General features: G+C 46.2%; 63 protein-coding genes and 1 riboswitch (1 of these 64 cut by a window edge). Of the genes, 24 read left to right on the forward strand and 39 right to left on the reverse strand.

The annotated features are described in order from the left end of the window. Positions 1–765: 765 nt before the first annotated feature. From G519_RS0119715 to G519_RS53040, 3 genes are all read right to left on the reverse strand, one after another. On the reverse strand, positions 766–1182 hold the full coding sequence (locus G519_RS0119715) for a hypothetical protein (protein ID WP_029196171.1): 417 nt from the start codon (positions 1180–1182) through the stop codon (positions 766–768). A gap of 65 nt (positions 1183–1247) precedes the next feature. After that, positions 1248–1691, reverse strand: a complete 444-nt coding sequence (locus G519_RS53035; protein ID WP_051253520.1) for a hypothetical protein — start codon at positions 1689–1691, stop codon at positions 1248–1250. A 38-nt stretch (positions 1692–1729) separates the two neighbouring features. Further along, entirely contained in the window at positions 1730–2251 is a 522-nt protein-coding gene (locus G519_RS53040; RefSeq protein ID WP_051253521.1) for an inositol monophosphatase family protein, read from the reverse strand. A gap of 165 nt (positions 2252–2416) precedes the next feature. On the opposite strand from G519_RS53040, the gene G519_RS0119725 reads away from it, so the two are divergent. Continuing rightward, positions 2417–3382, forward strand: coding sequence for an aldolase catalytic domain-containing protein (locus G519_RS0119725; protein ID WP_029196172.1), 966 nt, complete (start codon positions 2417–2419; stop codon positions 3380–3382). Positions 3383–3478: 96 nt separating this feature from the next. On the opposite strand, the gene G519_RS0119730 is transcribed toward G519_RS0119725, so the two are convergent. Further along, entirely contained in the window at positions 3479–3802 is a 324-nt protein-coding gene (locus G519_RS0119730; protein ID WP_029196173.1) for a hypothetical protein, read from the reverse strand. A gap of 202 nt (positions 3803–4004) precedes the next feature. On the opposite strand from G519_RS0119730, the gene G519_RS43710 reads away from it, so the two are divergent. After that, complete coding sequence (locus tag G519_RS43710) at positions 4005–4766, forward strand: response regulator transcription factor (protein ID WP_051253522.1); 762 nt, start codon at positions 4005–4007, stop codon at positions 4764–4766. Continuing rightward, positions 4763–6130, forward strand: coding sequence for a sensor histidine kinase (locus tag G519_RS0119740; RefSeq protein WP_029196174.1), 1368 nt, complete (start codon positions 4763–4765; stop codon positions 6128–6130). The genes G519_RS43710 and G519_RS0119740 overlap by 4 nt, the downstream gene beginning before the upstream one ends. 145 nt (positions 6131–6275) lie before the next feature. Here the strand turns inward: G519_RS0119740 and G519_RS0119745 are convergent, their stop codons facing one another. After that, positions 6276–6734, reverse strand: a complete 459-nt coding sequence (locus tag G519_RS0119745) for an Hsp20/alpha crystallin family protein (protein ID WP_029196175.1) — start codon at positions 6732–6734, stop codon at positions 6276–6278. A 130-nt stretch (positions 6735–6864) separates the two neighbouring features. On the opposite strand from G519_RS0119745, the gene G519_RS0119750 reads away from it, so the two are divergent. The 5 genes from G519_RS0119750 to G519_RS43715 are packed head-to-tail and all read left to right on the forward strand — an operon-like array spanning position 6865 to position 8839. Next, entirely contained in the window at positions 6865–7089 is a 225-nt protein-coding gene (locus G519_RS0119750; RefSeq protein ID WP_029196176.1) for a spore germination protein, read from the forward strand. Between the two features lie 40 nt (positions 7090–7129). After that, positions 7130–7339, forward strand: a complete 210-nt coding sequence (locus G519_RS0119755; RefSeq protein ID WP_029196177.1) for a spore germination protein GerPB — start codon at positions 7130–7132, stop codon at positions 7337–7339. Between the two features lie 60 nt (positions 7340–7399). Next, a complete protein-coding gene (gerPC, locus tag G519_RS0119760; protein ID WP_029196178.1) occupies positions 7400–8164 on the forward strand; it encodes a spore germination protein GerPC in 765 nt (254 codons plus the stop codon). Positions 8165–8167: 3 nt separating this feature from the next. Next, positions 8168–8350, forward strand: coding sequence for a hypothetical protein (locus G519_RS0119765; RefSeq protein ID WP_036633453.1), 183 nt, complete (start codon positions 8168–8170; stop codon positions 8348–8350). Between the two features lie 3 nt (positions 8351–8353). Continuing rightward, entirely contained in the window at positions 8354–8839 is a 486-nt protein-coding gene (locus tag G519_RS43715) for a spore germination protein GerPE (RefSeq protein ID WP_051253523.1), read from the forward strand. A gap of 155 nt (positions 8840–8994) precedes the next feature. Here G519_RS43715 and G519_RS0119775 read toward each other — a convergent pair whose 3' ends face one another. After that, positions 8995–10635 (reverse strand): S-layer homology domain-containing protein, encoded by a 1641-nt coding sequence (locus G519_RS0119775; RefSeq protein WP_029196180.1) that lies wholly within the window; start codon positions 10633–10635, stop codon positions 8995–8997. Between the two features lie 225 nt (positions 10636–10860). Further along, positions 10861–11772 carry a sensor domain-containing diguanylate cyclase gene (locus G519_RS47680; protein ID WP_051253524.1) on the reverse strand — a complete coding sequence of 304 codons (912 nt, stop codon included), beginning with the start codon at positions 11770–11772 and terminating at the stop codon, positions 10861–10863. A gap of 322 nt (positions 11773–12094) precedes the next feature. On the opposite strand from G519_RS47680, the gene G519_RS0119785 reads away from it, so the two are divergent. Continuing rightward, positions 12095–12796 carry a response regulator transcription factor gene (locus tag G519_RS0119785; protein ID WP_029196181.1) on the forward strand — a complete coding sequence of 234 codons (702 nt, stop codon included), beginning with the start codon at positions 12095–12097 and terminating at the stop codon, positions 12794–12796. Here the strand turns inward: G519_RS0119785 and G519_RS0119790 are convergent. Continuing rightward, a complete protein-coding gene (locus G519_RS0119790) occupies positions 12793–13530 on the reverse strand; it encodes a DUF554 domain-containing protein (protein WP_029196182.1) in 738 nt (245 codons plus the stop codon). The genes G519_RS0119785 and G519_RS0119790 overlap by 4 nt on opposite strands. Before the next feature lie 123 nt (positions 13531–13653). Between G519_RS0119790 and G519_RS0119795 the strand changes: the two genes are divergently transcribed. The 5 genes from G519_RS0119795 (at position 13654) to G519_RS0119820 (ending at position 16772) form a co-directional block, all read left to right on the forward strand. Then, the gene (locus G519_RS0119795) at positions 13654–13887 is read left to right on the forward strand and encodes a hypothetical protein (RefSeq protein WP_029196183.1); all 234 of its coding nucleotides are present in this window, start codon (positions 13654–13656) and stop codon (positions 13885–13887) included. A 90-nt stretch (positions 13888–13977) separates the two neighbouring features. After that, positions 13978–14619 (forward strand): thiamine diphosphokinase, encoded by a 642-nt coding sequence (locus tag G519_RS0119800; protein ID WP_029196184.1) that lies wholly within the window; start codon positions 13978–13980, stop codon positions 14617–14619. 107 nt (positions 14620–14726) lie between these two features. Further along, positions 14727–14999, forward strand: a complete 273-nt coding sequence (locus G519_RS0119805; protein WP_029196185.1) for a response regulator transcription factor — start codon at positions 14727–14729, stop codon at positions 14997–14999. Between the two features lie 165 nt (positions 15000–15164). Continuing rightward, entirely contained in the window at positions 15165–16229 is a 1065-nt protein-coding gene (locus G519_RS49080) for a polysaccharide deacetylase family protein (RefSeq protein WP_084160237.1), read from the forward strand. Positions 16230–16322: 93 nt separating this feature from the next. Then, entirely contained in the window at positions 16323–16772 is a 450-nt protein-coding gene (locus G519_RS0119820; RefSeq protein WP_029196186.1) for a PilZ domain-containing protein, read from the forward strand. On the opposite strand, the gene G519_RS0119825 is transcribed toward G519_RS0119820, so the two are convergent. The 6 genes from G519_RS0119825 to G519_RS0119850 form a co-directional block, all read right to left on the reverse strand. Further along, complete coding sequence (locus G519_RS0119825; protein ID WP_029196187.1) at positions 16765–17256, reverse strand: GAF domain-containing protein; 492 nt, start codon at positions 17254–17256, stop codon at positions 16765–16767. The genes G519_RS0119820 and G519_RS0119825 overlap by 8 nt on opposite strands. A 246-nt stretch (positions 17257–17502) precedes the next feature. Further along, the gene (araD, locus tag G519_RS0119830; RefSeq protein WP_029196188.1) at positions 17503–18195 is read right to left on the reverse strand and encodes an L-ribulose-5-phosphate 4-epimerase; all 693 of its coding nucleotides are present in this window, start codon (positions 18193–18195) and stop codon (positions 17503–17505) included. Between the two features lie 140 nt (positions 18196–18335). Continuing rightward, positions 18336–19565: an S-layer homology domain-containing protein gene (locus tag G519_RS0119835; protein WP_029196189.1), complete on the reverse strand. Its 1230-nt coding sequence runs from the start codon at positions 19563–19565 to the stop codon at positions 18336–18338. Positions 19566–19786: 221 nt separating this feature from the next. Continuing rightward, entirely contained in the window at positions 19787–20236 is a 450-nt protein-coding gene (locus G519_RS0119840; protein ID WP_051253525.1) for a hypothetical protein, read from the reverse strand. Between the two features lie 131 nt (positions 20237–20367). Beyond that, complete coding sequence (locus G519_RS0119845; RefSeq protein WP_244280157.1) at positions 20368–20703, reverse strand: methyl-accepting chemotaxis protein; 336 nt, start codon at positions 20701–20703, stop codon at positions 20368–20370. Positions 20704–20708: 5 nt separating this feature from the next. Beyond that, positions 20709–20984 (reverse strand): hypothetical protein, encoded by a 276-nt coding sequence (locus tag G519_RS0119850; RefSeq protein ID WP_029196192.1) that lies wholly within the window; start codon positions 20982–20984, stop codon positions 20709–20711. A gap of 211 nt (positions 20985–21195) precedes the next feature. Between G519_RS0119850 and G519_RS0119855 the strand changes: the two genes are divergently transcribed. Continuing rightward, positions 21196–21762, forward strand: coding sequence for an RNA polymerase sigma factor (locus G519_RS0119855; protein ID WP_029196193.1), 567 nt, complete (start codon positions 21196–21198; stop codon positions 21760–21762). After that, entirely contained in the window at positions 21749–23068 is a 1320-nt protein-coding gene (locus G519_RS0119860) for a hypothetical protein (protein WP_029196194.1), read from the forward strand. The genes G519_RS0119855 and G519_RS0119860 overlap by 14 nt, the downstream gene beginning before the upstream one ends. A 28-nt stretch (positions 23069–23096) precedes the next feature. Here G519_RS0119860 and G519_RS0119865 read toward each other — a convergent pair whose 3' ends face one another. The 4 genes from G519_RS0119865 to G519_RS43730 all read right to left on the reverse strand — a co-directional run bounded on the left by G519_RS0119865 (position 23097) and on the right by G519_RS43730 (position 28057). Further along, positions 23097–23624 carry a YfiT family bacillithiol transferase gene (locus tag G519_RS0119865; RefSeq protein ID WP_029196195.1) on the reverse strand — a complete coding sequence of 176 codons (528 nt, stop codon included), beginning with the start codon at positions 23622–23624 and terminating at the stop codon, positions 23097–23099. Between the two features lie 769 nt (positions 23625–24393). Beyond that, complete coding sequence (locus tag G519_RS0119870) at positions 24394–25878, reverse strand: HD domain-containing phosphohydrolase (RefSeq protein WP_029196196.1); 1485 nt, start codon at positions 25876–25878, stop codon at positions 24394–24396. Between the two features lie 168 nt (positions 25879–26046). Next, positions 26047–27492 carry a flotillin family protein gene (locus G519_RS0119875; RefSeq protein ID WP_029196197.1) on the reverse strand — a complete coding sequence of 482 codons (1446 nt, stop codon included), beginning with the start codon at positions 27490–27492 and terminating at the stop codon, positions 26047–26049. A 37-nt stretch (positions 27493–27529) separates the two neighbouring features. Then, complete coding sequence (locus tag G519_RS43730) at positions 27530–28057, reverse strand: NfeD family protein (protein ID WP_036633479.1); 528 nt, start codon at positions 28055–28057, stop codon at positions 27530–27532. Between the two features lie 199 nt (positions 28058–28256). On the opposite strand from G519_RS43730, the gene G519_RS0119885 reads away from it, so the two are divergent. The 3 genes from G519_RS0119885 (at position 28257) to G519_RS0119895 (ending at position 32106) form a co-directional block, all read left to right on the forward strand. Then, a complete protein-coding gene (locus G519_RS0119885; protein ID WP_029196198.1) occupies positions 28257–29822 on the forward strand; it encodes a copper amine oxidase N-terminal domain-containing protein in 1566 nt (521 codons plus the stop codon). A 118-nt stretch (positions 29823–29940) separates the two neighbouring features. Further along, positions 29941–30327 carry an LSm family protein gene (locus G519_RS51320; RefSeq protein WP_051253526.1) on the forward strand — a complete coding sequence of 129 codons (387 nt, stop codon included), beginning with the start codon at positions 29941–29943 and terminating at the stop codon, positions 30325–30327. A gap of 177 nt (positions 30328–30504) precedes the next feature. Next, entirely contained in the window at positions 30505–32106 is a 1602-nt protein-coding gene (locus G519_RS0119895; protein WP_029196199.1) for a copper amine oxidase N-terminal domain-containing protein, read from the forward strand. A gap of 66 nt (positions 32107–32172) precedes the next feature. Here G519_RS0119895 and G519_RS0119900 read toward each other — a convergent pair whose 3' ends face one another. Next, positions 32173–33528, reverse strand: coding sequence for an 8-oxoguanine deaminase (locus tag G519_RS0119900; RefSeq protein ID WP_029196200.1), 1356 nt, complete (start codon positions 33526–33528; stop codon positions 32173–32175). A 60-nt stretch (positions 33529–33588) separates the two neighbouring features. Further along, a riboswitch (purine riboswitch) is annotated at positions 33589–33685 on the reverse strand. A 227-nt stretch (positions 33686–33912) separates the two neighbouring features. Between G519_RS0119900 and G519_RS0119905 the strand changes: the two genes are divergently transcribed. Both G519_RS0119905 and G519_RS49085 read left to right on the forward strand, forming a co-directional pair. Next, positions 33913–34113 carry a cold-shock protein gene (locus G519_RS0119905; protein ID WP_029196201.1) on the forward strand — a complete coding sequence of 67 codons (201 nt, stop codon included), beginning with the start codon at positions 33913–33915 and terminating at the stop codon, positions 34111–34113. Between the two features lie 65 nt (positions 34114–34178). Further along, positions 34179–34379: a cold-shock protein gene (locus G519_RS49085; protein WP_082562262.1), complete on the forward strand. Its 201-nt coding sequence runs from the start codon at positions 34179–34181 to the stop codon at positions 34377–34379. A gap of 182 nt (positions 34380–34561) precedes the next feature. On the opposite strand, the gene G519_RS0119910 is transcribed toward G519_RS49085, so the two are convergent. The 10 genes from G519_RS0119910 to G519_RS43740 all read right to left on the reverse strand — a co-directional run bounded on the left by G519_RS0119910 (position 34562) and on the right by G519_RS43740 (position 42801). Continuing rightward, positions 34562–34942 (reverse strand): general stress protein, encoded by a 381-nt coding sequence (locus G519_RS0119910; RefSeq protein WP_029196202.1) that lies wholly within the window; start codon positions 34940–34942, stop codon positions 34562–34564. 45 nt (positions 34943–34987) lie between these two features. Beyond that, positions 34988–35152: a DUF1328 domain-containing protein gene (locus tag G519_RS49090; protein WP_029196203.1), complete on the reverse strand. Its 165-nt coding sequence runs from the start codon at positions 35150–35152 to the stop codon at positions 34988–34990. Between the two features lie 116 nt (positions 35153–35268). Beyond that, positions 35269–35829, reverse strand: a complete 561-nt coding sequence (locus tag G519_RS0119920; protein WP_084160240.1) for a DUF1003 domain-containing protein — start codon at positions 35827–35829, stop codon at positions 35269–35271. Between the two features lie 363 nt (positions 35830–36192). Further along, complete coding sequence (locus G519_RS0119925) at positions 36193–37083, reverse strand: CheR family methyltransferase (RefSeq protein WP_084160241.1); 891 nt, start codon at positions 37081–37083, stop codon at positions 36193–36195. After that, on the reverse strand, positions 37053–39836 hold the full coding sequence (locus G519_RS0119930) for a CHASE3 domain-containing protein (RefSeq protein WP_029196206.1): 2784 nt from the start codon (positions 39834–39836) through the stop codon (positions 37053–37055). The genes G519_RS0119925 and G519_RS0119930 overlap by 31 nt, the downstream gene beginning before the upstream one ends. Before the next feature lie 100 nt (positions 39837–39936). Continuing rightward, positions 39937–40746: a PPK2 family polyphosphate kinase gene (locus G519_RS0119935; protein ID WP_029196207.1), complete on the reverse strand. Its 810-nt coding sequence runs from the start codon at positions 40744–40746 to the stop codon at positions 39937–39939. Between the two features lie 12 nt (positions 40747–40758). Next, the gene (locus G519_RS0119940; protein WP_029196208.1) at positions 40759–41526 is read right to left on the reverse strand and encodes a sigma-70 family RNA polymerase sigma factor; all 768 of its coding nucleotides are present in this window, start codon (positions 41524–41526) and stop codon (positions 40759–40761) included. After that, positions 41523–41981: an anti-sigma B factor RsbW gene (rsbW, locus tag G519_RS0119945; protein ID WP_029196209.1), complete on the reverse strand. Its 459-nt coding sequence runs from the start codon at positions 41979–41981 to the stop codon at positions 41523–41525. The genes G519_RS0119940 and rsbW (G519_RS0119945) overlap by 4 nt, the downstream gene beginning before the upstream one ends. Beyond that, positions 41978–42349, reverse strand: coding sequence for an STAS domain-containing protein (locus tag G519_RS0119950; protein ID WP_029196210.1), 372 nt, complete (start codon positions 42347–42349; stop codon positions 41978–41980). Before G519_RS0119950 ends, rsbW (G519_RS0119945) begins: the two co-directional genes overlap by 4 nt. Positions 42350–42363: 14 nt before the next feature. After that, positions 42364–42801 (reverse strand): DUF948 domain-containing protein, encoded by a 438-nt coding sequence (locus G519_RS43740; protein ID WP_051253527.1) that lies wholly within the window; start codon positions 42799–42801, stop codon positions 42364–42366. A gap of 167 nt (positions 42802–42968) precedes the next feature. Between G519_RS43740 and G519_RS0119960 the strand changes: the two genes are divergently transcribed. Next, on the forward strand, positions 42969–43427 hold the full coding sequence (locus G519_RS0119960) for a Dps family protein (RefSeq protein ID WP_029196211.1): 459 nt from the start codon (positions 42969–42971) through the stop codon (positions 43425–43427). A gap of 508 nt (positions 43428–43935) precedes the next feature. Here G519_RS0119960 and rsbW (G519_RS0119965) read toward each other — a convergent pair. The 7 genes from rsbW (G519_RS0119965) to G519_RS0119995 form a co-directional block, all read right to left on the reverse strand. Further along, positions 43936–44370, reverse strand: coding sequence for an anti-sigma B factor RsbW (rsbW, locus tag G519_RS0119965; RefSeq protein ID WP_029196212.1), 435 nt, complete (start codon positions 44368–44370; stop codon positions 43936–43938). Beyond that, positions 44367–44699 (reverse strand): STAS domain-containing protein, encoded by a 333-nt coding sequence (locus G519_RS0119970; RefSeq protein WP_029196213.1) that lies wholly within the window; start codon positions 44697–44699, stop codon positions 44367–44369. Before G519_RS0119970 ends, rsbW (G519_RS0119965) begins: the two co-directional genes overlap by 4 nt. Before the next feature lie 130 nt (positions 44700–44829). Beyond that, positions 44830–45519, reverse strand: a complete 690-nt coding sequence (locus G519_RS0119975; protein WP_029196214.1) for a hypothetical protein — start codon at positions 45517–45519, stop codon at positions 44830–44832. A gap of 33 nt (positions 45520–45552) precedes the next feature. After that, a complete protein-coding gene (gene glgD, locus G519_RS0119980; RefSeq protein WP_161632937.1) occupies positions 45553–46707 on the reverse strand; it encodes a glucose-1-phosphate adenylyltransferase subunit GlgD in 1155 nt (384 codons plus the stop codon). Between the two features lie 141 nt (positions 46708–46848). Next, positions 46849–48033 carry a glucose-1-phosphate adenylyltransferase gene (locus G519_RS0119985; RefSeq protein ID WP_051253528.1) on the reverse strand — a complete coding sequence of 395 codons (1185 nt, stop codon included), beginning with the start codon at positions 48031–48033 and terminating at the stop codon, positions 46849–46851. A 7-nt stretch (positions 48034–48040) separates the two neighbouring features. After that, the gene (gene glgB, locus G519_RS0119990) at positions 48041–49945 is read right to left on the reverse strand and encodes a 1,4-alpha-glucan branching protein GlgB (RefSeq protein WP_036633458.1); all 1905 of its coding nucleotides are present in this window, start codon (positions 49943–49945) and stop codon (positions 48041–48043) included. Positions 49946–50121: 176 nt separating this feature from the next. Further along, the gene (locus tag G519_RS0119995) at positions 50122–51255 is read right to left on the reverse strand and encodes a PP2C family protein-serine/threonine phosphatase (RefSeq protein WP_029196218.1); all 1134 of its coding nucleotides are present in this window, start codon (positions 51253–51255) and stop codon (positions 50122–50124) included. A 263-nt stretch (positions 51256–51518) separates the two neighbouring features. Between G519_RS0119995 and G519_RS43745 the strand changes: the two genes are divergently transcribed. Together G519_RS43745 and G519_RS0120005 are read left to right on the forward strand one after the other, a co-directional pair. After that, complete coding sequence (locus G519_RS43745; RefSeq protein ID WP_051253529.1) at positions 51519–51947, forward strand: YtxH domain-containing protein; 429 nt, start codon at positions 51519–51521, stop codon at positions 51945–51947. Between the two features lie 68 nt (positions 51948–52015). Then, positions 52016–52429 carry a hypothetical protein gene (locus G519_RS0120005; RefSeq protein WP_029196219.1) on the forward strand — a complete coding sequence of 138 codons (414 nt, stop codon included), beginning with the start codon at positions 52016–52018 and terminating at the stop codon, positions 52427–52429. Between the two features lie 264 nt (positions 52430–52693). Here the strand turns inward: G519_RS0120005 and dgoD are convergent, their stop codons facing one another. From dgoD to G519_RS0120020, 3 genes are all read right to left on the reverse strand, one after another. Next, positions 52694–53842: a galactonate dehydratase gene (gene dgoD / locus G519_RS0120010; protein WP_029196220.1), complete on the reverse strand. Its 1149-nt coding sequence runs from the start codon at positions 53840–53842 to the stop codon at positions 52694–52696. Between the two features lie 81 nt (positions 53843–53923). Then, positions 53924–55540 (reverse strand): response regulator, encoded by a 1617-nt coding sequence (locus tag G519_RS0120015; protein WP_029196221.1) that lies wholly within the window; start codon positions 55538–55540, stop codon positions 53924–53926. Continuing rightward, positions 55537–56383 carry the 3' portion of a sensor histidine kinase gene (locus tag G519_RS0120020; protein ID WP_029196222.1) on the reverse strand. Its footprint extends 908 nt past the window's final position, so the window shows 847 of its 1755 coding nt (coding positions 909–1755); its start codon lies off the right edge, out of view; the stop codon is at positions 55537–55539. The genes G519_RS0120015 and G519_RS0120020 overlap by 4 nt, the downstream gene beginning before the upstream one ends.

The raw sequence follows: 56383 nt of genomic DNA on the forward strand, positions 1-56383 counted from the left end.
GTGTGCTTGGAGTTGCTCAGACAGTTCGCAATACGATTTCAGTTGCAACAGCTGAGCAACGACATGAAGCCCTATGGCTGAACCCGCAAACAGCTTCTTTGACCGATGATCCTGAAAAATAGACCGATAATCTAGGACGTTGAGCACTTTGAGACATTGACAAACTACGGAAAATTCCTTATCGTTATCCATGGTTGGCTCCTTTGTTTGGGAGAATGATGGATAGCGCGTCATTCCCTAAACATAGGTGCTTTTTCTTTGTTTGTCTAGATAAATAAATACTTTATATTACAAATTAAGTAAATATTTGATGTGAGGTTTGATGCATCGGTAATGTACAACATACAACATTCTGAGCTTTCCGGGGAGAAATTAAGAAAATTGTTGTACGCCGTACAACTTACCTTCCTTAAATTCCCCAATTTCCCCAAAAATCCAGATAGGAGAATGCAAAAAAGCAACTAACCTCGTTCGGTTAGTGCTTGGGAGCGTCCACGGGATGAGTGGACATATGGGATTTGTGAGGGTTGGCGGGGTTGCTCGGCCGCGGGCTCGAGTTAGCGATGTTTTTCATCGCTATGACTCTGCTTTCGCACGCCTCGCGCGGGTTTCACCCCTCATAAGGATGATTTTCATCCTTATGGCGGGGCTGCTCGGCTGCGGGCGCGAGATAGCGATGTTTTTCATCGCTATGACTCACTGTTCCGCGCTTCCCCCCCGCATTCGCTCACTCCAGCGCATCTGCGCTGGCTCCCCCACCCGATTTCACAGCCGGATACCGGCGCTGAAATGGTCGTAGTCGTCAGCGGACGGGTCAAAAGCCGCCTCGTCCTCGCTCGGCACCGCATCGGTCACGGCCGATGCGTTCACCTCGGCGTAGCTCTCGGACCAATCCTCATTCACGGTGTGGGCCGGAATGCGGATGGAACCCTCCAGATCGTAGGCCATGGCGTATATCGCTGACTCTGACTCTGCTTGCGGGCGCTCCACTAAGCGTCCGCCGTGCAACTGCGCAATTTCTAGAGCAGATGTTATTTCCTGTTCATCAAGATGGATGTGCACCGTTGACTTCTCTCCGCCCAGTAATTCCGGCTTGTAGCCAAGCTCGTCCAGCGTATCAAGCGCAAGGAGTGCATCCCGCCCCTTTTCAAATTCAAAAAATATAGGAACAAAGCTCTTCATCGCACAGCATCCTTTCTTCCTCAACATGCAAAGTATGCCATTATCATCTGCATATTGCTCCCACATTATTCTACTCTGATAGCTTCCTGAACGAATGCCAACAGCTCCGCATGATACTCCGGCACAGCTGCCACCAAGTAAACAGCCTGTCCCATCTCTATCCCCACTTCGAAGCTTACACTTTTACCCGCATTTTCATCAGCACTTGTACTTGTACTTGTACTTGTACTTGTACTTGTACTTGCACTTGCACTTGCACTTGCACTTGTACCTGCACTTACCCCTGCATTTATTCCTGCACTTGCACCTGAACTTACCCCAGCACTCGCACTTGCCCCCGCACCCCCAAGCATAGCAATCGGATTACCAGCGAAATCCGTCACCTTCACGCCTGCCTCCTGAGCGATCAGCAAGCCCGCGTACAAATCCTCACCTTCGGAGTTGTACAGCACGACACCGTGCAGGTCGCCTCTGGCGAGCATCGCCCAGGTCAAGGATGGTGCCCACATGCGCAGCACTCTTTTAACCGAATGCTCTAGATGATGCCTTAGTCCCAACGCTTTATGATCGTGCTTGCCAACCCCATGGCCTTGTATCCATGAAATTGTGGACTTGGCCAACGGCCCTTCGGCTTCGCCTCAAGCTTAACATCCTCCTGCCAAGCACCTTCGTCCTTAACAGCAACATAATTTAGCCCCAAAGCCGAGTCACGAATTACTCCTAGGACGATTTGCCCTTGATAGCTCAATGAGATGCAAACGCCATAAAGCGGCATGCCCAAGGCGAAATTATTCGTTCCATCCAACGGATCGACATGCCACACCCAATCGCTGACTGCCCCTCCTTCACCTGCTTCTTCACTATATATACGATGGCTCGGAAAGACCGCCAGAATGTCTTCCACAATCAAACGATCCGCCTGAACATCCACTTCGGTGACCAGATCTCCACGATCATCCTTATGCTGAATAGTCAGCTTACCTCCAAAACACTCTCTTGCCAGCTCTCCTGCTTTCGTTGCCGCATTAACAGCAACCTCTCTCGCTAATGACCACTCGTTACGATTCATTCATGTAGTCCCCTTCATATAATCTAGCACTCCTCCTATTTTACCATATCTTCCCTGTAAAAGTTGTCGCAAAAGCAGACTGCTGCATTGACAAGCGGCCTCTACATAAGTGATAATATAGCAAAATCAGAAGCGATCTAAGATGTCGAAAGGGGCAATACGAGTATGGTTAAGCATCATCAACATAAGATTTTGGATTGTACGATTCGGGACGGCGGTTTGGTGAACGATTGGGATTTTAGCGTGGAATTTGTCCAAGACATGTATCGCGGTTTAAGTGCAGCCGGTGTAGAATATATGGAAATTGGTTATAAAAACTCGGAAAAGCTGCTTAAAGGCGGAGCGTCCGGTCCTTGGAGATTCTTGAATGAATCTTTCCTTCGTGAAGTTATTACCAAAAAGACGGAAACGAAACTATCTGCTCTCGTAGATATCGGCCGTGTCGATGAGAACGACATTTTGCCTCGTGAGGACAGCTTGCTTGACCTGATCCGCGTTGCTTGTTACATCAAAGATGTTGATAAAGGTCTTGAGCTTGTTCAAAAATTCAATGACATGGGCTACGAAACGTCACTTAATATTATGGCGCTTTCCCACGTAATGGAAAATGAACTGGTTGAAGCTTTCGAAGAAATCAATAAAAGCCCTGTTGACGTTGTCTATATCGTAGACTCCTACGGCAGCATGGATCATAAAGACATCGACTACCTCGTAACGAAGTTCCAACGTCTGCTTCCTGAGAAAGAACTTGGCTTACATATGCACAACAACCTGCAGCTAGCTTTCGCAAATACGATTACTGGTGCTTCCAAAGGTGTGACTTTCCTTGATTCCTCCGTCTATGGAATGGGCCGTGCAGCAGGGAATTGTACGACAGAGCTTCTTCTTAGCTATTTAAAAGGAGCACGTTACGACGTTCGTCCAGTACTTGAAATTATCGAGAAACACATGATTACGATGCGCCAAAAATGGGATTGGGGCTATCTCATTCCTTACATGATCGTAGGAGCGCTTGATGAGCATCCGCGTACCGCTATGGCTCTGCTCAGCTCCGATGAAAGAAATAATTTTGTAGATTTCTATGACCGATTGACTTCCGTAGAGACAGCTCCTATTATTCACAAAAAATAATATTTAAATTAAAAAAGACCCCTTATCGACTGTTCTCGAAGGCTCCGGCCTTCAGATCTATCGATAAGGGGTTTTCTATATGCCCTCGCCTTATCATCATTTGACGATTTTGGCGGATACCACGTAGTCTTCTGCATACGCACGGTCAATGAGGAAGATGAAATCCTCTTCTTCTCGGCGATACGGATTTTTTTTACGGAATACTTCAATATACTCACTCTCAATTAAGTCGGTACATTCCTCGTCTGCGTAGATCAATCCGTCTTCTAATCGTTTTAGCGCCTCAACCATAACCTCTCGCGGGTTGAGCTCCCCTTGAATCTCAACATAGACTCTAGTGGTAGCATCATGGTCTTGCAGTAAAATCGCTACTTTCTGGTTGGATTTGATGCGCACCTTCTTTTTCTGAGATATACTCATCTGTCCTACTCCTTTGTCAGTCTTCTTGCGTTATTTTATGTCACAAAGAATGAACGCGGACTAGGCTAATGAACGCTAACTTGACACTCCCTCAAAGACTGCGCTTTTCACCTATGTATGTAAATGTACCGAATAGAGAAAATAAAGAACGAATCGACACCGCTGACCAACAGTGAGCCGTTAGGAGTGAAATCTATCCGCTATGAGCCGCATATTGCTAATTGAGGACGAAGAACGCATCGCCAGGGTGCTCCAGCTGGAGCTAGAGCATGAAGGCTACGAGGTACATACAAGAGCAGATGGGCGCTCTGGACTGAATGCAGCCTTAAATGAGTCAGAATGGGAGCTGATCCTGCTTGACGTCATGCTGCCGGAGCTCAGCGGTCTAGAGGTGCTGCGCCGCATACGTCAGGCAAATGCTACCGTTCCCATTATCCTTCTGACGGCACGCGATGCTGTCCCGGACCGAGTCAGTGGACTTGACCAAGGCGCTAACGATTATGTGACGAAGCCTTTTGCCACGATCGAGCTGCTCGCCCGCATTCGCAGTCTCCTTCGCCAAAGAAGCCTGCAGGACCAGTCAGCTGAGCAGCCTCATTTGCTTAAAGTAGATGATCTAACCATGGATTTAAAGAGTAGAGCCGTTACCCGAGAAGGTTCACCGATCGAATTAACGCCTACGGAGTTTGATTTACTGCGATTCCTGATTCAGCACCAGGACGAAGTGATGTCGCGGGAGCAAATCATTTCAGAGGTTTGGGGATATGATTTCGTTGGAGATACGAACGTGGTCGACGTGTACATCCGATATTTGCGGCAAAAGGTGGATAAGCCCTTCTCCTCTAAGCTCATTCAGACGATACGCGGTATTGGCTACTTGCTGAAGGTTGAAACCTCCTCAAGCAAAGAAGCGGACGATTCTGCCGGTGAATCTAACCCCAAAGACGGACAAACACCCTCATGAGCCTTAAGCTTAAAATCACATTATGGGTTTCTGCAGGATTAATGTTGATTCTTTTTTTCAGCTTCACTTTTGTCTACTATATGTTCATTCGGGTCACGACCAAGGGCGAGTTGGAGCTGCTGAAGGATAAAGCCCGTACCTTGATTCTGAAGGATTTACCTAGTCATCCTGAGTATTGGCTGAATAACTCGCAGATGGAAGAGCTCCTCATTCCGCAAGAAATGGTACGGTATATCGCTCCAGATTCAAAGGTTGTTCACCAAATTTATTCCGACCCTAATCTGCTCCAATTTTCTCCCAGTTATGTAGACAAAGAAACGGTCATCTTAAAAACCGCGCCCGACGGAATTTTTATATTCGTGAAAATGCCTGTGTTCAAAGAAGGGCATCAAGTTGCCATTTTAGAAATTGGACGCAGCATGAGAAGGTTGGGCGAGTACTCCCGTATGCTTATCTCTATTCTTTTATTAACTTCCACTGGTGCGCTGATCCTAGCTCTCCTTGGGGGTTACTTTTACACGAATGTGCTCTTTCGTCCGCTTCAACAATTAGTTACCACGATGCAAAATATTGAAAAAAGCGGATCATTTAGACACATCCCCTTGCCCGACAAGCTCACGAATGATGAATTAACCATGCTTAGTGCAACTTTTAATAGAATGATCGATAGGCTGCAAGAAATGTTTCAAAAGCAGGAGCAATTCCTTGCGGATGCCTCACACGAGCTGCGCACGCCGCTCACGATCATTGAGAGCTACGCTAGCTTACTGCGAAGATGGGCTTTCCGGGACGATAAGCTGCGTGAAGAAGCGCTCGAAGCCATCATCTCTGAATCTGCCCAGCTGAAGATCCTCACGCAAAACCTGCTTTCCCTTACAGATAAAGAGAAAGAAGACTGTGAACAGAAGATCACCTTCGACCTCCTTCCGATCGCTGAGCAAACCGCAGCTTCACTTAGAGTTACATCTAGCAGAGAGATCGAGGTGCAGATTGACCAAGACCTCAAAGAGCTTCATATGAACGGGGACCCTTCGAAGATCAGGCAGCTTCTCATTATTTTGTTAGATAACGCACTGAAATACAGCCAGCTGCTGGTCGTGTTGAAAATCGGCGTCACTGAGAACACATGGGTCACCATCGAAGTCATTGATCAAGGCATTGGCATTGCGGAAAGTGACTTACCGCATCTTTTTGACCGCTTCTATCGGACGGATAAAGCAAGGAATCGCAAGCAAGGCGGCGTGGGTCTGGGACTAGCTATTGCGGAGCATATCGTTCAGAAGCATGGGGGGACCATTCAGCTCAAAAGCTGCTTAGGTCAAGGAACTTCCGCATTGATTACGCTGCCAAAAACGTGTGAATAAAACCATACGGAAATTGGTCGTCCCGTTATATGACAGCTCACCGCGTTCTATAGTCAAAATTAGGATAACCCTCAGCCATATGGCTTGAGGGTTTTTGTTTTTCACCTAGGAGTATGCTGCCCCGTTTTTCAGCACTACTGACTCGCTAGTAACGGATGTATGCCTCAATATAGTCCTCCTTCAAGCCTCGCTTGCGCACCTTGATCTGCAGAATACGCTGTTTGTAGCTCACTCTAGCCGTCCTTGGCTGAACAAGAGTCGGAAGCTTAATAATTCGGTTCTTGCCACTGAGAAAACCGGTCAGCTTAATCTGATTGGATTTCACAAACACCTGCATCGCTTTTGGATCTTCATCTTTGGCAATCTCCACTTTAATAATGACATGTTCATGCGTCTCAAAGATTTCAGAGCCCGCATAACTTTGGGAAGAAATACTGGCATCCAGATCTGGCATTGCTTTTTTCAGCATGTCCTGTACATATCCCTCAGCCCACGTCATATTATCTAGAAAGGTCTGCCCTTTTTCAGCGAAAGGCAGCTTTTGCCCAAGGAACTTCTCAACTTGCTCCCACTTTAGCCAAGGATGGCGATTAAACCCGCTCAAGCTCATCACCTCATTTTCACTACAGTATATGTGCCTGCTCCCTGATGTGACACCCGAAGTAAAAACAAGGGCACCTCTAGGCGAATACCCTCATATATTATAGTTGTGATAAGCGCAAGGGGGGTCGACTATGCCATCTATCGTAGGGAATGTCAAAATCATCAGCGTGGGGCCGAGCTCCGTCGTCCACTTCGGCGATTCCTTTATCATCGCACCTACAAGCTCCTCCAAAGCTTTTGCCGGAGCAGGCTCATTTAATACCGGGGATTTCCCTCGCATCTTTAATGCCTACAGCACGACCGTAACCAATGATTCTGACCTCATAGAAAATAATGCCAGCGGAATCATCATTTAAAATAAATTCATTTATAACCTGAGCGAGGTGTTCATCCAAAATGAACTGGACCATCCATCAGACCATTATGATTCAGCATTTGAGAGTGGATTCCGTGGCTAACTCCTCCGTTCTGCAAATTGGCACTGCCGGATCCGTCCGATCATTGTCCAATCTGTACAATACAGGCGGCTTTGTTGAATCCGCTCCAGCGCTTGGAGCAAGCCCAACGAACCCAATCTCTCTGGTTCCTTTACCACCGCCAACTTGATATATACCCCAACTCGGGCGTTACAAACTGATTGAAACTGGAAGGAGGTGCCTTTCCTAGATGAATAACTGCATAACTTGGCAGCAATGGGCCCAGCAGGTCTCCGCCTATATCGAAAGACAGAAACAGCGAATCGATACGCTTGAACAAACTGTAACCAAACTGCAAACGGACCTTAACGCCTTGAAAAATCAGAAGGGCGTCCATATCGATAGAATTGAATATAAATTCGACCAACTCAAAGTCGAAAAGCTAGACGGTACCTTAACAATCGGTATCAGTCCCAGCTTACTTGACAAAATCGATGACCTCACAGTGAATGGTGCCTCTGTGGGCAAAAATGCTGGAACAGATACGAATTCTTTTTTTCAGGGGCAAGGACAGGGGCAAGGACAAAGCCAAGGTCAAGGAGGGATAAGTACATTTGAAGGAATTGGTCTAAGGCAAGATCAGGAAAAAGCCCAAAGGCAAGGGACAGGGCATCAAGGGCAAGATCAAGGGCAAGGAACTGCCTCTGGTTTTGACATTCAGCAGGAAGTTTCCACTGGGATAGCACAATACTTGCAATATGGCGTTCATGCCGATATGAACAATCTCGAAAACAAATATCAATTCCCATTGGACGAGGATTACAAAGCCCTCATTATCGATGATATCCGCAAACAGCTAGACACCCGCATTCAGCTGTATATCAATCAATACCGGGGCGTTGGCTTCAAAGAACCGATAGAAGCCGTGACAACAAGCATCATCGAGAAAACAAAACAAGACATTTTCCGTGCAATTGAGAGTTACATATCCAGTTTACCAAGGAAGGAAGGCTAAACTATGCTGAACTTACATGTGGAAAACAAGCAGCTTTTCGTAGGTGATGTGCGAATCATCGGGGTAGCCAGTTCATCTATCTTTCTCATTGGCGATACAGAAGTTGTTTCATTGTCCTCCATGTTCGACACGCCACCTGAATCGGTCATCATTTCTCCTTTCATACCTCTTCCGTCGGAGGGATGACCTATGGTTCGCTTATCCATCGTCGGCGATGTAATAATTCATGACGTTAGCTCGGGCAGTATCATGCATACTGGCGATAACATCAACACAGCGCTAGAAACAACCGTCTTCGCTGTCCAACGCGAAGTTCCCTTCTATTATGGAACTGAGGGGAGCTTCAAAGCTTATCCCTTTTATCGAAGACCCTTTCCCATCCCCCAGCCTCCGGAACCCTTCACAATGTGTGTGGATAACTTAGGTTCATTTATTCGTGCACAGAACATCCGAATTCTTAGCGTTTCCTCTTCCTCTATCTTGCAGATCGGCAGTAATCGGATCACCAGTGCCGAAGCCCGCATCAAAAATATCCGCCAATTCGTCACAGATAAACCCGGCCCCAAAGAACAGACAACCTTTGTCAAACTTGGCAAGGAAGAAGGCAGTGGTTTCTTCGAAGTACTCTCTAAGAAATCTAAGAGAACGTTGATGAATGAAGGAAGGAATGATTGAATGAGTGAATGAGTGAGTGAGTGATTGAAATGAATGATTGAATGAAGGAGGGAAGGAATCCTTTGATTCCACATTCTCGGTCGCATGATGTTGTACAAAGAACCGCACCCCACTCGGCAAGCCTGAGTAGGGTGCGGTTCTCTGCTAGAGCCGGCTCACTTCGTGAGCAGCGGCTGGGCACGGCTGAGCAGCGCCGCCATCTCCCCGCGCGTCAGCGACGCGCTTGGATGGAACGTGCCGTCCGCGTAGCCGTTGACAAGGCCATTGCTGCTCATAGCAGCGATGGCCTCCGCCGACCAGCTTCCTGCCGGCACGTCGGTGAAGCCCTTCGCAGCAGCTCCGCCGCTGGCCTGCGAAGTCAACTTCAAAGCGCGGGACAGCAGCACACTCATCTGCTCCCGCGTCATGATCTGATCCGGCGCGAAGCGATCGCTGCTGATCCCTTGGATCAGCCCGCTCATCTTCGCGGTCTGGATATCCTGCCACGCCCAGTGGGTGGCAGGGACATCACTGAACGAGGCGCCTATCGCTCCCGCCTCGGCTTTCAACCCCAGCACGCGCACGATAATCGTCGCGGCTTCGGCTCGCGTAAGCGCCGCGTCCGGCTCGAACCGGTCAGCGGCTATGCCGAGCATCCAGCCTCGGTTCGCAGCGGCCAGCACGTCAGCTTGCGCCCAATGCTTCTGCATGTCGGCGAAGTAAAACCCATCCGACCACAGACTGTAATAGTCCCATGTATCAGACGATTCCTGATTCAGGCTCCAGCTTCCAGTCCCCTTCAAGTTGTACTTGTCTACCAATTTCAGTTTTTCTTTGAGCGACTGTTCGTTCTCGAACCACACGGTGTAGTCGCCGGGGCCGAGCTTATTCCCATATACACTAGACGCAGCATCAGTAGGGCTTATCGTAAAAGTTGCTACCGGTGATTGGCTAACAGCATCATACCGCACTGTTCCTTTATACATGTCAATCAGGTTCATTAATGTCTGATCGGATACACCAGATCCGTTTGCGGCAGCATCTTGATTCCAGTACCGCCCATAGAACGGAACACCAAGAACTATTTTATCAGCTGGTGCCTGCGATACTGCGTATTGAATCGATTTCTCGACAAACGGCAGGCTTGCCACAGGTCCCGGAGTTGGATCTCCAGGATAGCTTTCATCATAAGCCATGACCATTAAGTAATCACTTACCGCGGCTAATGCCTTGTAATCATACAAAGCAATCCAGCTCTTCGTTGTCCCTGTAGGGTTCGCTGCAACAGCCACGGATACTTCCATCCGGCTCGGGATTTTATCCCGCAGCATTTTGACCATATCCGTATATTTATCCCGGTAGGCTGCATCTACATTCTCAATATCCAAATTGATGCCGTCCAACTTATTATCCTCGATAGCCTTTACAATTTGATTCACAAGCGCTTCTCGATTATCAATGGCTTTCTCACCTAACGTCCTATCAAAATCATTACTAAGAAAAGGGACAACCTTCTTCCCTCTCGCATGCATGTCGGTTATGAAGGAAGGCTGAAGAGAATCGGATAGCTGCAAACTACCATCTGCCTGGATATTAAAATAACTAGGCGAGACAACATCGAGGGTCTGACCGCTTTTATCCACTTGCGAGGTATAGGAATTTGGACTCCCAAAGAAGAGATAGGACATCGTGAATTTCCCTTGAGACGAGCTAGCCTCAGCCTTAACACTAGGTTCTGAGCTTGTTGCCATTGTCAAAAGCCCCGCGGCGGCTAGTATAATCAAGCATTTGCTCCATCGATTTTTGGCTTTATTCATCGGCCACCTCCTATTTCTAGTATCTAGCTGCTTCTCTCTATTTTGCTAGAAACAATAGGAATGTGCTAGGAGTAAATATTGGGGATAACCAAGGATAAACGACTCCGTCGTCCTTCAGGGACGAGCGTGTTTGTCAAGGTAGATGCGAAGCAAAAGTATAAAACTTATACTTTCTAATCTACGAAAAAACGTTACTTGAGAGCATTCTGCTCCGAGTAACGTTTTCTAATAAAACTGGTAGTGATTACGGCCCTTGCCCTTCACTTTGTATAGAGCAATATCTACTTCCTTCATCATGCTAGTCGCATCGGTCTCATTCGAGCGGTACATCGTAATCCCCATACTTACTGTTGCGCGAAACTGTTGACCCTGTATTTCCCATGGCTGTTCAAAACACTGAACGATACGCTGGGCCACGCTTTCCACGTGTTCCTTACAATCCACCGCGGGCAATAAGATGGTGAACTCGTCGCCTCCCATGCGGGCAAACATATCAACCTCACGGAGACATCCTTTGATGCGGTGAGTGAAATCCTGCAAGAATGCATCTCCTACATCATGACCCATCGTATCATTAATCACTTTGAAATCATCTATATCTAAGTATAAAAGTCCAAACGGTCTCTTCGTCCGATTCGCTTTCAAAAGCATTTGCTGCAGATGCTCCTTAAACATTCGCCGGTTAGGCAAACCTGTCAGAGGATCATGAAAAGCCATGACTACAAGACGGCTTTCTTGATTTTTGCGCAGCGTGATATCCGTTAGAACAAAAGAAATCTCGGCTAGATCACCCTCATCATTACGAATTGGAATCGCGGTACACTCGAACCAAATGATATTCTTAGCAGCATTTCTCGCTCGAAATTCTAGCTTACTGCTGCTGCAAGTTTGTAAGGTTTTGATAAACATTTTATGTACATCCATTCCATATTCGGAATCGATAAAGTCCACCACTTGCTGAAAGTCACTAGGTATAAATCCTATCACCTCACTAAAACTCTTAGAGGCATAGGTCAAATTTCCATAAACATCAAATATGCTAAACAGATCCCAAGCCTGCTCGATGAATTGGCGTACGAATGTATCTTTTAGTAACGATGAATGGGTGCCAATATCCGGATCAGCCTTTTGACTCATTACTTTCGCAGCCCCTCTCGTTCTTTCTACATAGAGACTTAGGTAGCTTAGCATGGGAACATAAAGATTCAATTAAATTCAGCCAAAATTTTCGTCAATCGAAGTCGAATTATGACTCTTTTTTTACTCTATTCACATTTACTAGAATCTACAGGCAGATCAAAGTACCTACTTTGGAGTAAGAACCGCATCAAATCTCTTTAACTGGCAATAAAAGGATAGAAATGTCTAAGAGAATCGTTCTATAATGAAAGTAAACATGTGAGAGCGGGAACACCGTTCTCCCTACCAAGCTGTTCCGTTGCTGAGGAGGATTTCTAGTATGGCAGGAGAAACTATTTTAGTCGTCGATGACGAGCAAGAAATTGTCCAATTGATTCAACTTTACCTTGCGCGGGAAGGCTATAAAGTCATCAGCGCCAATAATGGACAAGATGTATTTGAGATCGTTAAGGAACATAAGCCTGATCTTATTATTCTGGACATTCTTTTGCCAGGACTTGATGGTATAGAAGTTTGCCGACAGCTTCGCAAAACGAGCAATACGCCGATCCTGTTCATCTCCTGTAAGAGCGAGGATATTGATATTATTCTCGGATTAAGCATGGGTGGCGATGATTATATGACGAAGCCTTTTAGCCCTAGTCAGCTCGTTGCTAGAGTCAAAGCTCATTTGCGTCGAAATTCCATTCGAGAGCAGCATCAGGATGATCCTCAGTTGGTGAAATTCCCTGGCCTCGAAATCGATCTGGTCAGCCACATCGTTCGCGTGAATCGACAGACCATATCGTTATCGGCCAAAGAATTCGATTTGCTTTCCTTAATGGCTAAGACCCCTAATCGGGTATACAAAATCGAGCACCTGTTTGAACTTATATGGAGCCTGGATAGCATGGGCGATCCACGCACACTCATTGTACATATTAGCAATCTGCGCAAGAAAATTGAATCCAACCCAGCGGAGCCTCGCTACATTATTACGGTTCGTGGTGTCGGATACAAATTTAACGGCTCGGCAGTTTAGAACAGTCGGTTAAACCATACAGTAATGTAATGCTGCAAAGGAACTGCTGCTGCCGCTATGACAAGTGCCGGAAGCATATTGGCTACATTCATTTTTTTAATCTGGAGAATGTTGAGGCCTACGCCAATAACCAGAATGCCGCCCACGGCTGTAATTTGAACGATCATAGCATCTAAGGATGCTTGGCTAAATGCCATAGCAATAAACGTCGCTGCCAGAGCGATGACCCCTTGCATCACGAACACGGACACAGCCGAGAAGATCACACCGATCCCAAGGGTAGATGCGAAGATAATGGATAAGAATCCGTCCAACAATGATTTGGTATATAAAATATCATGATTATGCCTCAGGCCGCCATCCAGCGGACCCAGAATAGCCATAGCTCCAATGCAATAAACCAAGGTGCATGTGACGAAACCCTCCGAGATACTGCTTGTAGGATGTGCTGTAGAATCTTTCCGCAGTACAGCTTGCAGCCAGTCACCAAGCTGTCCAAGCCTGTATTCAATGCGCAGAAGCTCTCCAATGATGCCTCCGACGACTACACTGACAATAACGAGCACGATTTGATTCGACTTTAATGCCATAGTAATGCCGAGCACAGTAATGGCGAGCCCAAGGCCCTGCATCACTGTGCTTTTTATGCCTTCCGAGATGCGGGGCAGCATCATTCCTAATAATCCCCCAATGATAATGGCGATTGCATTCACAATCGTCCCCCATAAAGCCATGTTGGTTCGTTCCCTTTCTGCCTTCTAGTCTGTGACAACCTTCTCATTCTACATGATTCTGCTCATAATTTCCTCCATCGTTGGAAATGGTATGAATAAGCAACAGGAAAGGAGGAATACAGCATGTCGAATGACAAATCGATGGATCCCATGACTGGCGACACGGTTGAGACGGACGGTATTTATGCTAATGAAGCAGGACGAGAGGTTACACTCAAGCGCGGCGACGAGTTTCCCGCCGATCTTATCTTGGGACGAACGACTTGGGAATTGCGAGGCTTCGCCGATGAAGCCGTGATTGATCATGACCAGTCTGAGCTTAACCCTATGCGCAAGCGTGTGGACGCGAGAACCTAATCATAGAACCGGGCTGTGAGGCATGCAGCTCGGTTTTGCCTGCGTATGATATACTATGGGGATGATATATCACGCGTTGGGGGAAGAAACATGAATGGAAAACGAATTATCATTGTAACTGGAGGGACACTCGGGGATTGGGCCCTAGGCGACATTCATGAGGATGACGTGCTTGTTGGCTCTGATCGTGGTGCCCTATATCTGATTCAACATGGCTATACGCCGCATATTTCACTTGGTGATTTCGATTCTGTCACTGCCGAAGAGTTGAGCCTTATTCGCTCTTCCAGTCTCACTTTCATCGATTGCGATCCGATTTTCAAGGATTTAACCGATACCGAAATGGCCTTTAACTGGGCATTGGCTCAGCAGCCTGATCATATCGTCCTGCTCGGCGCGCTCGGCACACGCTTTGATCACTCGCTAGCCAATGTACATCTGCTTCGCAAAGGTACAGAGCAAGGCGTCTCCTGTTCCATTGTCGATGCCAACAATCAAATCATTGTCATTAACCAATCCACTCGCATATTACGGGGGAGTTATACACATATTTCCTTGCTGCCGCTTAGCTTGGAAGTAACCGGTATCACGCTGCACGGTTTCCAATATCCGCTTCACCAAGCAACTCTTCAGATTGGACAGTCCCTCGGAATTAGTAATGTACTTATGGAATCCGAAGGGCTCATCGAACTCCAAACTGGCTTATTACTTGTGATTCAAAGTAAAGATTAAGCAAAAAATTTTAAAATTAGACAATCTCCTATGAATTCTATAGGGATTAACTCTGCTACAATGAATTGTACACCATAAATAAATTAAGATATTGAGGTCGTTCAACCATGCAGCATGTACAAGAAATTCCGGTAAAGAACCTTCATCATAAGAGTGTGCAATCCGTCATAACCCAATTTGCGGCCATACATTTACTTACGAACCGAGAAGCCGAAATTATAGGTCTCATCGCGCTCCATGGCTACAGTAACAAAGAAATAGCCGATCACTGCAACATTAGCGAAAAAACAGTTAAAGTCCATATTGATAAAATTATGGATAAAGTCGGAACTCGATCGATGCGCAAGCTTCTAGCTGCCATCATCAGCAATGCGGTTTAACCCACCGCACGCGCCAAATACTGCTATTCGAACTGGAGACAGTTTGGATAGCAGTTTTTTATAGGAGAGAATCTCTCTCTAGATGGCTAAACTAGGTATATTTCTCCCAACCTTTGCTTACAAATAGAGTAATAGATTATTCCTCTAGAAATGGTTGGTGTGCATATGAACTACCCAAGAAAGAGAATCCTTTTTTATTCGGTGCTAGCCGGACTATTTACTATACTCCTACTCGTATTCATCGGTCTAGACTCCTCGGGGTACCAACTACGGGGAACCTCACCAACTACAGCATTAATCCTTCATCAGGCCGATGCTCCAATCGTTGAATCTCCATCCCAAGCTCCGATCGAGGTCTCTAGTTTTGCCCTGGACAAGCCCGCTCCAAGCTTAGAAATAACACCAGCTCCTCCGCTTCTAGAGGTAACCAATTTGCCTGCGCCCTCCACCGTTACATTGGATACTTACGTTCCGGCTCCCTTTCTCGCTGCCATTCCATCGGCTGCTACCGAAGTAAAGGGTGCCGTCCAATCTCCAACAAGACCAACACCTCTGCCGCCCAAAATCAGCATCCCTGTCCTCAACTACCACAGTGTCACGATTGACCCAGGGAATGTTGTCGTTATTTCCCCAACCAAGCTCGAAGAGCAGCTGACGTATCTTCACGACCACGGCTACACCCCAGTCACGCTCTCTACATTTATCAGCCTTATCGAAGGAAAAAGTGTCGAGGCGGCTCCAGAGAAACCCGTGCTGCTAACTTTTGACGACGGATACATCGATAATTATGAGCAAGCGATGCCTCTTCTTGCCAAATATGCCTTCCCAGCTACCCTCTTTATTTCACCAGGTACAAGCGATCAGGAAGGTTACCTGAACTGGGAACAGATCAAAAAGCTGCAAGAAGCCGGCTGGGACATTCAACCTCATGGGATGACACACCCTCATCTCCCCCAGCTTTCCGCGGATCAACAAGCCTACGAAATCTTGGAAGCCAGAAAGCAAATCGAGGAAAAGCTCGGAACCAAAGCTGATGTATATTGCTACCCTTATGGCGAATATAACAAAACGACGCTGAAGCTTCTAAAGGATCATGGATTTCGTTATGCCTTTACGATTGAACAAGGCTTTGCAACAAACCAACAGTCCCCTTTTCTGCTCAAAAGGCTTTTTATTAACGGAGAAGAAAGCCTGAAATCGTTCATTCGCAAGCTTTCCACACACGATTAGGCAGCATTATTTTCGAATCCCTTATATGAAAAGGTAGTTCAAATTAATCATCTATATAGTATAATAGACCTATCATTCACGAGGGGCAGTAGTATGTCACAAGCAAATAAGCGCTCCAGCTTCCGACTCCATCTTCAAATTCCGTTATCCGCCCTGTTCAAAATCATTGGTATCAAAAACAAGGCAGCTGACACCAAACATTCTAAGATTATGATCCGAGATATTAGCGCAGGCGGAATACGTATTCACACCCCGTTGAATCTTCCTATCGATATGAATTTGCTGCTGGAATTCACTTTTCAACTGTTTCATCAAGAGATTAAAGTATTGGGTGTCCTCACGCGAAAAACGATGCTGAAGCCATCCCTCTATGAATACGGGATTGAATTCAGCATCGCAGATCCAATCATGGAGCAGCAGCTTACCAGTCATCTGATCTTATTAGGTGCTCGTTTAAAACATGCCAACATGCTGGCAAGCTGCAGCTTCTGTTCCGATGAGGACATGGCGGATATTTTCTCTACCACCTACGAAATTACATAGCAGCTGCAAGCTTCTGCACAAATTGTTCCAAGTACTGCTGATCGATGTCATCGAAACGGCTCTTGATAGGACTATCAATATCCAGCACCCCGACGAGCTCATTTCCTACAAGGATCGGTACCACGATCTCGGATTGGGATGCCGCATCGCAGGCAATGTGACCTGGAAATGCATGCACGTCTGGAACAAGTACCGTTTCCCGGCGTTCTGCTGATGTACCGCAAACTCCTTTGCCTAGTGGAATCCGTACACAAGCCGGAAGTCCTTGGAACGGTCCCAGCACGAGCTCCTTCTTGTCACTAGTCTCATCTAATAAATAAAAACCAACCCAATTCACATCACTCAGAAACTGTCCAAGCAGCGCAGCGGCGTTAGCCAAATTCGCAATGCGATTAGGTTCGTCATGTATCAAAGCTTCAACTTGCTGAATCAGCAACGCATAATGATCTTCTCTTGTTCCCTCATAACTCGACTTCGTAAACATCTCTCGTCATCCCTCTTCCCCAAATCATTTCTACCTGTCTATCATACCAAAAGATAACCTTCTTACCCAAATGTAAAGAAAGGGCGAGTCGGATTTCACTGCTTAGGCTCGATTTCAGAGCCTATCTCACTCAACCGCCGGAATTAAGCTCGATTTCCGAGCTTTCAAAACAAAAAAGGACAGTCAGCATCGTGCGCCAACTGCCCTTTGTTTATCCTTGCTCCGCATCAACGGAGCCGTCCATCCCTATTGCCCGTAATAAGCGCCCGCTCCGTGCTTTCTCAGAAAGTGCCGATCCAGCAGCGTTTGGTCCATTAGCTCTACCGCGGGGTTCAAGTTGTAGGTGCGGTAGGCAATCTTCGCGACCTCTTCCAGTACCACTGCGTTATGAACCGCATTGTGCGGATCCTTGCCCCAGCTGAAAGGAGCATGGCAATTCACCAACACGCTGGGGACCATCGCTGGATTCAGTTTCAATTCATTGAACGTCTCGATAATGACATTTCCCGTTTCCCGCTCGTAAGCTCCATTAATCTCATTCTCTGTCAATAGACGCGTACAAGGCACACCCCCATAGAAATAATCCGCATGTGTTGTACCAAGTGGCGGGATGCCTCTTCCTGCCTGTGCCCAGCTTGTTGCCCAAGCTGAATGTGTGTGTACAATACCGCCAATTGTAGGGAAAGCACGGTATAGAGCAAGATGTGTTGGTGTATCCGAAGAGGGCTTCAGCTTGCCTTCCACGATATTCCCTTCCAGATCAACGACAACGAGGTCTTCCGTTCTTAACTCCTCATAAGGTACGCCGCTAGGTTTAATCACAACAAGCCCTTGCTTCCGATCAATCCCGCTAACATTGCCCCACGTAAATGTGACAAGCCGATATTTCGGTAAATCCAAATTGGCTTCCAACACAGCATTCTTCAAGCTCTCCAGCACCTGATATCAACACCTTCCGATAAAATGTACATATGATTTCATATTATACACTTGTACGTACATGTTATCTAGATATCGGCGATATAAAGTTTTCACAATCAACTTGTATGTACAGCTTGTACACACATTATCTGTATATCCTAGGAATGAATAATAGAAAAAATGATCGTTTTCCCATCCGCTTCTAACCGTGTTTCAACAGAATAGCTGCCGATTTGTTTCGTTGTGGTTTCGAGAACACCTTTAGCCGCTGCGCGTTCACAAGCATCAGTAAACTGGCGATAGAAGATGTCTGCGTCATAGCCAAAAAGGAAATCCGTGAACTTCCGGATGCTCTCCGTATTACGGGCTAGTGTCCCGTTTTCTAGGTGCACAGTCACGCCATAAGTTATAAACTGAGGATCTAACCATAAGGACACTTCATTACTGTTGCGCACCTCGGCGGTCGCACCGCTCATCGCGACCCCTTTGGCCTCTGCATCTCGGAATAAGCGCAGCGTTGTTTCTTCAAGGTCGTAATTTGAGCCTCGCAGCTTGCCCGCTTCCTCCATCACATCATAGGCTTGCAGCATTCGCTGATCGGGGAATACCAGCTTCTTGTAGCTGCCATCCTTCGTAGGCACGACTTTGATGAACGCTTCACTTCCGCTTTTCACACTGATGCGCTTCGACTTCGTCTGCAAGCGAGTAATGATTTGCAGCGCTTCAGCTCGGGTAACCGTTCGTCCAACGCCGAAGTAACCGTTCGGGTAGCCTTCCATGATTCCCTTCGTCATGGCCTCGCCGATAAATTTCTGCTGTCTAGCCGTCGCACTTTGAAAATCACCGAATTGTGAAGCTGCTTTGAGACTGTACACTTCATCTTCCAAATACTCGGTTTCCTTGAGTAAATAGTAGAGAATTTCGGCGACATCTTCGCGTTTTAGCATCGCCTTATAGTCACTGAACTGACCTTTACTTATAAAATGAAGATCACTGGCCAAATCCAAATAAGGCTTTGCCCAATATCCGACTGTGTTCGGTTTGAACGTGAAATCCCGATAATCCTGCTGTAAAATACTTTGGTTGCTGGCGCTAAGCGTTTGCAGAAAACTCGATTTCCATTTGCGTTCGCCATTCGGATATTTATCTGTAAAAGCGAGCAACACGATTTTCACAAATTGATCAGCGGTCACAGAATCATCTGGTCGGAAAGTCCCATCAGGAAAGCCATCCAGTAACTCCTGCTGCACCATCTGACTTATCGTTTGCTCCGCCCAATGACCTCGAACGTCCGTCATAGCGGCAGCTTCACTCTTCCCTTGTACGACACCTATTGTCATTACGCAACAAATTGTTGCAATTGTAAGCCATTTATTCAGCTGTAACATCTTATTACTCTCCGCTTCTCCATAAGTTTTTGGCATCGTTTATACCAGTCTTTAGGATAAGCCTTCTACAATGCTTTGAGAACAGGCTTAAAGCCTAGTGATCCAAGGGGCCAAGAACTATCCACCATGGGACTATAGCCATAGGGATAGGTATGCAAAAAGACCATGCTTTCTACACATGTAGAAAACACAGTCCTTACTTTCCAACGAAAACGGCTCATTTAGCCGATCTTTTTCCCAACACCCACGGTAATAACTGAATTATAATAGCGCAGCCAATCTGTTATGTACAACATTTTGGTCAGGAAATCTGGCGCATTACCCTGCAGACTCGCATACTTTTCCTGCTGCAGCAGTTTATGCATCTCCCAGCTTTTCTGAAATATAGCTTTAATGAAAGCTTCCTCTGTTTGTGGCTTATGCAGATCCGTTCCGCGCGAGAATTCGATTTCCTCGATAATAACGCCTCGATAATAAGGATGTACATTCACGAGTTGCCCCGTATCAATGTAAGCAAGGCCTGTAAATTCGAAAGGCAGCCAAAATAAATTCGTCTTCCTGTCTTCCAGTTTAACTGTATAAACTAAGCCCAAGTTCAGAGCAATCGGCTGCGGATAGTTATTAATTTGGCCAGACCGCAAATGATCCACTATATGCTCAACGAAATTCATGGTGTTCTCCCTCTCCGTAGGACCTGATCTTTCATCCAGTGTCCTTACTTCATATTGCGCGTTAAGGCCTTCTATTGTCAAGACACCACATGAACGATACTACTTTATAAGCTTCTAATCATGTGCTGCTCCTATACTTTAAAGCGTCCAACAACACTTTGTAAGGCTTCAGCCGTTTCGCTAAGACTAATGACCGATTTATCAATGGCTTCCATCGCGTACAATTGCTCCTTTGTATGTGACACAATGGTTTGAGATTGCTGCGACGATTGTTTAGCTAGATGAGCCATCTCTGCAATGGAAGCAGACACTTCCTGGGACCCAGCGGACATTTCTTCCGTAGCTGAGGAAAGATCCTGCACCTGCTCCGTGATGTTGGCGATGGATTGAAGAATCCCTCCAAACATGTCACCAGACTGAGTAATCAACTGAACACCGTGCTTCACCTCATCCTTCACCTCCTGCATAGAAGTCACAGAAGCCAAGGCGTCTTCTTGTATCCCTTGAATAATATCATTGATTTGCGATTTATGATCAAATCCGCTTGGTTGCTATATAGAATGCCTACCATACTTTTTAAAGATAAGGCAATCTTTTCGTTGGTCATACTAGCCGTTTGTTCATTTACACCGAGCTTAGTGGATTGAACCATTTGATAGGATAGTCCAGCTGAAATCATAAACAGCACGATCAGAGCGACAAAACTTATCAGAAACTTAAAGCGTATTGAATGTATAAAAGAAACCACGAGCCCACCGCCTTAAGAGTTTTATTGTTGATTCGATTCTCCCCCTTGAAGCAAAACTCCTCTAGATTTCGAGCTATAGCTTATTTTAAAAATTACATGTAGAAGTTAGACTCATCTGCCAGTTCACTTTCGAATCCTATAAAGCATGAATTTTTTTATGAAAATGCGAACTTTTTTGTACTTGTAACGTCTAATTCAGAGAGGTGAGAGAATGGAGACGACCGGTGTCCATGTATTTGATTACTTAAAGTATGTATCTGAAACAACGGATCAGAAAGTGATTCTTCGCAATATAATGGAAACTTATGGGAACGATGTATGGAATTATGCGTTCAGCATTTGCCGCAACTCAGATTTAGCCGATGACATTACGCAGGATGCTTTCTTAAAAGTATATCGCAATCTTACTACATTCCGCGGTGAAGCTTCGGTCAAAACCTGGCTGCTTACCATTACACGTAATACCGCATATGATTACTTACGCAAAGCATTCTGGCGCAAAGTTACACTTGTTGGCTTCATTCAATCTGCAGGCACATCACAATCGGCAGAAACAGAAGCGATGGAAAAACTATATGCTAGTGATATATGGAAAAAAGTGATCTCTCTGTCTCCCAAATATAGAGAAATTTTAATTTTGCATGCCCATTATCAGCTATCAACGAAAGAAATGGCTGCCATCCTTAACATCTCGGAGGGAACCGTTAAATCCCGACTTCACCACGCCAGACTCAAGGTGATCAGTTTGAAGGAGCGTGAAGCGCTTGAAAACTCCTGATCCGGATGATTTACATAAGCAATTGGAATCAGGACCGCTTAAGCAATCTGGCTTTACTTCCAAGCTTCAGGGCGACATCGAGGAAGCCATTGAACGAAAGGAACGAGCGAAGCCGAAGGTAAAGCCTCTACTCTGTTTCGCCGGACTCGGTGCGATAGCTGCTGCGATACTGCTCTTTCCATGGAGTACAATCCATACTCAAAGTGATGCAGCTCCTGCAATGGATGCTTCTGTTACGACTGCATCAGCGTCCACTAGTTCGTCTCCTGCCCCAATAAGCACCGCACTGCTTATTGGGCTAAGAACCGAGCGTGAGTCTAACAATACGGAGGCGCAGCATGCTTTAGGACCTATTCGTTATAGTACCTACCGAACAATGCTTATAGCGCCGGTTCGCGGTCAACTGCAGAAAACGTCCGAGGGCACGGGAATTCTCATGCCTTACAAGCAAAATTTTTGGAAAATCGATTCCTTGGTTCATAAAACGAAAACAGACGAGGTCCACTATTTATCCGCGCATTTAGCTGATCAGCCCGTGAAACCAGAAGTGTTCCCCGATCAAGCTGACGAACAGTTAAATCGCGTGGAGACTCTGGTATTTGCTGGAAATCAATATGTTTCCATTGCTGAATCGGAGGAGGCTTGGCGAGGTAATGCCCCTTATCAAGCCGAACGCATCTGGGTTCGTACCCTCCCACAATTGAAAGAAGGGCATACCGTGCAGTTCTATAACAAACCGGTGGACAAGAACCATGTATCGCTCACCGATCTATATAGCAGCAGCATCAGCAGCCTCCTTCCAAATGTACCGAGCAGCTCAACCAAATTGCTTGGTGAGATTACAGGCCAAAGCTGGACCGTCCAGCGTGAACCAGGCCGCTGGGTCGGCAAGATTGCTGAGACACCGAGAAATAGCCCAGCGACGCCTGATAGCTACGTTCTACACGACTTCCCGCGCGAGCTGCCTGATAAAGTCATCAATCACGATGATCTTTGCTGCTCGTGGAGCGCCATTCAGTCCTCGTGGCCGCTTGCGACTGATGCGTTGACATCGCCGATGAATGATATGATCGTCATCTTCGAGAACGGCAAGCTCAAGTTCTACCCTTACGGGCAAGCGCCGGGGAACGCTCCACAGCTTAGCATAGACCTCCAGCCTGGTGAGAAGCTCGTCATGGCGCAGTGGGCAACCGATCACTACGTGCAAGAGTGGATCGATAAGGTCGGCCGCTATTTAAATAATGATCAGGTTCCATTGAGCTCCAGTGATGAAGTGGATAACGGTAAAGTTGTAAAAACCCGCTAAGTCCTATGACTTAACGGGTTTTCGTTGTTTACCAGCCTCTGCGAGCTCGCAAGCTCGTAATGTGGGCAATATGATGATTTCCATGCCATGCGTAATTGCCAACGTTCCAATCCAATCGAATCGTCTTCCCTGACTCTGGATGTACGAATGCACGTGCAAACTGCTCATGCTCCATATCCTGCAGAACAATCATCCAGCGGCTGTGCAATGCATCAAGCAAGGTAAGAGATAACTCCACCGGAGCCGACTTACCATCGCTAAGCTCAGCCCAGCGCTCCTCATAGTAAGGTCTGATCGTCGGCTCTTCTTCCGTAAGCGCCAGCTTAAACCTTGTGTAGCTGTTCATATGGCTGTCTGCAACGTGATGCACGACTTGTCGCAGCGTCCACCCTCCTGGGCGATAAGGCGTATCCAGCTGCTCGTCAGACAGCCCAGCAACCGCCTCACGCAGCCTGCTTGGTGTCGACTCGATATCAGCCATCCACTCTTGCAACTGCTCCCGTGAAATTTCACCTTCGTGTGCAAACAATCCAATAGGGTAGCGCAATTCATCCATGTGACCAAACCTCCAGCATCTTTTTCTCTATTATAGCGGAGTTTTGCTAGACTGCCCAACTGCGTCATCATATCCCAATCATCTCTTACCCGGTCACCTAGAGAAGACAGACGCTTTTACTGAAGCTTGGGTTGAAACGAGATAAAAACCAACCCTTAGTGGAGACTAATATAAATCCGAATAGATCCGCCCCCCCCCCCCGGTAGCGGAAGCATGAACGGCAATGAACCAGTGGCGAGGATGAGTTGATTGTACACGACCAAACGCCCCTTTTCACTGTTTCAAGCGCTGCGAGAAGGCTGAAAAGGACCTCTCAGCTGTCATTTCCGCTCGCTAGGCATGGGATTGAATCTGAGAAGGCCAAATCGGGCTTCTCTGCGGGTTTTCACTAGCGCGAGCGCTGCGAGAAGGCTGAAAAGGACCTCTCAGCTGACTTTTCCGCTCGATAGGCATGGGATTGAATCTGAGAAGGCCAAATCGGGCTTCTCTGCGAGGTTTTGCTAGCTCGAGCGCTGCGAGAAGGCTGAAAAGGACCTCTCAGCTGTCATTTCCGCTCGATAGGCATGGGTTTGAATCTGAGAGGGCCAAATTGGACTTCTCGTTGGGGTTTTGCTAGCGCCAGCGCTGCGAGAGTGCCGAAAAGGACCTCTCAGCTAACATTTCCGCTCGATAGGCATGACTTTGGATCTGAGCTTATATTTTTACTATTGTGGTAACAAATAAAGGCCACACAACCCGCAATCCCTGCAGTTGTGAGACCTTTCCTTCTTTAAACCTTATAAACATCAATGAACCTTTGTGCGAACCGGGGATCCCATTGAGTCCCCTTTCCCTCAGCGAGAATGGCCAGTGCCTTCTCGATCGGCATCCCCTTCCGATAAGGGCGATCGGAGGTCATGGCATCGAAGGCATCGGCTACCGCAATGATGCGGCCGAACTCAGGGATATCCAGGCCCTTCAGGCCATCAGGATACCCACCGCCATCATAGCGCTCATGATGTGAGCGCACGCCTGGAAGCAGAGGCGCCATAGCCTCAGCGGGCTCGATTTGCTTCAAAATCGATTCGCCGAGAACGGGGTGGAGCTTGATTTGCTCGAACTCCTCGTCGGTGAGCCGGCTTTCCTTCAGCAGCACATCGTCACGCACACCAATTTTGCCGATATCATGCAGCAGGGCGGTCTTGTTCAATAGATCGAGCTCCTGCTCGTTCAAATCTACGGCTCGTCCAATCAACAAGGAATAATTAGCAACACGCGTCGAATGACCTGCAGTGTAAGCGTCCCGAGCATCGAGTGCAGCAGCTAATGTGGAAAAGTAGCTCTGCAGCAGTTGGTTGTTCATTTTCTCACGCGTTTCAAGACCCTTTACCATGTGGTTAAAGCCCGCAACAAGCCGCGAAAATTCATCCGAATATAAGTCCGAGGCTCTGACCTGCAGGTCGCCGGATTGAACTTCTTTCATTGCCCTATATAAATCTCCAATTGGCTGCTGGATGTCTCTTGCTAGCATGCGCGCCCCTAAAGAGGAAAATCCGACTCCAAGCAGTAAAATGAGACCCGCCCATTTCCAATAATCGACCGTCAAATCCGAGGACTGTGAAATTAAGCGTATTTGGGTTGCTAAACTAAACAGAAAGAGCGGCATAGTCCCAATTAGGAATGCGCTTAGTTGAAACTTTCGTTGAATTGAAACGATGACTCGTCCATCCAAGGAAACATCTTCACCGTAAATGCGCTGTCCCAATTCCCGTATATGTATGAGCACCGGCCTGATAGCCTTAGCTGTCGTGAAAAACTCAAGTAAAGCATGCATGCTAGCAACAAGAACCGCGCCAATACCGGCAAGTCCAATATAAAAAACCGGAAGAGATAACCAACCACGCGCAATACCGATGCTTGCCATCGTCATAGCCGGGATCGATAAGCCAAGAAAGTGCGGGCCCATGATCCGCATCACCGAAAGCGCCGGAAATCGGTGCGTTTGCAAATAAGCATTACGAATGGTCTCTAGACCAGGAGACTCCTGCTCCAGCATCTCGCGAATAGGCTTCATATGCCTACGAAACACTATGATTTCAGCAAGCATCATCACGCATAGCGAGGTGATCATAATAAAGAATACGCGAACCATTTCCGCATTCGAAATCGTTAGTGTTGTAGAAATGATGACTCCCCCTACCACAACAACAGCGATCCCAGAGCCCATTATATAATTTAGCAATAAATTTCGTAGAAACTTTCTGTAAATCTGCACGATGTAGAATCCTCATTTCTATAGAGCTATCGATTACTACGACGAAATCTAGTGTTTTTCTCATTGTATAGCAATTCAACCGTTTGCGCTTTAAATCTAAAACATTCTTAACAAAAAAATCCTCAGCCAGGAAGCTGAGGATCTACTCATTTACATGGCTCATTCATGTTATTCCGATTCCTTATTCAAAATAAGTTCATTATCCTTGCCTAGAAATGCACGCGCAAGATCTGTCACGCTTTTGCCTGTTAGCGTCTGTGTAATTTCCGGCACTTGCGCGATCATTTTGGCAATATCGCCTGTAATCCGATTCACGCCTGATGTCGTTCCATCTTGTGAAATTACCGTAATTTTATCTACATTGCTCAGCGGAGCCGCGATTTTCTCAGCCAATTCCGGCAGTATCCGAAGAATCTCCACCGTAACCGCCGCCTGTGTATACTGCTTGTAAGCCTCCGCCTTCTTCTCCAGCGCTTCAGCCTCCGCAAGCCCCGCCAAGCGGACAACTTCCGCATTCGCTTTCCCTTTGGCGAGCTCCGCTTCGGCCGTCGCTTCGCCGCGTTTTCTCGTCGACTCCGCATCCGCCTCGGCCTCGAGAATTTGCCTCTGCTTATTGACTTCGGCGCGCATAATGGCCGCTAGCTTCTCCGCTTCAGCCGGCTTAATGACCGACGCTTCGAGCTCTTTCGCCTTCAGCTCGACTTCAATCTGGCGAACTGTCTTATTCGCCTCCGCTTCCATCTGCCGGATCTTCACCTGTTCCGTTACGAGCGACTGTTGAATCTGCTTCTGCTTCAATTCATAAGCCAAATCCGCTTCCGCCTGACGACTCGTCGTTTCCTGCTTGAACTCCGCTTCCTTCATGCTCAGCTCTTTGCGATACTGCGCTTCCTTCGCTGATGCGGCGCTCTCCGCCTCAATCTTTAACTGATGGGCTTCCGCTCGACGAATCGCGGATTCCTTCTCCGTATCTGCCTGACGAATTTGGATATCCCGCTCCACTTCAGCTCTGGCAATACTGGCACTTTTGCGGATACGCTCCACTTCTGGTACGCCAAGGTTCTCAATATATCCTTGATCATCGGCCACGCGTTTGAGCACGAAGGAAATGAGGCTCAGACCCATTTTATCCAAATCCTCTGAGCACGTTTCTCTCATCTTGCTGTTTAGTTCATCCGGATTCTTGAGAATAGATTCAACCGGCAGCTGCCCAACCAATCCACGAAGATGTCCTTCTACCGAATGCAAAATCATCATTTCCCGCTCTAACAGCGTGTGGTCAAGAAACTGCTCCGAGGCTGTACCAATCGCGACTGGATCACTTTGAATCTTAATTTGAGCCACTGCCTCAATCTTGAGCCGAATGCCCTGCTGAGAAAACATAGGTTGATCCGGTTTCACATCGAAGCTCATGAGCATCATGGAGATCGTTTTAAAGCTTTGAAAACCAGGGATGACGAACGTCCCTCCGCCTTGTACGACCCTTTTACCACCTAAACCATACACAATCATCGCTTCATTCGGCGGTACTTTCTTGTACGCTCTCACAATGGAAGCCAGTAAGATAAAAACGACAACAACAATGGCAACAACCGTATACAAAATTCCTAACATAAACGCATAACCTCCCAGTAGTTAATTGCAGCTGCTCTTATTGGTTAAACCTTGTTACCGTCGCAATCCCTTTATGCATGTGCAAAACGACGACCTTCGTCCCTTTCGGTATGGATTCCCCATTCTCCGAACGAACACTGATGGAACGCATAGTGCCTTGCATCACAAACATCATTTCGCCCGTACCCTTCCCATTAATCGGCACAGACAGTTTCCCTAACTGACCACTCAGATCAAAATCGCTCTCTTTCATGCTGTTGTCATGCTTATAAATAACTTTGGCGTAGAGAAGGAAGAAGAGCCATCCTACGAAGAGACCGGCACCGATTGCGATAAGCAGAATGAGCAAACTACTTGTCATCCCAACTTGATTCAGCATATACCCCATGCCGCCAAACACCGTTAAACTAGCTAAGATGGAAGACAGGTTAAAAAAAGACGGTCCGCCATGGCCATGAGCAGCCCCGTGATCCGCATGAAACTCAAAGAAATCGCCGCCAAAAAACGTAACAAGTACAGTAAGTACAAGGCCTACAAAGAAACATATGGCAAACAACGTCATCATAGACAATTACCTCCTAAGAGCTTTGCTTTAGCAAATTTACCTTGTACGCAGTACGACTCATAAATATAGACGAATTTGGTAATAAAAGGTTTCGCTCAAAAAGAATTTACTCTTAACAGCGAATCCTTAGGCTTTTTCTCGCGTATAATTATGGGACGTCTTTTACTATTTCTATTAAACCTAAGGAGTAGATTATCACATGTACAAAAAGAAATTGACTTGGTGGATCTCCGCCGCAATGGTTCTAATGATGTTTACTTTATCAGGCTGCCAGGCTGTGCAAGGATTAGACCTTGCTGGGGCCATCAAGAATGACTGGGCCGTGAAGTCCTCAGAATCCAAAGGCACCCTGCAGCTAGAGTTTGTGCCCGGCGAGACTTCTAAGCTATCCGCTGAGGAGCAGAAGGCACTAACGGCGCTGCAAAACGTGAAAATCGATCTCACCAATGTGAAAACACAAGATGCTCAGCACCTTTCGGCAGATGGTACGATTACATACAGTAAGGGCACAATTCCTTTCAAACTTGCAACTGAGGGCACCAAGTTCATTTTGAGTGTCGAGGGCGCGATGAAACCGATTGTTTTCGATGTTTTAGGAGGTTCAAATTTATCGTTTACGAAGCTGTTGCCAACAGCCGTGCAAGAACAGTTCGGCAACAAAATTGCGGAGATTAAATCTGCGATTATTGGACTTATTTTAGCTAATACGCCTAATCCATCGAACATATCCGTCACACCGGTCACGGACAAAGTGAATGGCGAGTCTCTCTCTCTGCAAAAAGCGCATATCGAGCTTAGCGGCACGGAACTTGCTTCCATTCTTAAGAAGCTGCTGAGTAATGTTCTCGCTGATGAAGCTGGATTGAAAGATCTGATCAGCCAATTGTACGATGCCCTCTCACCTATTGTTGAGGAGCAAATTAAGGCAGGTTCTACTGATTTTTCATTAAGAATTTTAAGTAATAAACAATTAGCTATTGGACTTGTTTATTCACCTGTCCAGGATTTCCTGAAGAAAACAGCTGCGTCCTTGGATAAAATGATTGCGGGAGATGCTTCGGGCGAGCAGGGCATTCTGCCGATTCAGGATTTATTTAGCAGCAAATCAGCCCTTCAAGCAGATATTTACACAGACGCTGATAAGCAAGTTCGCAAGCAAGCCCTTGCGCTCAATGTTCCTCTTACGAATACGAGCTCTGGTATCGCTGCTCTTAAACTGTCTTATGTAAGTGAGACGTGGAATATCAATAAACCGGTCACGGCGAGTACCATCGACATTTCTGGCGGTGCGCTAAATGCAGGCATGGAAGCTTCATCCATCTACAGTTTATTGAATAACCTTGATAAGCAGTCTCTCTTTTACAAGCTGCTCAAGGAAGATTTGAAAGTGACGAAGAAAGAAGTCAATCTGAAGCTGAACGAAGGTGCTTCCGGGGATGAATCCGATACCCCACTGCCTTTTATTAATTCAGATAACAAAACGATGGTGCCTGTGAGATTTATTTCTGAAAAGCTTGGCGCTGAGGTTGGCTGGAATGGAGATCTTCAGCAAGTAACGATCAAGGATTTGTTAACAGGTGCGACGCTTATCCTGAAGCTTGACAGTAAGATAGCAACTGTGAATGGCACTTCTGTCGAGTTGGAAAGTGCAGCTACGCTCCATAACGGATCCACTTTCGTGCCAATTCGATTCATCGTGGAGCAGCTCGGCGGCAAAGTTTCCTTCAATGACGATACACGTGTAGTTACGATTAAACGCGACTAACCTGTTGAATTGACACAAATAGGCGATACACCTTTTTTGGGCGGCTGAATAGTCTAGTAGTGAACCTAGGCAAAAGCCTGCTGCTAAGCGCAGCCGCACGAAAAAGGAGCGAAACCGTATGTATACGAATCCATCGCAACACCCTGTTCATCCTGTTCATCCTGTTCATCCTGTTCATCCTGTTCACCCTGTACATCCCGGTCATCCAGGGCCTCATTTTCTCTTCCAGGCAGATCCAAATTGGCAGCATATGCTACGGCAGAAAAGAGATATGATTTTAGGTGCACTCCACCCTCATATCGGCCGTACTATTCGTGTCACAACGTTAGAAGGACATACGTATGAAGGTGTTTTGGTTAACGTGGATGGACACCATGCTTACCTTCAAGTGAATCCGCATGGGCATCCTCATGGCCAGCATAGACCCATCTATACGCCAGCTCAATTCAACCAGATCTTGACGCTTGTCCTCTTCGAACTATTGGTTATCGTACTACTTGCCTAAGACAAAGCTCGTTCTCATCAGGTCGACAAGACCTCTGAGAAGCGAGCTTTTCTATTAGGTGTACCTTAAGACATTGTAAAATTTTTCTAATCCAAGCGCATCTTTCCCTCTTTTTCTGCGTATAATCTATCACTGCTATTTTTTACTAGCTATTATATCTAAGGAGTAGATTTGTAGATGCAAAGAAAGAAATTGACTTGGTGGATTTCCACTGCATTAGTTATTATGCTATTGGCATTAACAGGGTGTCAGGCTGTTCAAGGGCTAGATTTAGGGCAAGCTATTCAAAATAGTGCTTCCATTCAATCCGCAGAATCCAAAGGTTCACTTCAAATGGACATCATCACAGGAAACACCGACGGTTTGCCCGCTGACGAGAAACGTTTGATTGACGTCTTACATCATGTGAATGTAGAGCTGAAGAGCGTCAAAATGCAAGATAAGCAGCACATCTCTGTAGACGGTGCTCTTAATCTTTACAGCAAGGGATCTATCCCCTTCCAGCTCAACATAAACGGGACCAAATTCACTATACATATCGAAGGCGCTAAGAAACCGCTTTTCTTTGATCTGATGGCGGCGAAACCTGGCTTAGCTGGCTCATCTTCCCCATCGTTATCTTCCGAGATGCAGCAGCAATTACTCAAGAAAGCTGAAGAATTATGGCCTGCATTGCTCAAATTCTTCTTATCCAATGCTCCAAATCCGGAACATTTCTCTATATCTTCCGTGTCCGAGCCTGTGAATAGTGAAACACTTTCCATGCAAAAGGCCCACATAGAGCTTAAAGGTAATGAACTCGTAGGCCTTCTGAAAACATTCCTAACCAACATCCTCGCGGATGAAAAGGGAATGAAGGAATTGATTGGTCAGCTGTATGATGTATTGGTGCCTGTTATTAAAGAACAGATGAAAGCCTCCCCCTCTAAAAGTGGGGTCAGCTCTGAATTGCCAGACCTGATGATGGCTTACCTGGATAATAAGACGTTAGCTGTTGAGTTTGTTTACACAACTATTCAGCAATTCCTTCGGAAAGCTCTCGACGATTGGGATAAGAACATGCAGAAGACACTTTCTTCCGTATCCGACTCTCAAGCGAAGGCCTTACTGAGTGATAAAACCGCACTTAAGACAGACGTCTTCATCGATACCGATAAACAGATTCGCAAAGTAAATGCTGAGCTTACACTCCCTATCACAGAGATTAATGCTGGAATCAGTGCGCTTAAATTTACTTACACTAGTGAAATATGGAATATCAATAAGCCAGTTACAGCTAGTGTAATTGATACCTCTGGCGGAGTATTGGACCTAAGCAAGATATCAACCAACAACGATACCTTTCTAAAATATTTCAACAAGGATTCTACGTTCTATTCCTTTCTGAAAGATGATTTAAACATAGCCAAAAAAGACATTCACTTGCTGATGAGTCAGGGCAGCGATGACGACTATAAGTTCGATTCTTCCCATCCTTTTATCAATGAGGATCAAGTGTCCATGGTGCCGGTTCGATTCCTTTCGGAGAGGCTTGGCGCGCAAGTGAAATGGCATGCAGATTCAAAGCAAATCACAGTGAAAGACGAACTTAACGACAAGACGATTATTCTGACCCTTAACAGTAAAACAGCGAGCGTTAACGGATCTCCTATTCAATTGGACAGCGCTCCGATTCTGAAGCATGGCTCCACTTTTGTTCCGCTTCGTTTTATTGCCGAGCAGCTTGGCTGTAAGGTTGGTTTCGATAATAAAACAGGTAGTGTAAACATTACTAGATAATAACCTGCTCATAAATCAAAAGCTCGCCCTCATTCGGTCTATATACCGGTGTGGAGCGAGCTTTTCTCATTGCTGAATGAATCTTTCGAACGAATCCTGACATTCTCTAGCTAATTTCTCCTCATCAGCTTCAACTAATCTGCCGTTCTCGACGACCACCTTCCCATTCACAATCGTATAATCAACCGGACGTTTGAGTCCTACCGTACCTAGCCATGACTTTGGATCAGTCAGAGTCCCCACAGCATCAATTTGATCCACACGCACCATGAACAAGTCTGCTGTCTTACCAATCTCAAGCGACCCAATGTCGCTTCTTCCTAATATTTCTGCGCCGCCTCTGGTTGCTACCTTCAAGAGATCATAACCATTCGGAGCTTGGCTGCTTGACTGAAGCCTGTGCAAGAGATACGAGACTCGGAGTTCCTCCAGCAGGTTCGAGCCATCGTTCGAGGCGCTCCCATCAACGGCTAAGCCCACGGGAATCCCCATCGCAAGCATCTCGGGTACCCTCGCTATGCCGGACGAAAGCTTCATGTTCGAAATCGGGCAATGCGCGATTCCTGTTCGAGTATGTGCAAGCAGCTTCATTTCGTCATCGTTAAAATGTATCCCATGCGCATACCACACATCGGGACCTAACCAGCCCAGACTTTCCATGTAGGCCAAGGGCCTCATGCCAAAACGTTCGAGCGTGTAGGCTTCCTCGTTCTTCGTCTCAGCTAGATGCGTGTGCAGCCGCACACCCTTCGACCTGGCAAGCTTCGCCGATTCAAGCATGATATCCGCGGATACGCTGAACGGTGAACACGGAGCGAGCACTACCTGCCGCATCGAGCCCGCGCTAGTATCGTGGTAGAGATCAATTAGCCTCTCGCTATCGGTTAGAATCGTCTCTATGTCCTGAACAACGCTCATGGGAGGCAGCCCTCCCTGATCCTTGCCAAGCGTCATGGATCCTCTCGAAGCAACGAATCGGATACCGAGGAGCTCCGCTGCTTCGAACTGTTTATCTATGAAATTTGCACTATTTTGCTGTGGAAACACATAATGATGGTAGAAAACCGTCGTACAGCCATTCTTCATCAGATCAGCGATCCCTGTAAGCGAGCTATGGTACACGGCGTCCGGCGTAATCCCTTTCCAAATTTCGTAGAGATAACGCAGCCAGTCGAATAACTCCAGCTTCTGCACCTGCGGCAGATTGCGCGTGAACGTTTGATATAAATGATGATGCACGTTAATGAGACCGGGATACACAAACATCTGGGAGGCATCAATAACCTGGTCTGCCTCATACAAGTCCTTCCCCATCTTTACGATCCGATTGTCTTCAATCAGGATATTCGCCTGTTCCAGCACACGATCCTCCGCATCCACCGTTACAATTGCTTTTGCACCACGAATTAACATTGAACCCATCCATCTTCCTCCTCATCGTAAATGAGGAAACCAAAAAAATCCTAACAACAAACACAATATATGAGCATATATTGTGTTCGTAGTTAGGATTTAGGTTCCCAGTAGAGCCCCCGAACCGAATTATCGAGGTTATACGAACTATGAAGTTGTGTCTTGCGGCTTACAATTAGCCCCAGTATAGAGCAGAGAATGGCGGTACGTCAATATTTATCGATGTAACGACCTTGTGATAAATTTTTCGATAAATGAATTTTTAGTAAAAATGGAATAAGCTCCCCTATAAATGGATATATTATCAAAGCTGCGTTAATAAGCTATCGGGATCTACGTGGTCTTCGGAAACAGGAGCGCAGGCACAAATTATTGTTGGAGGTTTTTGTATACATGGAAACAGGCACGGTTAAATGGTTTAATGCAGAAAAAGGTTTTGGTTTCATTGAAATGGAAGGCGGCAAAGATGTCTTCGTTCACTTCAGCGCTATTACTGGGGAAGGCTTCAAAAGCTTGGATGAAGGCCAAAGCGTACAGTTTGAAGTTGTTCAAGGTAACCGCGGACCGCAAGCTGAAAATGTAGTCAAGCTGTAGTCCTTCACCACATATTGCTTTAACTGCTTGCGAGTCTGAGTCTACTATGACAAGGAGGAGTTCGATTGTACTTTTCAAAGAAATCGTTGGAACCTGTCCCCGAGGAGCAAACCAGCATCTGGACCTGCAGCACCGAACAGTGCTCATGCTGGATGAGAGATAATTTTTCATTCGCTGATAGTCCTGCATGTCCAATTTGCAATTCATCCATGGTCAAGGATTTAAAGATGCTCCCAACCTTATCGAACACAAGCAGCAGGCGATGAATGCAAGAAGGTAGCCATTGATTTCATGAAAAACCCTTGCGTCTCCGAATGGAGGCGTTTAGGGTTTTTATTTTTGCATGAAGGAAGGCGACGATCGATGCGAAACAATAGTATAAAATTCTTTCTTATCTTCATAGCAAAGAGACTCCTTGAAGGAAGGAGTCCCCTTTTCATCCCTTTATTTATAAAATAGTGCGTTGAAAATCTTCACCATTATATGCTCTAACCTCCGTTGAAGGGGTAGCCAGAACAAGGATCTTCCCTTTATCCAGCTCGCTTTCCAAACGACCGGCTTCCATTTCAGGCACACCCAGTGCTCTCATTTTCGCCCGCAGCTCATCGCCGCGAGAACGGAACAGATTAGCGATCGACGTCAGCACACCCTCTTCAGCTATGGTAATCTGCTCAGCGCCCGTATAGTTTGCGACGAAATCCGTCCCCTCAGCACTATGGGTCAGCACATAAATATGCTCTCGATCAAAGCCTTCTCTATACAATTGCTGCACTTTATTCTGTGCCTCTTGAAGATTCGATGTCACACTCACTCTGGTATAAGTATTCATGTTATTTCCTCCTCTTTGGCTATAATTTATTGGTTAGTACTTTTGTTAAAAGCCTCTTCGTCTTCCAAAAATCAAGGATACGACGAACATAATTAGGAATACGAAGAATAAGACTTTGGCAATCCCTACCGCTGCCGAGACAATCCCAAAAAATCCAAAAACACCGGCTACAAGCGCAATGATTAGAAACATAATTGCCCAACCTAACATAGGAAACACCTCTCTCATCATCGAATATGGGTTGTTCTTGTTATGTTATCTATTAACCACATCGCCTAGTAATGAAACACTTTTCAACTGAAAATATGAACTCATCTATGTAATGATCATCTGTTATGCTCTCTTTCAGCATGCCGTGTTAAGCCCATCTCTTCCAATCTTTCCAGCTTTTTATTTAGACGTTCGAGCAGTACCTTTAGCTCCAAATTCTCTTGTTCGGCTCGGTAATTGATCGCGAAATCAAGGATCGCCTCCTGCTTATCTCGCGCCGCTTGACGATTCTGACTCATCAGAATAACAGGAGCCTGCAAGGCCGAAACACAAGATAAAATCAAATTAAGCAGAATGAACGGCGGCTTATCAAATGAGAAGCTCATCAGATTAATAACCATCCAGATCCCCAAGAACGCACAAAATAACACGATAAATGTCCAACTGCCGCCAAAAGAGGCAATATGATCAGCAAGGCGATCAGCCTTTGAAGACTTTTTCTCCTGCTGTTCAATCAAATGGGACTTAATATACCCTTGATATTCATTGACCATGGCCGTTATGCGATCTAGCTGGTCATTGTCCAGCTTGGTGCTCGGCTCTTTGTCCAGTTCCTGAAACAACTTCTCAGGCGTGCAATCAGCTGTAGATTTCTTCTCATCGATATCTGCTTCCATTCGTTTCCCTTCTTTCTGCGTGTAAATTACAATCTACTTTATATTTAAACGTTCCCCGCGGCTGATGAAACACCCCTTATTTTCACAACTTTAAATCCACTATCAGCATTGTGGGTTGGGTTGGGTTGGGTTGGGTTGGGTTGGGTTGGGTTGGGTTGGGTTGGGTTGGGTTGGGTTGGGTTGGGTTGGGTTGGGTTGGGTCGGGGGGGGCGGGGGTCGGGGTTGGAGGCTAAGCAATTACACGCAATCGCTCTAGTTGTACTCGCTACTGTATTCCCCCAATAATAGCTCACATAGAGTAAACTCCGCCTCCTACCATACTCAAAACAAAAAACACTCTCCAACGGAGAGTGTCCAGCCAAATCATCTCTTACGATAAATGCGTTCCTGCGGCACGAAGTCATCGTATTGCACGCCTTCGGGCACGAAAAGGATGGATTCTTTTTTACCTAAGCCTAGGTATCCACCTGGAATTAAACTGCCATGAAATAGGCTGTGCACTTGCTGCTGCAGCTTCGTATCGAAATAGATCATGACATTGCGGCACAGGATGACATGGAATTCATTAAAGGAGCCGTCCGTTACGAGATTGTGCTGTGCAAACATCAGGTTTTCTTTCATCAGCGGCTGAAAATAAGCATATTGATGGTCTGTTGTATAGTACTCAGAGAAGGCTTTGGTCCCGCCGGACTCCAAGTAGTTCTTCGTATAGACTTGCATCTGCTTCAGAGGGAAAGCGCCCTTTTGCGCGCTCTCAATCGCTTTCTCATTCATATCCGTCGCATAAATCTTCGTTCTCTCAGCCAAGCCTTCTTCCTGCATCAGGATCGCCATCGCGTACACTTCTTCGCCGGTAGCGCAGCCTGCATGCCAAATCCGAATCTCCGGATACTTCCTAAGCTCGGGAACGACCTGATTGCGAAAAGCGCTGAAAAAGCTTGGATCTCTGAACATTTCTGTCACTCGGATGGACATGTCGTTCAGTAATTGTTCCACGAAGCCGGGTTTATGCAGGACTTTTTCTAGCAGCGCTGTGATGGATGGCAGTTTCTCGGCTTTCATGCGATTGAGAATGCGCCTGCGTAAGGATGAACGCACATAATGGCGGAAATCGAACCCATACATTTGATATAAGCCTTCTAAGAGCAGATTAATCTCGATATTTTGCAGCTCATCGTAGGGCAGTTCTTCTAATTCGGAGTAATGATCCAAGGGCTGGTGAATCAATGTTTCTTCACCTGCTTCGTCAACCATACCCGCATAAGCGAGAATAGTTGATCCATATTCAGCGGCTTGGTGATATAGTCGGAAGCGCCGGACTCCAGACATTTCTCTTTCTCACTCTTCATAGCTTTCGCCGTAAGCGCAATGATGGGTATATCGTGCAGCTGCAGTTGGCCGCGAATCGCTTTCATCGCATCATAGCCCCCCATAACCGGCATCATAATATCCATTAACACAAGGTCGTAGTCGGAATCTACGGATAAAAGCTCCAGGGCATGCTTGCCGTGATCAGCTATCTCCACAGTAACTCCCTTCGTCTCAAGTGCCGTGACAAGCGCGAAAACGTTGCGCGCATCATCGTCTACGAGAAGCACCCTTTTACCGTGAAACAATTGGGAATCTGAGCTTATAGGCTCAGCCATTAACTGCTCCGCCATCAAAATACTAGGTTCCGTCGAAAAGGTTACCGTGGTATCAAGTTTCAATTCCTCGCTAGCTGCTGCAATTTCCCACCGAGGATGATCGTTCTCCTGGACCTCCGGCTCCGATTCATGTGCATTAGGCACATAGAGGGTGAACGTGCTGCCCTTATGAAGCTCACTTTTCACGACAATGGATCCACCAAGCAAACGCGTAAATTCGCGGCATATCGATAAACCAAGTCCTGTTCCGCCGTATTGACGATTCGTTGTACCATCCACCTGCTGGAACGCTTCGAAAATAACCTGCTGCTTATCGATCGGGATACCTATTCCGGTATCTGTAATCGAAATGGCCAGTACGGTTTCTTCCGGATCTCTATGAAGCAGCTCTTGGATACGAGAAGGGTCAGCGAGCGCAATTTTCATGGTTACAGAGCCTTGCTCGGTAAATTTAAAAGCGTTAGATAACAGATTCTTCACGATTTGCTGCATGCGTTGGCCATCCGTCAAAATCACATTGGGCACATTCGGTTCCAAAATGACCTCGAAATCCAGCCCCTTCTTATCCGCTACGGGTGCAAACATTAGCTTCATCAATTGCGGAATTTCGGTCACGTTGACCTCGTCCGTCATAATTTCTATTTTACCCGCTTCTACTTTGGATAAATCAAGAATATCGTCAATCAGAGCGAGCAGATCATTGCCTGCTGCATAAACGACACGTGAATAATCCGCAACCTCCGACATTTGCATGTCACCGTTATTTTCCGCAAGCATTTGCGACAAAATCATAATGCTATTGAGCGGTGTTCGCAGCTCATGGGACATGTTGGCCAGAAAATCGGATTTGTACCGCGAACTCGTCTGAAGCTTAAGGGAGAACTCTTCCAGCTCATCCTTCGCTTTCTTCAATTCTAACGCTTTCTGCTCCGCGAAATGGTTCTGTTCCTCTAGGAACTCATTCGTCATCCGCAGCTGTTCTTGCTGCATCTGGAGTTCTTCGGACTGTGTCTGCAGCTCTTCCGATTGTGCCTGCAGTTCTTCCGTCAACATCTGCGACTCCGAAAGCAGACGCTCTACCTCCATTCGGCTACGTACACTTGTAATCGCCGATCCGAATTTCTCTTGCAGCGAATCGACCAACGTAAGATGCTTCGATTGGAAGGGTTGAAGGGAAGCTAACTCAATAACTGCCTCTGCTTTGCCTTCCACCATAATTGGTGCAACCAGTAAGCTTCGAGGTGTGGAAACGCCTAAACCTGACGTGACTTTAACATGGTTCTCCGGAAGATTATCCATCAGGAAAATCCGCTTATCTACAGCACATTGACCCACTAAGCCTTCCCCGATTTGAAAGCTGGCAGATGAGGGATCCACCCCCGATGCCGCATACCCTGCTACTTTCACATACCGAGTCTCGCCCCCAACATGATTACGAAGGTATACAACACCATAGACAGCATCCAGCATAGGAGCTAGCTTATTCACAAAGGTTTCACTCAATTCTTTGATATCGCTAATCCCCTGATACAGGGTTGAAACTTCGGTTATATTGGTTTGAATCCAGTTCTGCTTGTCTAGGCTTGCCAGCAAATCATTCGTTGCTTCCGCCAGCACTCTTATTTCGTCATTGGTTTTCACTTCAATTCTTGCATCTAGATTCCCTTCAGCAGCTGTAATATCTCGAATTGTCTTTATGACACGATTGATCGTGCTAGTAATCGAATTCGACAAAAATAAAGCCACCAGAACGGCAAAAATCGAAGTAATGCCCAAAACGCTAAAAAGAACAACTCTAAGATTATAGTTGCTTTTTGCTAATTGATCGACTCTTGCAGCCGTTAACTGCTGTTCAACCCTAAGAAAGGAATCAAACTGCGTGCGCAGCTGATCCATCAATTTTCTACCTGAATTTTGTTTAAAAAAATCATTAATGGCTGCTGTATTGTTTTCTTTTTTCCACTTAACAACGTTATCGCCAGCATTCTTGATCCAGTTCTGAATCGTAGGCTTGATCTGCTCCAAGCTTTTCTGTTGGGCAGGATTATCACTTATTAATAGATTAAGCTGATTATAATTATCGAGCCACGCTCGGCTGCCGGCCTCATAAGGATTCAGGTACTGTTCGTCCCCTGTAATGACGTAGCCTCGCATCCCCGTTTCCATATCGATCATGTTTTTCTGTATATCGTTAAGGAGATCTCGCACTTCAATATCATGCGTGGATATATAGTCTACTTCCTTCTGTAGAGAGGTTATTCGATCACTTACAACTAAGAGCGCAGCCCCTAAACATAGAATAATACAGACATATCCTAACGTAATTTTCGTCTTTATATTGATAGGAATAGATTTAAACATGTTTGCCTCCTAGTACAGTTCGTAGAGAATGTTATGTTAACATCCTACTATTCTCACTATACCACATTAAGAGAGCTAGAGAGATAGTTAGAGCTTGCTTCTATAATTGATCAAGTAATTGATCGAGCTCCGGATCGGATTCTGGATAAGCTAAATTCATGCTTTCCAACGCTTCTACAGCAATTTGCAAAACAGCCCAGTCTCGGTACCAGCGGTGATTAGCAGGCACGACATACCACGGAGCAGAAGCCGAGCTGCACTGCTTGAACACATCTTCATAAGCCTTCTGGTATTCGTCCCAGGACTCTCGCTCCACGAGATCATTCTTGTCGAATTTCCAACGTTTCGTTGGATCCGTTAGCCGATTCCGCAGCTTGGCAAGTTGGAAATCCTTGGAGATATGGAGGAAAATCTTTACGATTTTCACACCGCTGCTCTCAAGCAATTTCTCGAATCGGTTAATGTGCTTGAATCGCTTCTTCGCTTCTGAATCGCTAATCCAGTTGTGTACTCGCGTTATTAGTACATCCTCATAATAAGACCTAATGAAAGCCCCTATCATTCCTTTCGCAGGCACGACTTTATGAGCTCGCCATAGGAAATCATGAGCGGCTTCCTCTTCGGTAGGCGCTTTGAAGCTGCTTACTTGAAAGCCCTGTGGATGCAATCCTCCGAGCGCACGCTTCACAACGCCGTCTTTGCCGCTGCAATCCATGCCCTGAATCACAAAAAGAACAGACTGCTTCTTCTCGGCGTAGAGGATATTTTGCAAGGCTTCTAATCGTTCACTTAGACGCTCGATATTCGGTTCCGCCTCTTCCCGGTCGTGAAGGGCTCCAGTTTCATTAGGATCAATGCTTTCTATGCGTACTTTTTTCCCGTATTCCAATTGAAAATGCTTGCCCGGCATCGGGTAGCCTCCTTATGTGCTCTTGTTTAAAACGGTCTTCAGCTTATCTATTGCCCGCTTCTGAATTCGGGATACACTCATCTGAGAAATCCCTAATTGGTCAGCAATGTGCCGTTGCGATTGTCCTTCATGATAAATAAGACCAATAACCGTACGTTCTTCCTCTTTCAAACAAGTCATCGCCTCTTCCAGATCCATGCGTCTCTCGAGGGTTTGATAGTCATCCGATGGACCAGCGATCATATCGCCAATCGTCGCACTATCCCCATCGCTCGTGAGCGGAGTATCCAGCGATGTATAATTATAATAATCGCGTCCTGCCAGAATCTCAATCGTTTCTTCCGAACTCAGCTCTAAATAAGCCGCAATCTCATCGATACTCGGCGAACGTTCCAACTTCACGGTTAGTTCATCCAGGGCACGCTGGACAAGCGAACCTTTCTCCTTAATTCGTCTTGGAACCTGTATGTACCAGGACTTGTCACGCAAATAATTTTTCAAATGACCGATTAAGCTTTTCATCGCATAGGCTTCAAAAGGAATCTCCATGGTGCTGTCATACTGTACAAAAAGCCGCAGCATCGACATCTGTCCAATTTGAAATAAATCATCATATAAATCAGGACGGCTCCGCGACATCTTGCCTACTGCCATACGAACAATGGGTTCATAGTGCAGCAGCAGCGCCGTAGCCGTCTCTTGACAAGCGGTTTCCCGGTAAATTTTCATTTTCGAATACATTTCATATAACGGTTTCGAGGATGATGCATTCGCATTCATACCATTTCCTCTTTTCTATTCAGCTGACCTGCCAGTTGCTTCGTCAGAATAACCTCGGTTCCTTTACCGCTATGCGTCAGTACTTGCACATCATCCATTAAAGCTTGCATCAAGAACAAACCTAGTCCCCCCACTGTCGCTTCACTGATGGATTTATGGTGCAGCGAGGCTGCTTCGGCATCTGTTTGAACGTAATTAAAACTGTTGCCCTCGTCCTTCACAGAAATTCTTAAAAAGCCGCTGCTGTGCTCAAATTGAACCTCCACGGTTCCTGACTTGTCATGAGAGTAAGCATGCAGGATCGCATTGTTGCAAGCTTCTGCCACAGCAACTTTCATGTCTTCAATATCTTCGAAGGAAAAGCCCGCTTTGGTGGCAACGCCATATAAGGTGAGTCGAACAATATCTAGATATTCCGCCTTTGCCGGTATCGTAAGGCCAATGTATGGGCTCATATGATTTCTTCTTTCCTTTCTGTACCACCTTGGTTTTGACTTTGGTCTTCACGATCTACCAAATAGCGGGCAATGCCAGTTAGCTCGAATAATCGCTGTATTTTGGCAGGGATGTGATGTATACGAAAGACTGCCTTCATCGCAGCTCGCACTTTAAGCACGGAGACAATCATACCAATTCCGGTACTGTCAATATAACGCAACTCTTTTAAATCCAACGTTAGAATCTCATTTCCTTTTTGAACGACCGAGTCCAGCACAGTAGCCAGCTCCGATGCAGCTGATAAATCGAGCTCTCCGCTTAAGTATATAATATTTTCTTTCCCATTCGATTGTTTGTAGACAGTAAATTTACGTATAGCGTTCACAAGATGACCCCTCTCTATTTCATAGCACCGGCTTGCGGTGATTTTTTAGTTTTCATTTTTTGCAGCATTTCATACGAGATGGCAGCTCCTTGCAAAATCGTCTTCCATTTCGTACTAAGCGGCTGCGTATGTTTAACCGCTGAGACTAGGCTCGTGGCTGATTGTTTCACCGACGATGTTAACTCGTGAATCACTTGCCCTACATCATGAACCGAGCTGAACAGATGATTAAGCTTGGACAGCTTCCCACGCACATCTATGGCCATCTCATTGGTATTGAGAATAACGTCCTGTACTTCCGCACTGATCTGTGCGACTTCATTCTTCATTTGGCCCATCGTTAATGTGATCTCATCTAATGAATGTTTAAGTGATTTCAAAGTTTGAATCAAATAGAAGACAAGGAACACAAACGCAACGGCTGCAATGATCGCACTAATTTGTACCAACATTTCAATCACCCCTATCTGCTTAATTACTTATTGTTTACCCCCGTTCTTGGCATCTGAAACAATGGTTGCAGAAAATTTCAAGTTTCTTTCCTTTTTGTTTCAAGCGGAATATGGCAGGGTACTTATACGTATGCACAACTATACTTAATAAGTGGAGGGATTTTACAATGGTCAAAGCTGCAACGAAAGCAAGTCCAATTACAGAGATTCTTGACAAGCAGGTCGCTAATTTTTCGGTTCTTTATATGAAGCTGCATAACTATCATTGGTATGTGAAAGGCGAGAATTTCTTTACCTTACATATCAAATTCGAAGAATTGTATACAGAGGTTGCCCTGCATCTAGACGTCATCGCGGAGAGAATGCTATCTCTTCGAACCATTCCGACAGCAACCTTGCAGGAGCATTTGGCCGCAGCGTCCATTAAGGAGGCTAAGAATGAGGAGACGGCTGAGCAAATGGTGAAGCAGCTGGTGGGTGATTTCACCCGCATTTGCTCGGAGCTGACAGAGGGAATTGAGCTTGCTGAAGAGCAAAAAGATCAACCGACAGCCGATCTGCTCATCGGAATTCGCTCATCGCTTGAGAAGCACAGCTGGATGCTGGATGCGTACCTGGGCAAGTAGTTTGTAACCAACTACGGCTTCGGCTGTCCTTGGTCGAGCGAGATATAACGGTTGGTGCAAACAGTTATGCTGCGGAAAGGCCAGCTAGTCCGCTCGATTTGTACAAACAAAGTACACCATTAGGAGAGCTTACCTGTTTATATGTTGTTCTTTGTACAACAAGGAGAACTGACCCGTTACATGTTGTAATTTGTTTAGCAAAAAGAATACTAACCCGAGCACATGTTGTATTTTGTACAACAATAAGCACGCTATTCCGCGTCTTCCACGCGATTGTTGCAAAACCTACAACAATTCCAGCCGAAAAGTAGCTAAATAGCCTACAAAAGGGCGAAATTGTTGTATGACATACAACATCCTGAGCTTTTTAAGAAGAAATCAAGGAAATTGTTGTACGTTGTACAACAACTTGCCTTTCTAATTATTCATCTTCCCAAAAAGAGAAAAATGAAAATCCATGAGAATATAGTCTCTTACCCAAAAAAACCACGGATCGACGGTTTCCCCGTCAATTCGTGGTTTTGTTTTGGACATATTTAACGAGCGTGACTTCGGTTCCCTTGTCTGTGTTCACGATAACCTCATCCATCAGCGCTTGCATGAGATAAATGCCAAGACCTCCAGACTGCAGTTCGCTAGGTGAAGCCCCGGTCAAAGGGACCGTATGCTCTTGACGTTCTTGGTAATTAAAGCCCGTGCCATCATCTTTCACTTTCACAGTCAATCTGTCGTCCCCGGGCTCATAGCTAATTTCGATTTGCCCGCTGCCACTCTGCGGTTCCCCGTGAAGTACAGCATTGTTGCAAGCCTCCGACACCGCTACCTTCATATCCTCGATATCTTCATAAGAGAAACCTAACTTGGTAGCAACCCCGTAGAGACTGAGTCTTACGATATCCAAGTATTCCGCTGCTGCGGGTATTTGTAAACGAATGACATTCATGCGCTTCCTTCGATCCCTTCATTCAGGAATCCTGAGATCCCCGTAAGATCAAACAGCCGCTTAATACCGGCCGGGATATTAGTGACTGTGAACGGTGCTTTCAACTCATCCCGAATTTTCAAGGCCGAGACCACAATGCCAATCCCCGTGCTATCCATATACCGCAGCTGCCCCACATCGAGGATTAACGCTTTATCCGCCCGGTGAACAACCGCTTCGAGCGCATGACGGAACGTTAAGGCTGCAGCCAAATCGAGCTCACCACTGATACGAAGCTGTATAGATTTCTCCATTTCTTCTTGATCAACTTGGAACTTTTCTGCTGACATTAGCCACACTCCCTTACGTTATTCTTTCACTAAATAGTAACAAGCCTCTACCTTTTACACAAGCTTTTCCTAAAATAGGAAGATCTCCCGCATATGCATTCAAGCTGACCATTGAGGCCAGCTGAAGACATTAGGTACTTGAAAGATCATAATAATCGATGGCTATCAATTCTTGTGTCTCCGGTGCAACAAAAAGCTTAATAAGTTCTTCACCCCGTTGAAAGACGATGCCATCCTCCGTTACGTAATCGGGTTCCCCGAGCAGCCGCTTCACATCGGTCATTGTTAACGAAATCCGTTGATCATTAATTTGAACATGCCCAACCTTCGCTGGAATTTGAACAAAAGTCACCATACCATCCTGGAAACCAATATTCATATCCGGGTATTCATACGTAAAGGCTTCTACAAAGTGGGGATCCTGGACAAACGTTAGCGGGTACCCTTTCTTTGCAACGACTGCCTCCGTATTATCATCAAGTGAAATTCCCTCCAGACTATGGAGTATCGGAACCACAGCTCTAGTATCAGCTGCCTGCAAACTAGCACTACTCCCATTGCTAGGCTCCGCTTGAACAGCGGCAAGAGTAGGTGGCAGGACGGGTACGAAAGTGTCATCTGATCCTTTCGGAATCAGACTGATAATTTCTGGTGAAAGAATGATCTCCGGTTCACCGATATGTTCTGAAGTAGTCCAACTGACGATAATCATCGCAAGAATAACAACTGGAAAGAACAAAGCTAGCTTATAGACACGGCTGCGGCAGCCCGTCATGTGTGTTAGCAGCCTAGCACCTTTTTCACGTAACATTACGTTCATAACCGATCCTCCTACTCTCACCTTTGGATTAGATTAGATCACTTCACTTTTCTCCGCCACAAAAGGATGTGCGTACTGTCCGCATAACACGGCTCCATGCTCAACGACGACCTGCTTGTCCAAAATAACCCTGTCCAAATATACGCTAGCTTCAATTGCACAGTCATGCATGATGACGCTATTCTTAACACTGGCGCCTTTACTGACCGTCACACCAGGAAACAAGATGCTGTTCTCCACATAGCCTTCAATCCGGCAGCCATGAGCGACGAACGAATTGCGGATCAGCGCGTCATGGTTACAGGCCGTTTCTTGTTCTTCCTCTTTTCGCGTATAGACAGACTCTTGATTAATCATGAATTGCTTCCAGCCTTGAGGCTGCAGGAGATCCATACTATGCACATAGTAACTGTCTATGGAATCCATAATCGCCATATACCCATGATTGGCATAGCCTTGTACATGAATATCAGCCAGATGAGCCCAGATGACCTCTTTCAAATAGCTCTCGCTCCCGCGTTTCAAGCTCTTCTCAATGAGATCTATCAGCAGCTTCCGCTCCATAACCATCGTGTCCAAATCGATATTTTGCGGAGTTAGACTAGGCAGAGCATGATAAGTGGGAGAGGCGCTGATAACGCGGCCTTGACCATTCATCTCCAAATTGTAAGCGTGACCAATATGCGCATGACGGTCAATCTCTGTCAAATGTTTAAAAAGGACCGTAATTTCCGCACCGCTGCTGAGGTGATAATCGACCATATTTTCGAAATTAGAGCGATAAATAATACTGCTAGGCGCAAGTAATATATAGGTCTCGGTGCACGACTTTAAGTAATCGAGATGACTGTATAAATGAAGGAGATCGCCACGGTCGAAGGTTCGCGTATCACTCGCGGGATCAATCCATAGGGAGAAAGGCGGGAGGATAGAAACTCCTCCTTCATCCGAAGCATCTAACCCCCAGTGGTGCCCGTCACCCACATGTTCAAGCAGCGAATCCGCCTTCGAATTGGCCATAACGACGACTTTCTGAATGCCGGAATTGCTCATATTGGAAAGCGCGAAATCGACCAGTCGATACCGACCGGCAAAAGGCACTGCAGCGACACAACGATTGCGTGTAAGCGTTGATAAATCATCCTGTTCATTCATGAGATTGATCATGCCAAGAACATTTTTCATCATACACTCCTCCTCAGAGTCTTGCTTTAGCAAGACTTGCATCGTAAGCATTGACTGAGTTTTGCGTTAGCAAAACTAGCTTCGTAAGCATTAACTGAGTCTTGCTTTAGCAAGACTTGCATCGTAAGCATTGACTAAGCCCAATTAGCCGAAATTCAGTCTCGTATCCGTCAGCTTAGCTGGTATCACAGCTGGATAGTGGCGTCCTACCACTGTTTTCTCACCTACGGCAGTTATCTCTGCACCTCCTGGCTTACCAACAATAGCTCCATCTTTGATAATAGATCCTTCACCAACAACGGCATTAAGAATAAGTGCATTTTTTCCAATCTGTACACCCGGCATGATGACACTGTTCAAGACCCTACTATTTTCACCAACCCTAACGCCATCAAATAGAACGGAATGACTTACATTACCATAAATGGCTGCGCCATCTCCTATCATCGCATTGTTCACTCTGGCAACTAGTGAGACATGGCTTTTCGGAAGATCACGTTCTTGGGTCAGCACCGGCCATGTATCTTGATCCAATTGCAGCCTTGGTGTATATCCAAGTAAATCCATATGGGATTCCCATAGGCCTTCGATCGTACCGACATCTTTCCAATATCCTTCATAAGAATAAGCGGATAAATGTGCCCCTGCAGCCAACAGTCCGGGTATAATATCATGACCAAAATCATGTCTAGACGTCATATCTCTCGCATCTTGTTCCAGACATGCCTTCAGCACATCCCAATTAAATATATAAACACCCATGGAAGCCAGATTGCTACTAGGTTTGAGCGGTTTCTCAGCAAATCCGGTAATCCATTGATGCTCGTCCGTGCTCATAATGCCAAACCGGCTTGCCTCTTCCCATCTCACTGGCGTAACCGACAATGTTGCATCAGCACCAGAAGCTTTATGATGCTCGAGCATAGCTCTGTAATCCATATGATAAATATGGTCGCCAGAAATAATTAACACGTAGCTTGGATCATGTGCACGAAGATAGGACATATTTTGATAAATGGCATCCGCTGTCCCCGAATAAGCATTCGGTGCGCCAATTTGCCTTTCCAGAATGGAGATTCCGCCGCTTTCACTAGCCATGTCCCAGGCTTCCCCATTGCCAATATGAGCATGCAAAACAGCAGGCTTGTACTGCGTTAACACACCAACCGTATTCATACCTGAATTACGGCAATTGCTCAAGGTAAAGTCGATAATTCTATATTTTCCGCCAAAATGAACAGCCGGTTTAGCGATATTTTTAGTTAAAGGACCCAATCTAGTACCTTCGCCGCCAGCTAATAGCATGGCTACACATTCCTGCTTTTTCATAGTCATCTCATCCTTCCGAAGGAATATATTTGAGTACGATGGCTGCAAGGGGAGGTATCGATACCATTATGCTGTTTGGACAATCCTGACATGCCCACTCTTCGGAGACTAGCGTACCGTCGTTCGTCACGCCCGATCCACCGAATTCTTGCCTATCACTGTTAAAGACCTCCTGATAACGACCGGGCCTCATCACCCCTAATCGATACCCCTCATGAGCTTCAGGCTTGAAATTACAAAGGATGACGAGCTGTTCATCGCCGTTTTCCGCTTTTCGAACGAAAGTCACAAGACCATCGCTTTTATCCTCAGCATGAATCGGTTCGAAGCCGCTCGGTTCATAATCCAACTCCCATAAGGCTCTCTCCGCTATGTAGAAGTGATTCATCTTTTTCACAAAATGCTCAAATTGCTGATGTTCTTCGAATTCCAATAAATCCCATTCCAGCGAAGCTTCCGAATTCCAATCATCGATCTGACCGAATTCATTTCCCATAAAAAGCAGCTTTTTACCCGGATGTCCCATCATATAAGTGTAAAGCACTCGCAGGTTAGCGAACCGCTGCCAGTTGTCGTCACCTGACATTTTACCGAGAAGGGACTTGCTGGAGTGAACCACTTCATCATGCGCATAGGGGAGAATATAATTTTCATCCCAAGCATTTATCAGCGAATTCGTCAATTGATCTTCCTGACTGCTGCGCTCTTCCTGATTTTTCTTCATATATGCAAGTGTGTTCCACGTAAATCCTAAATTCCATTTGTAATTAAAGCCTAGTCCGCCATTCTCGACGGGCGCGGTTACGCCTGGATAAGAGCTCGTATCCTCTGCCATCATCAGGGCATTGGGATATCTCGAGAATACGACGGCATTCAGCTTCTGGAGGAAGGCAATTCCTTCGAGATTCTCCTCGCCGCCCTGTTCATTCACAATCCGATCCTCTTCTTCCCGATCAAAATTCAGCGATAATATGCTATAAACCGCATCCACTCTTAACCCGTCCACATGATAGACATCCATCCAAAATAGGGCATTGGAGATTAAGAAACTAAGAACCTCGGGCTTCGCATAATCGAATACCTGTGTCCCCCAAGTAGGATGTTCACCTTTTCGAATGTCCGCATACTCATAGAGCGGTGTCCCATCGAATCGGGTCAAGCCGTGAGCGTCTTTGCAGAAATGTGCGGGCACCCAGTCCATGATGACCCCAATCCCCTTTTGATGACAGCGGTCTACGAAGTACATGAAGTCCTTCGGCGATCCAAACCGGCTCGTCACCGAGAAATAACTGGTTACCTGATAGCCCCAAGACGTATCCAGCGGATGTTCCTCTAATGGCATCAGCTCAATATGGGTATAGCCCCGTTCCTGCACATAATCGACCAGCTCTTCAGCTAATTCCACATAACTGTAGAATCCGCCATCTTCCTTGCGCTTCCAGCTGCCCAAATGAACCTCATAGATAAGGAGCGGTTGTTGTAGGAATTGGTTGGACGTATTGTTCGCCAGCCACTCCTCGTCCTGCCATTCATAACCTTCCAATGAGGAAACAATGGAAGCCGTTCCGGGTCTAAGCTCGGAATGAAAGGCATACGGATCTGATTTTAGATAGCATTCATCGTCCAATGTGACAATTTCATATTTATATAGCGTGCCTTCACCGAGTTCCGGAATGAACAGCGTCCATACGCCATCTGCTAGCGACATCTGGTGATTGCTGCCATTCCATCCATTGAAGCTGCCTGAAACGTTAACCTGCTTGGCATTTGGCGCCCATACGGCGAAGTTAACTCCCCTCTGACCGCTGCGCTCTTCCAAATGGGAACCCAGAAAATGATAACTTTGATACTGCGTACCCTCATGCAACAAATATAAAGCGTCTGAACTGGCTTCCGATGCCAATGTCGTCATTCCAATTCCTCCCAACTTGTTGGACTACTACTTCTTATTACACGTCTGCGTGTCTATTGAAACAACAAACGCACAAGTTTTATACCCCATTTGGGATAAAACTTGTGCGTTTGTTATAGATATAAATCAACCTTCACCGCTCTGCCGGCTGAGACGATGTTTTTCATCGCTAACGACTAAGTCGTTATCATAACCAAGCACATATCGTCCTGCGGAGAACCGGTTTTCGCATACGGATAAATACGCTCAACCAAGCCATCGGGATCGTGCGTCGTCGTTTCCTTCAAGCTTCCCATGATTTTGGCGATGCCGTCCTCCTGCTCATCATCGAGCCATTCCGAGAGACCGTCTGTGAACAAGACAATTCGGGCTTCCTTCTCATAAGGAATAACACCTTTCGTAATCTCAATCCCCTCAAAAAAACCAAGAGCACAACAGCCCTCCGTCAGCAATTTCACTTCACCATCCAGAAGCGCGATGCCTGCAGGATGTCCGGCATTCACATACTCAATCGTGTGCCGTTCCGTGTCCAAGACCATATAAATCGCCGTAAAATAGTAATTAATTAGGTTATCGGATTGATGCAGCTGGTTCATCCGCCCATTCAGCTCACGCATCACGCCTTCCGGATCACAAATGTTCGTGATGGTATCCTTCAATGCGGAATAAATGTACATGCAGACAAGCGAAGACGAAATGCCGTGCCCCATCATATCCAGCAAAATAATCCCATGCCGATTCGGTCCAATCGGATACCAGGCATAGAAGTCACCCGCCAGCTCAGAGGACGGCTTATAGACCGCTGAGATTTGGATATGCTCATCCTTAATGGGACTACTCAGAACACTAAGCTGTACTTGTTTGGCCAAATCGAGCTCATACTTAATCCGCTTGTCCCGTTCTTTGTGCCAATCCTTTTCATATTTCAAGCGAAGCGTTGATCGAATGCGAGCAAGCAGCTCCACCTTATTAATCGGCTTCATCACATAATCCAGTGCCCCGGCATCCAGCGCTTCAGCCAGCTTATTGGAATCCCCCATCGCCGTTACGAAAATAATCGGAATATCTCGGAACCTTTCATCGGCTTGAACCGTTCGGCAAGCTTCCACCCCATCAATTTCCGGCATCATCATATCCATCAGAATCAAATCAACCGGCACCTCGGCCGTGCTTGGTGAATCCTTCTCTAATAAATGATACAGCTCTCTGGCAGAAGACACCATGACTAAATCGGTGTAGCCGGCTTTCAGCAGGATTTTTTCAATAATAAGTAAATTCGTCGCGTTATCGTCTACTATCACAATACTCATGGCTTCAAACCCCTTTCGGGTAAAAGTTAACGGAAACCCTCATCGTAGTTTATCATAATTTTTCATCAAACACGTTGAAGCGTTTATTTTATCTACTACCCATTTGAAAAAAATTCAATCATAAAGATGCTTGGATTTCCTTGCTAATATAAGGAAACGGAAATAAAAACGAGCTTTTTGTGTTTCAAATGGGACAAAGAAGGTTACATCTTAGTAGGAAGCATGACAACACCACAACACCCAAACTAAAGGAGAGATGACTCATGAGTGAAGCAGTCGGAACAAACAAAGGCGGACTATTGTTAGGTTTAGTAATCGGCGGCGCTGTAGGCGCGATAACCTCATTGTTATTAGCCCCTAAAGCAGGGTCGGAGCTGCGTGAAGACTTGTCGAATACGTATCGCACGTTCAATGATAAAACAAGCCAATTGGCTTCCGCTGTAGGTCAGAAAACACAGGATATTATCTCAACCGTAAGTGACAAAACACAGGATATCGCGTCAGTTGTTAGTGAGATTGTTAGTGAGAAGACGCAGGAAGCTGCATCAGCAGTCAGCGAGAAAACGAAGGATATTGCCAACACCGTTAGCCATCAAGCATCAGAGGCTGTTGATAAGGCCAAGGAAAGCAAACAGCTCGTAGCTGAGTCTTTACAGGCTGTCAAATCGAATTACCAGAACAATCAACATTAAGGGTACACATCATATAGATTCGCAAGGACGGCGTACGATTTGACGCATGCTTGAAAGGAGGAATTACAATGGATAAAAGCACACTCCATCAACAGTTAACAGACCTGGGGTTAGAACGTATTGAGTACACCGAGAAATCGGTCTATAAATTCGATATTTATAACGATGCGACATCAGCCTCTTACCCGCTTACGTTAACCACATTCACCTCTGAGCAAGGGAATACAACTGTACACTTCCATGAAGCCGACTTTCAGGAGAACGAATTCGTTCCTCTGCAAGTTCGCCGGACAGCTCTGGATAAATTAATCGAATTAGAACGGCTCTGTAACGGCTCAGCAGGCAGATCCTTGGCAGAAGCCAACAATGACTCCATGGCGCAGGATATGGATGAAATGAAGAAGTTGGGAAATGAAATGAAACATATGAAGACGAATAGCGAACTGCTTGAAAAGAATATGGTTCCTGATCCGATTCAGTAGCTCAAGGATAAACAAATAAGCGCGAAAAACGCGCTTACTGCCAGAGCTATGCGAGCCGATGCCCGCCAACTGAGTTTGAGAAGTCGGAAATCGACTTCTCGGCAGATCATCCCGCGCGTCCATGCAGATTAAGCACCTTATTCACAGACCGCGAAAACCATAATTTCCTATACAAAAACAAAAAGAGCCTCAATTCCATGAAAATGGAGTTGAGGCTCATTCCTACTGTTTCAGGCTCTTTCTTGCTCTTTCCTGTTGTTCCACTTACCACTCGGCTACCGTACCATCGGCTTGGCGCCAAACTGGATTTTTCCAATTATGACCAATTGCAGCCATCTCTCTTACTTTATCTTCATTGATCTCGATGCCTAGACCAGGAGCAGTCAGGTTGGCTACGAAGCCATCTTCATACTTAAACACAGAAGGATCTTTCAAATAATCGAGCAAGTCACTGCCTTGATTGTAGTGAATGCCGAGACTTTGCTCCTGAATGAAGGCATTCGGAGAACACGTATCCAGCTGTAGACATGCTGCCAAAGCAATCGGGCCTAACGGACAATGCGGCGCAATTGCAATATCGTAGGCTTCCGCCATCGCGGCGATTTTGCGTGTTTCCAAGATGCCTCCAGCATGGGAAAGATCGGGTTGGATAATGTCCACGATGCCTTGGGCCAGCAGCTCTTTGAAGCCCCAGCGTGTATACATCCGCTCGCCCGTGGCAATCGGACACGAGGTATAACGAGCGATCTCTTTGAGCGCTTCATTATTCTCAGGCAAAACAGGTTCCTCAATGAACATAGGCCGGTACGGCTCTAGTTCCTTGACGATGATTTTGGCCATCGATTTGTGCACGCGGCCGTGGAAATCGATGCCGATTCCAACGTCTTTGCCGACGGCTTCGCGCACAGCGGCAATGCGCGCAATCGCTTCATCCACTTTGCTGATGGAGTCGATGTAGTGCATTTCTTCGGTGGCGTTCATTTTCACCGCCGTAAATCCAGCTGCGACCTGCTGCTTGGCCGCTTGGCCTACGTCGCTCGGGCGGTCCCCGCCGATCCACGAATAGACGCGCGTCTTGTCGCGGCAAGCGCCGCCGAGCAGATCATAGACGGGCGCATTGTAGAATTTGCCCTTAATGTCCCAGAGCGCTTGCTCAATGCCTGAGATAGCACTTGTCAAGATCGGCCCTCCGCGGTAGAAGCCCCCGCGGTACAGCACCTGAAACATATCCTCGATCCGCATCGGATCCTTGCCAATGATATGATCGCTCATTTCCATCACCGCGGCAGCAACTGTATCCGCTTTGCCCTCAACGACAGGCTCTCCCCATCCCGTAATGCCTTCATCCGTTTCGATTTTCAGAAATAACCATCTTGGCGGCACCTTAAACAGTTCCAGCTTCGTAATTTTCATGATCATCGTCCTCCTCTATTCCCTGTTGAAATTCGCCGTGCGAGTCCAAACTCCTCTCACCAATCAACGATGATTTGTTCGCTATGAATATTGATCTCGGTACTCTTGCGGAGTCATGCCGTAATGCTTCTTGAACGCATGGTTAAAGGAATGCGGGCGCTGATAGCCAAGCTGTGTGGCGATTTCATAAATCTTATCCTGACCATTCTTCAGCAGATAAGCGGCTTTATCCATCCGTGCATGATTGACGTAGTCGCTTAAATTCTCACCCGTTTCAAGTTTGTAGATCTTCGATACATACACCGGATGCATGTACACATGATCGGCAATCGATTGTAAGGAGACGTCGCTAGCCAGATGCTGATCGATGAACGACCTGATATCCTTGATCAGCGTTGCTCGGCTATCTTGCCTTTCTTGATCCATATCCTCCTTCATGCGCCTCAAAGAGCGAATCGACCATTCACGCAGCTGGTTCACCGTACGAAACGGTATACCTTCCATCATCCGGTCGTAATCTCCGCCAATGAGCTGATGCAGCTGCCGGCCATTCTTATGTGCAATATAAGCAAATGCAGATGCAATCGAGAAATAAACCTCTAATAGATGTTCCTGAGATTCGGAGAATCTGACTTCCATTTCATCGAAAATCTGAGACAGCTTTTCCTCGGTATCTTCCCATCTTGCGGCTTCCAGTAAGTGATTGAGCGTTGGCGGCTCATATAGCCTTTGCAAGGCTGATAGTTCGGTCAGAATAGATTCATCGCCAAGCCGCATGAACAGCTCGTGCTCACTCCCGATACGTTTGCGAAAGGCGCTAAGCGAGCTATTGTACAGCGCCTTTATTTCGACCGGGAACTCGCCCCAACTGCTCAGGAGGATGGAAATTTTGCCTTTCAAATAATTGTTTACCGCTGATTGGAGATCGGCTGCCGTACGTTCCAGCCAAGCAGCATCTTCCTTGTCAGGTGTCTCCTGCTTATGCTTCATTACGAATACCAAATAATCGTGAGCATCCTTCGCATGCCAGCTATCGAATTTCTCTGCAAATAGTTCGTGGGCCATATTGCTAATCGCATATTCCATTAACGATAAATGACCGGTATCATATTCCAGAAAATTCGATTCCAACCGAACCATCATCAATACACAAGCATGCTCGTGGTAATCAGGGAGCTCTAGAATCTGCATTTTTTCTCGAAGTGACTGCTCCGATATTTTGTGCCCTTGAAGTAAATCATTCAATAAATTCCCTCGAAGTAAAGGGAGGTTTTCCTTGAATGTATACGTAAGACGCTGTGTAGAGATGACGGCTTCCCATTCCTTCTGCAGCTTTTCCATCACCCGGCTGACCGTAGCCAGTAAAGCTTGTTCAGTAACCGGCTTGAGCAAATAATCCTCTGAGCCTTGTAGAATCGCTTCTTTGGCATAGTTGAAATCCGAGTATCCGGACAGAAGAATACACTTGGTCTTCGCCCATCGACGGTTAATCTCGGCAATCAATTGCAAGCCGGAGATACCTGGCATCTGAATGTCCGTAATCACGATATCAATCGACATTTGCTCGAGCAGCTCCAGCGCTTCTTTACCCGAATAAGCCTTAAAAACCTGCTCAATCCCGATAGATGCCCAGTCAATCGTAGACTGAAGCCGATCCACGACATGCGCCTCGTCATCGACAATCAACAGTTGAATCATCGTTTTATCACCTCTGTGGCTAGATCACTCTCCTGGGAATTATGTTTCCAAGTCAGCACTGCCCTTAAACCTCCGTCATTTACGCGTTCAAAAGTAAGTCCGGAGCCCTCCCCGAACTGATAATACAAACGGTGGTGAACATTCCATGTTCCACAACCAATCTCATCGGATATTGGAACTTTCAGCTGTTTAAGCAGCTTATCTAGTCCCGCTTCATCAAGCCCTACGCCGTTATCTTCAACAGTCAACCGATTCCATCCGTCTTTCTGCTCACCCGTAATCGTGATTAAATCGCCCTCTGCGCTGCGCTCAATCCCATGGACAATGGCATTCTCTACTAGCGGCTGCAAAATAAGTCGGGGAACCCTCTCGTTAAGCATCTCATCCGGCACATTGATCTCATATCTCAATCGGTGTATGCGGAGATTCTGAATCGTTAAATAATGACCTACCAAATCCAGTTCTTCTTGCAGCCGCACGCTTTGATTTTCCACTCTAGTCGTGTAACGGTAAAACTCAGCCAAATTCTGCGACATGGCGACGACCGATTCTTTGTCTTCCATCTCTGCTGAATTGATAATGAAGAACAAGGAATTATACAGAAAATGCGGGTGAATCTGCGATTGCAGCTGCTTCAAGGTTGCTTCACGTGAACGGATCTTCTCCGCATAAACATCCTCTACAAGCACTTGAATTTGCTCGGCCATCTCATTAAATCGCTGGATGAGGAAATCAAATTCATTTTTGGCTCTATATGCGATCCGAGCCGATAAATCGCCTCGCTTCACTTGCTGTACACTTTGAATCATCTTGCCAATCGGAATTTGCACGTTGCGATACAGC

Origin of the sequence: Paenibacillus alginolyticus DSM 5050 = NBRC 15375 (assembly GCF_000422905.1) — a bacterium.
GTDB classification, from domain to species: Bacteria; Bacillota; Bacilli; order Paenibacillales; family NBRC-103111; genus Paenibacillus_E; species Paenibacillus_E alginolyticus.

Excerpts from the sequence above, each read along its gene's own strand:
- G519_RS0119715 (WP_029196171.1), bottom strand. The coding sequence starts at position 1,182 with ATGAAGAGCTTTGTTCCTATATTTTTTGAATTTGAAAAGGGGCGGGAT.
- G519_RS53035 (WP_051253520.1), bottom strand. The coding sequence starts at position 1,691 with ATGTGGGCACCATCCTTGACCTGGGCGATGCTCGCCAGAGGCGACCTG.
- G519_RS53040 (WP_051253521.1), bottom strand. The coding sequence starts at position 2,251 with ATGAATCGTAACGAGTGGTCATTAGCGAGAGAGGTTGCTGTTAATGCG.
- G519_RS0119725 (WP_029196172.1), top strand. The coding sequence starts at position 2,417 with ATGGTTAAGCATCATCAACATAAGATTTTGGATTGTACGATTCGGGAC.
- G519_RS0119730 (WP_029196173.1), bottom strand. The coding sequence starts at position 3,802 with ATGAGTATATCTCAGAAAAAGAAGGTGCGCATCAAATCCAACCAGAAA.
- G519_RS43710 (WP_051253522.1), top strand. The coding sequence starts at position 4,005 with ATGAGCCGCATATTGCTAATTGAGGACGAAGAACGCATCGCCAGGGTG.
- G519_RS0119740 (WP_029196174.1), top strand. The coding sequence starts at position 4,763 with ATGAGCCTTAAGCTTAAAATCACATTATGGGTTTCTGCAGGATTAATG.
- G519_RS0119750 (WP_029196176.1), top strand. The coding sequence starts at position 6,865 with ATGCCATCTATCGTAGGGAATGTCAAAATCATCAGCGTGGGGCCGAGC.
- G519_RS0119755 (WP_029196177.1), top strand. The coding sequence starts at position 7,130 with ATGAACTGGACCATCCATCAGACCATTATGATTCAGCATTTGAGAGTG.
- gerPC (WP_029196178.1), top strand. The coding sequence starts at position 7,400 with ATGAATAACTGCATAACTTGGCAGCAATGGGCCCAGCAGGTCTCCGCC.
- G519_RS0119765 (WP_036633453.1), top strand. The coding sequence starts at position 8,168 with ATGCTGAACTTACATGTGGAAAACAAGCAGCTTTTCGTAGGTGATGTG.
- G519_RS43715 (WP_051253523.1), top strand. The coding sequence starts at position 8,354 with ATGGTTCGCTTATCCATCGTCGGCGATGTAATAATTCATGACGTTAGC.
- G519_RS0119775 (WP_029196180.1), bottom strand. The coding sequence starts at position 10,635 with ATGAATAAAGCCAAAAATCGATGGAGCAAATGCTTGATTATACTAGCC.
- G519_RS47680 (WP_051253524.1), bottom strand. The coding sequence starts at position 11,772 with ATGAGTCAAAAGGCTGATCCGGATATTGGCACCCATTCATCGTTACTA.
- G519_RS0119785 (WP_029196181.1), top strand. The coding sequence starts at position 12,095 with ATGGCAGGAGAAACTATTTTAGTCGTCGATGACGAGCAAGAAATTGTC.
- G519_RS0119790 (WP_029196182.1), bottom strand. The coding sequence starts at position 13,530 with ATGGCTTTATGGGGGACGATTGTGAATGCAATCGCCATTATCATTGGG.
- G519_RS0119795 (WP_029196183.1), top strand. The coding sequence starts at position 13,654 with ATGTCGAATGACAAATCGATGGATCCCATGACTGGCGACACGGTTGAG.
- G519_RS0119800 (WP_029196184.1), top strand. The coding sequence starts at position 13,978 with ATGAATGGAAAACGAATTATCATTGTAACTGGAGGGACACTCGGGGAT.
- G519_RS0119805 (WP_029196185.1), top strand. The coding sequence starts at position 14,727 with ATGCAGCATGTACAAGAAATTCCGGTAAAGAACCTTCATCATAAGAGT.
- G519_RS49080 (WP_084160237.1), top strand. The coding sequence starts at position 15,165 with ATGAACTACCCAAGAAAGAGAATCCTTTTTTATTCGGTGCTAGCCGGA.
- G519_RS0119820 (WP_029196186.1), top strand. The coding sequence starts at position 16,323 with ATGTCACAAGCAAATAAGCGCTCCAGCTTCCGACTCCATCTTCAAATT.
- G519_RS0119825 (WP_029196187.1), bottom strand. The coding sequence starts at position 17,256 with ATGTTTACGAAGTCGAGTTATGAGGGAACAAGAGAAGATCATTATGCG.
- G519_RS0119835 (WP_029196189.1), bottom strand. The coding sequence starts at position 19,565 with ATGTTACAGCTGAATAAATGGCTTACAATTGCAACAATTTGTTGCGTA.
- G519_RS0119840 (WP_051253525.1), bottom strand. The coding sequence starts at position 20,236 with ATGAATTTCGTTGAGCATATAGTGGATCATTTGCGGTCTGGCCAAATT.
- G519_RS0119845 (WP_244280157.1), bottom strand. The coding sequence starts at position 20,703 with ATGCAGGAGGTGAAGGATGAGGTGAAGCACGGTGTTCAGTTGATTACT.
- G519_RS0119855 (WP_029196193.1), top strand. The coding sequence starts at position 21,196 with ATGGAGACGACCGGTGTCCATGTATTTGATTACTTAAAGTATGTATCT.
- G519_RS0119865 (WP_029196195.1), bottom strand. The coding sequence starts at position 23,624 with ATGGATGAATTGCGCTACCCTATTGGATTGTTTGCACACGAAGGTGAA.
- G519_RS0119875 (WP_029196197.1), bottom strand. The coding sequence starts at position 27,492 with ATGTTAGGAATTTTGTATACGGTTGTTGCCATTGTTGTTGTCGTTTTT.
- G519_RS43730 (WP_036633479.1), bottom strand. The coding sequence starts at position 28,057 with ATGATGACGTTGTTTGCCATATGTTTCTTTGTAGGCCTTGTACTTACT.
- G519_RS0119885 (WP_029196198.1), top strand. The coding sequence starts at position 28,257 with ATGTACAAAAAGAAATTGACTTGGTGGATCTCCGCCGCAATGGTTCTA.
- G519_RS51320 (WP_051253526.1), top strand. The coding sequence starts at position 29,941 with ATGTATACGAATCCATCGCAACACCCTGTTCATCCTGTTCATCCTGTT.
- G519_RS0119895 (WP_029196199.1), top strand. The coding sequence starts at position 30,505 with ATGCAAAGAAAGAAATTGACTTGGTGGATTTCCACTGCATTAGTTATT.
- G519_RS0119900 (WP_029196200.1), bottom strand. The coding sequence starts at position 33,528 with ATGGGTTCAATGTTAATTCGTGGTGCAAAAGCAATTGTAACGGTGGAT.
- G519_RS0119905 (WP_029196201.1), top strand. The coding sequence starts at position 33,913 with ATGGAAACAGGCACGGTTAAATGGTTTAATGCAGAAAAAGGTTTTGGT.
- G519_RS0119910 (WP_029196202.1), bottom strand. The coding sequence starts at position 34,942 with ATGAATACTTATACCAGAGTGAGTGTGACATCGAATCTTCAAGAGGCA.
- G519_RS49090 (WP_029196203.1), bottom strand. The coding sequence starts at position 35,152 with ATGTTAGGTTGGGCAATTATGTTTCTAATCATTGCGCTTGTAGCCGGT.
- G519_RS0119920 (WP_084160240.1), bottom strand. The coding sequence starts at position 35,829 with ATGGAAGCAGATATCGATGAGAAGAAATCTACAGCTGATTGCACGCCT.
- G519_RS0119925 (WP_084160241.1), bottom strand. The coding sequence starts at position 37,083 with ATGGTTGACGAAGCAGGTGAAGAAACATTGATTCACCAGCCCTTGGAT.
- G519_RS0119930 (WP_029196206.1), bottom strand. The coding sequence starts at position 39,836 with ATGTTTAAATCTATTCCTATCAATATAAAGACGAAAATTACGTTAGGA.
- G519_RS0119935 (WP_029196207.1), bottom strand. The coding sequence starts at position 40,746 with ATGCCGGGCAAGCATTTTCAATTGGAATACGGGAAAAAAGTACGCATA.
- G519_RS0119940 (WP_029196208.1), bottom strand. The coding sequence starts at position 41,526 with ATGAATGCGAATGCATCATCCTCGAAACCGTTATATGAAATGTATTCG.
- rsbW (WP_029196209.1), bottom strand. The coding sequence starts at position 41,981 with ATGAGCCCATACATTGGCCTTACGATACCGGCAAAGGCGGAATATCTA.
- G519_RS43740 (WP_051253527.1), bottom strand. The coding sequence starts at position 42,801 with ATGTTGGTACAAATTAGTGCGATCATTGCAGCCGTTGCGTTTGTGTTC.
- G519_RS0119960 (WP_029196211.1), top strand. The coding sequence starts at position 42,969 with ATGGTCAAAGCTGCAACGAAAGCAAGTCCAATTACAGAGATTCTTGAC.
- rsbW (WP_029196212.1), bottom strand. The coding sequence starts at position 44,370 with ATGAATGTCATTCGTTTACAAATACCCGCAGCAGCGGAATACTTGGAT.
- G519_RS0119970 (WP_029196213.1), bottom strand. The coding sequence starts at position 44,699 with ATGTCAGCAGAAAAGTTCCAAGTTGATCAAGAAGAAATGGAGAAATCT.
- G519_RS0119975 (WP_029196214.1), bottom strand. The coding sequence starts at position 45,519 with ATGAACGTAATGTTACGTGAAAAAGGTGCTAGGCTGCTAACACACATG.
- glgD (WP_161632937.1), bottom strand. The coding sequence starts at position 46,707 with ATGATGAAAAATGTTCTTGGCATGATCAATCTCATGAATGAACAGGAT.
- G519_RS0119985 (WP_051253528.1), bottom strand. The coding sequence starts at position 48,033 with ATGAAAAAGCAGGAATGTGTAGCCATGCTATTAGCTGGCGGCGAAGGT.
- glgB (WP_036633458.1), bottom strand. The coding sequence starts at position 49,945 with ATGACGACATTGGCATCGGAAGCCAGTTCAGACGCTTTATATTTGTTG.
- G519_RS0119995 (WP_029196218.1), bottom strand. The coding sequence starts at position 51,255 with ATGAGTATTGTGATAGTAGACGATAACGCGACGAATTTACTTATTATT.
- G519_RS43745 (WP_051253529.1), top strand. The coding sequence starts at position 51,519 with ATGAGTGAAGCAGTCGGAACAAACAAAGGCGGACTATTGTTAGGTTTA.
- G519_RS0120005 (WP_029196219.1), top strand. The coding sequence starts at position 52,016 with ATGGATAAAAGCACACTCCATCAACAGTTAACAGACCTGGGGTTAGAA.
- dgoD (WP_029196220.1), bottom strand. The coding sequence starts at position 53,842 with ATGAAAATTACGAAGCTGGAACTGTTTAAGGTGCCGCCAAGATGGTTA.
- G519_RS0120015 (WP_029196221.1), bottom strand. The coding sequence starts at position 55,540 with ATGATTCAACTGTTGATTGTCGATGACGAGGCGCATGTCGTGGATCGG.